The organism is Nocardiopsis oceani (assembly GCF_054777395.1).
This window is the reverse complement of the sequence record NZ_BAAHAR010000030.1, coordinates 55,748-107,287: the sequence shown is the minus strand read 5'-3', so window position 1 is coordinate 107,287 and position 51,540 is coordinate 55,748. Positions and strand designations below refer to the sequence as shown.

General features: G+C 69.5%; 46 protein-coding genes and 1 pseudogene. 18 read left to right on the top strand and 29 right to left on the bottom strand.

What is annotated here, in order from left to right; all coding sequences use genetic code 11:
* Positions 1-599 precede the first annotated feature (599 nt).
* Both ACYVDG_RS19205 and ACYVDG_RS19200 read left to right on the top strand, forming a co-directional pair.
* Positions 600-1,355: a siderophore-interacting protein gene (locus ACYVDG_RS19205; protein ID WP_460754677.1), complete on the top strand. Its 756-nt coding sequence runs from the start codon at positions 600-602 to the stop codon at positions 1,353-1,355.
* A 157-nt stretch (positions 1,356-1,512) separates the two neighbouring features.
* Positions 1,513-2,799, top strand: a complete 1,287-nt coding sequence (locus ACYVDG_RS19200) for an MFS transporter (RefSeq protein WP_460754671.1) — start codon at positions 1,513-1,515, stop codon at positions 2,797-2,799.
* Between the two features lie 62 nt (positions 2,800-2,861).
* On the opposite strand, the gene ACYVDG_RS19195 is transcribed toward ACYVDG_RS19200, so the two are convergent.
* The 5 genes from ACYVDG_RS19195 to ACYVDG_RS19175 all read right to left on the bottom strand — a co-directional run bounded on the left by ACYVDG_RS19195 (position 2,862) and on the right by ACYVDG_RS19175 (position 7,508).
* Positions 2,862-3,602 (bottom strand): anti-sigma factor, encoded by a 741-nt coding sequence (locus ACYVDG_RS19195; RefSeq protein WP_460754666.1) that lies wholly within the window; start codon positions 3,600-3,602, stop codon positions 2,862-2,864.
* The gene (locus ACYVDG_RS19190) at positions 3,599-4,189 is read right to left on the bottom strand and encodes a sigma-70 family RNA polymerase sigma factor (RefSeq protein ID WP_460754661.1); all 591 of its coding nucleotides are present in this window, start codon (positions 4,187-4,189) and stop codon (positions 3,599-3,601) included. The genes ACYVDG_RS19195 and ACYVDG_RS19190 overlap by 4 nt, the downstream gene beginning before the upstream one ends.
* 133 nt (positions 4,190-4,322) lie before the next feature.
* On the bottom strand, positions 4,323-5,009 hold the full coding sequence (locus tag ACYVDG_RS19185; RefSeq protein ID WP_460754658.1) for a fasciclin domain-containing protein: 687 nt from the start codon (positions 5,007-5,009) through the stop codon (positions 4,323-4,325).
* Between the two features lie 146 nt (positions 5,010-5,155).
* A complete protein-coding gene (locus ACYVDG_RS19180; protein WP_460754654.1) occupies positions 5,156-6,790 on the bottom strand; it encodes a molybdopterin-dependent oxidoreductase in 1,635 nt (544 codons plus the stop codon).
* A gap of 109 nt (positions 6,791-6,899) precedes the next feature.
* Positions 6,900-7,508 carry a fasciclin domain-containing protein gene (locus ACYVDG_RS19175; protein ID WP_460754650.1) on the bottom strand — a complete coding sequence of 203 codons (609 nt, stop codon included), beginning with the start codon at positions 7,506-7,508 and terminating at the stop codon, positions 6,900-6,902.
* Positions 7,509-7,766: 258 nt separating this feature from the next.
* On the opposite strand from ACYVDG_RS19175, the gene ACYVDG_RS19170 reads away from it, so the two are divergent.
* A complete protein-coding gene (locus ACYVDG_RS19170) occupies positions 7,767-9,359 on the top strand; it encodes an OmpA family protein (RefSeq protein ID WP_460754646.1) in 1,593 nt (530 codons plus the stop codon).
* Positions 9,360-9,507: 148 nt separating this feature from the next.
* On the opposite strand, the gene ACYVDG_RS19165 is transcribed toward ACYVDG_RS19170, so the two are convergent.
* Positions 9,508-10,200, bottom strand: coding sequence for a hypothetical protein (locus tag ACYVDG_RS19165; RefSeq protein ID WP_460754642.1), 693 nt, complete (start codon positions 10,198-10,200; stop codon positions 9,508-9,510).
* 355 nt (positions 10,201-10,555) lie between these two features.
* Between ACYVDG_RS19165 and ACYVDG_RS19160 the strand changes: the two genes are divergently transcribed.
* The 8 genes from ACYVDG_RS19160 to ACYVDG_RS19125 all read left to right on the top strand — a co-directional run bounded on the left by ACYVDG_RS19160 (position 10,556) and on the right by ACYVDG_RS19125 (position 17,169).
* Positions 10,556-11,545 (top strand): LysR family transcriptional regulator, encoded by a 990-nt coding sequence (locus ACYVDG_RS19160; RefSeq protein ID WP_460754639.1) that lies wholly within the window; start codon positions 10,556-10,558, stop codon positions 11,543-11,545.
* Between the two features lie 243 nt (positions 11,546-11,788).
* Complete coding sequence (locus ACYVDG_RS19155; RefSeq protein ID WP_460754636.1) at positions 11,789-12,922, top strand: ABC transporter substrate-binding protein; 1,134 nt, start codon at positions 11,789-11,791, stop codon at positions 12,920-12,922.
* Positions 12,919-13,767 carry an ABC transporter permease gene (locus ACYVDG_RS19150; RefSeq protein ID WP_460754632.1) on the top strand — a complete coding sequence of 283 codons (849 nt, stop codon included), beginning with the start codon at positions 12,919-12,921 and terminating at the stop codon, positions 13,765-13,767. The genes ACYVDG_RS19155 and ACYVDG_RS19150 overlap by 4 nt, the downstream gene beginning before the upstream one ends.
* Positions 13,767-14,630 (top strand): ABC transporter permease, encoded by an 864-nt coding sequence (locus ACYVDG_RS19145; RefSeq protein ID WP_460754629.1) that lies wholly within the window; start codon positions 13,767-13,769, stop codon positions 14,628-14,630. The genes ACYVDG_RS19150 and ACYVDG_RS19145 overlap by 1 nt, the downstream gene beginning before the upstream one ends.
* Positions 14,627-15,514, top strand: coding sequence for an ABC transporter ATP-binding protein (locus ACYVDG_RS19140; RefSeq protein WP_460754625.1), 888 nt, complete (start codon positions 14,627-14,629; stop codon positions 15,512-15,514). Before ACYVDG_RS19145 ends, ACYVDG_RS19140 begins: the two co-directional genes overlap by 4 nt.
* Positions 15,504-15,851: a hypothetical protein gene (locus ACYVDG_RS19135; RefSeq protein WP_460754619.1), complete on the top strand. Its 348-nt coding sequence runs from the start codon at positions 15,504-15,506 to the stop codon at positions 15,849-15,851. Before ACYVDG_RS19140 ends, ACYVDG_RS19135 begins: the two co-directional genes overlap by 11 nt.
* Positions 15,852-15,861: 10 nt before the next feature.
* A complete protein-coding gene (locus tag ACYVDG_RS19130; RefSeq protein ID WP_460754616.1) occupies positions 15,862-16,632 on the top strand; it encodes an SDR family NAD(P)-dependent oxidoreductase in 771 nt (256 codons plus the stop codon).
* Between the two features lie 36 nt (positions 16,633-16,668).
* On the top strand, positions 16,669-17,169 hold the full coding sequence (locus ACYVDG_RS19125; protein WP_460754611.1) for a 2,4'-dihydroxyacetophenone dioxygenase family protein: 501 nt from the start codon (positions 16,669-16,671) through the stop codon (positions 17,167-17,169).
* Between the two features lie 354 nt (positions 17,170-17,523).
* Here ACYVDG_RS19125 and lpdA read toward each other — a convergent pair whose 3' ends face one another.
* From lpdA to ACYVDG_RS19095, 6 genes are all read right to left on the bottom strand, one after another.
* Positions 17,524-18,930: a dihydrolipoyl dehydrogenase gene (gene lpdA, locus ACYVDG_RS19120; RefSeq protein WP_460754606.1), complete on the bottom strand. Its 1,407-nt coding sequence runs from the start codon at positions 18,928-18,930 to the stop codon at positions 17,524-17,526.
* Positions 18,931-19,061: 131 nt separating this feature from the next.
* Positions 19,062-20,033 carry a DedA family protein gene (locus ACYVDG_RS19115; protein ID WP_460754603.1) on the bottom strand — a complete coding sequence of 324 codons (972 nt, stop codon included), beginning with the start codon at positions 20,031-20,033 and terminating at the stop codon, positions 19,062-19,064.
* A 134-nt stretch (positions 20,034-20,167) separates the two neighbouring features.
* Positions 20,168-21,763: a hypothetical protein gene (locus tag ACYVDG_RS19110; RefSeq protein ID WP_460754600.1), complete on the bottom strand. Its 1,596-nt coding sequence runs from the start codon at positions 21,761-21,763 to the stop codon at positions 20,168-20,170.
* Between the two features lie 73 nt (positions 21,764-21,836).
* Positions 21,837-22,943, bottom strand: a complete 1,107-nt coding sequence (locus ACYVDG_RS19105) for a winged helix DNA-binding domain-containing protein (RefSeq protein WP_460754597.1) — start codon at positions 22,941-22,943, stop codon at positions 21,837-21,839.
* 206 nt (positions 22,944-23,149) lie between these two features.
* Positions 23,150-25,531, bottom strand: a complete 2,382-nt coding sequence (locus tag ACYVDG_RS19100; protein WP_460754594.1) for a trehalase-like domain-containing protein — start codon at positions 25,529-25,531, stop codon at positions 23,150-23,152.
* A 537-nt stretch (positions 25,532-26,068) separates the two neighbouring features.
* Positions 26,069-26,785: a class I SAM-dependent methyltransferase gene (locus ACYVDG_RS19095; protein WP_460754591.1), complete on the bottom strand. Its 717-nt coding sequence runs from the start codon at positions 26,783-26,785 to the stop codon at positions 26,069-26,071.
* Positions 26,786-26,941: 156 nt separating this feature from the next.
* Here ACYVDG_RS19095 and ACYVDG_RS19090 point away from each other — a divergent pair, with 156 nt between their 5' ends.
* The 3 genes from ACYVDG_RS19090 to hisG all read left to right on the top strand — a co-directional run bounded on the left by ACYVDG_RS19090 (position 26,942) and on the right by hisG (position 29,084).
* Entirely contained in the window at positions 26,942-27,772 is an 831-nt protein-coding gene (locus tag ACYVDG_RS19090; protein ID WP_460754587.1) for an SDR family NAD(P)-dependent oxidoreductase, read from the top strand.
* A 104-nt stretch (positions 27,773-27,876) separates the two neighbouring features.
* Entirely contained in the window at positions 27,877-28,140 is a 264-nt protein-coding gene (locus tag ACYVDG_RS19085) for a phosphoribosyl-ATP diphosphatase (protein ID WP_014913038.1), read from the top strand.
* 89 nt (positions 28,141-28,229) lie between these two features.
* Positions 28,230-29,084, top strand: coding sequence for an ATP phosphoribosyltransferase (hisG, locus tag ACYVDG_RS19080; protein ID WP_460754584.1), 855 nt, complete (start codon positions 28,230-28,232; stop codon positions 29,082-29,084).
* Between the two features lie 128 nt (positions 29,085-29,212).
* Here hisG and ACYVDG_RS19075 read toward each other — a convergent pair.
* Positions 29,213-30,714, bottom strand: a pseudogene (locus tag ACYVDG_RS19075) (cellulase family glycosylhydrolase).
* A 58-nt stretch (positions 30,715-30,772) separates the two neighbouring features.
* On the opposite strand from ACYVDG_RS19075, the gene ACYVDG_RS19070 reads away from it, so the two are divergent.
* Positions 30,773-31,342 carry a hypothetical protein gene (locus tag ACYVDG_RS19070; protein ID WP_460754581.1) on the top strand — a complete coding sequence of 190 codons (570 nt, stop codon included), beginning with the start codon at positions 30,773-30,775 and terminating at the stop codon, positions 31,340-31,342.
* A 53-nt stretch (positions 31,343-31,395) separates the two neighbouring features.
* Here the strand turns inward: ACYVDG_RS19070 and ACYVDG_RS19065 are convergent, their stop codons facing one another.
* Positions 31,396-31,812, bottom strand: a complete 417-nt coding sequence (locus ACYVDG_RS19065) for a DoxX family protein (RefSeq protein ID WP_460754578.1) — start codon at positions 31,810-31,812, stop codon at positions 31,396-31,398.
* Between the two features lie 129 nt (positions 31,813-31,941).
* Between ACYVDG_RS19065 and ACYVDG_RS19060 the strand changes: the two genes are divergently transcribed.
* On the top strand, positions 31,942-32,652 hold the full coding sequence (locus ACYVDG_RS19060) for a spermine/spermidine synthase domain-containing protein (protein ID WP_460754574.1): 711 nt from the start codon (positions 31,942-31,944) through the stop codon (positions 32,650-32,652).
* Between the two features lie 30 nt (positions 32,653-32,682).
* On the opposite strand, the gene ACYVDG_RS19055 is transcribed toward ACYVDG_RS19060, so the two are convergent.
* The 12 genes from ACYVDG_RS19055 to trxA all read right to left on the bottom strand — a co-directional run bounded on the left by ACYVDG_RS19055 (position 32,683) and on the right by trxA (position 47,392).
* On the bottom strand, positions 32,683-33,309 hold the full coding sequence (locus ACYVDG_RS19055; protein ID WP_460754571.1) for an HAD-IA family hydrolase: 627 nt from the start codon (positions 33,307-33,309) through the stop codon (positions 32,683-32,685).
* Positions 33,310-33,314: 5 nt separating this feature from the next.
* Entirely contained in the window at positions 33,315-33,533 is a 219-nt protein-coding gene (locus ACYVDG_RS19050; protein WP_460754568.1) for an EF-hand domain-containing protein, read from the bottom strand.
* 236 nt (positions 33,534-33,769) lie between these two features.
* Positions 33,770-34,675, bottom strand: coding sequence for a phosphate ABC transporter permease PstA (gene pstA / locus ACYVDG_RS19045; RefSeq protein WP_460754563.1), 906 nt, complete (start codon positions 34,673-34,675; stop codon positions 33,770-33,772).
* Complete coding sequence (pstC, locus tag ACYVDG_RS19040; RefSeq protein ID WP_460754560.1) at positions 34,672-35,676, bottom strand: phosphate ABC transporter permease subunit PstC; 1,005 nt, start codon at positions 35,674-35,676, stop codon at positions 34,672-34,674. Before pstC ends, pstA begins: the two co-directional genes overlap by 4 nt.
* Before the next feature lie 173 nt (positions 35,677-35,849).
* Positions 35,850-37,025 (bottom strand): phosphate ABC transporter substrate-binding protein PstS, encoded by a 1,176-nt coding sequence (gene pstS / locus ACYVDG_RS19035; RefSeq protein WP_460754557.1) that lies wholly within the window; start codon positions 37,023-37,025, stop codon positions 35,850-35,852.
* Positions 37,026-37,417: 392 nt separating this feature from the next.
* On the bottom strand, positions 37,418-38,221 hold the full coding sequence (locus ACYVDG_RS19030; RefSeq protein ID WP_460754554.1) for a response regulator transcription factor: 804 nt from the start codon (positions 38,219-38,221) through the stop codon (positions 37,418-37,420).
* 50 nt (positions 38,222-38,271) lie between these two features.
* Entirely contained in the window at positions 38,272-39,144 is an 873-nt protein-coding gene (gene pstB, locus ACYVDG_RS19025; RefSeq protein WP_460754551.1) for a phosphate ABC transporter ATP-binding protein PstB, read from the bottom strand.
* A 238-nt stretch (positions 39,145-39,382) separates the two neighbouring features.
* A complete protein-coding gene (locus ACYVDG_RS19020; RefSeq protein WP_460754548.1) occupies positions 39,383-40,696 on the bottom strand; it encodes a hypothetical protein in 1,314 nt (437 codons plus the stop codon).
* Positions 40,693-41,949, bottom strand: coding sequence for a hypothetical protein (locus ACYVDG_RS19015; protein ID WP_460754544.1), 1,257 nt, complete (start codon positions 41,947-41,949; stop codon positions 40,693-40,695). Before ACYVDG_RS19015 ends, ACYVDG_RS19020 begins: the two co-directional genes overlap by 4 nt.
* The gene (locus ACYVDG_RS19010) at positions 41,946-43,961 is read right to left on the bottom strand and encodes a hypothetical protein (protein WP_460754541.1); all 2,016 of its coding nucleotides are present in this window, start codon (positions 43,959-43,961) and stop codon (positions 41,946-41,948) included. Before ACYVDG_RS19010 ends, ACYVDG_RS19015 begins: the two co-directional genes overlap by 4 nt.
* 1,470 nt (positions 43,962-45,431) lie before the next feature.
* Positions 45,432-46,829: a hypothetical protein gene (locus ACYVDG_RS19005; protein WP_460754536.1), complete on the bottom strand. Its 1,398-nt coding sequence runs from the start codon at positions 46,827-46,829 to the stop codon at positions 45,432-45,434.
* 188 nt (positions 46,830-47,017) lie between these two features.
* Positions 47,018-47,392, bottom strand: coding sequence for a thioredoxin (gene trxA, locus ACYVDG_RS19000; RefSeq protein WP_460754533.1), 375 nt, complete (start codon positions 47,390-47,392; stop codon positions 47,018-47,020).
* 273 nt (positions 47,393-47,665) lie between these two features.
* Here trxA and ACYVDG_RS18995 point away from each other — a divergent pair, with 273 nt between their 5' ends.
* Both ACYVDG_RS18995 and ACYVDG_RS18990 read left to right on the top strand, forming a co-directional pair.
* A complete protein-coding gene (locus ACYVDG_RS18995; protein ID WP_460754530.1) occupies positions 47,666-48,013 on the top strand; it encodes a YidH family protein in 348 nt (115 codons plus the stop codon).
* 8 nt (positions 48,014-48,021) lie between these two features.
* On the top strand, positions 48,022-48,378 hold the full coding sequence (locus ACYVDG_RS18990; RefSeq protein WP_460754527.1) for a DUF202 domain-containing protein: 357 nt from the start codon (positions 48,022-48,024) through the stop codon (positions 48,376-48,378).
* 288 nt (positions 48,379-48,666) lie between these two features.
* Here the strand turns inward: ACYVDG_RS18990 and ACYVDG_RS18985 are convergent, their stop codons facing one another.
* From ACYVDG_RS18985 to ACYVDG_RS18975, 3 genes are all read right to left on the bottom strand, one after another.
* On the bottom strand, positions 48,667-49,650 hold the full coding sequence (locus ACYVDG_RS18985; RefSeq protein ID WP_460754524.1) for an NAD-dependent epimerase/dehydratase family protein: 984 nt from the start codon (positions 49,648-49,650) through the stop codon (positions 48,667-48,669).
* 98 nt (positions 49,651-49,748) lie between these two features.
* On the bottom strand, positions 49,749-50,462 hold the full coding sequence (locus ACYVDG_RS18980; protein ID WP_460754520.1) for a PIG-L deacetylase family protein: 714 nt from the start codon (positions 50,460-50,462) through the stop codon (positions 49,749-49,751).
* A gap of 123 nt (positions 50,463-50,585) precedes the next feature.
* Complete coding sequence (locus ACYVDG_RS18975) at positions 50,586-51,404, bottom strand: WbqC family protein (RefSeq protein WP_460754517.1); 819 nt, start codon at positions 51,402-51,404, stop codon at positions 50,586-50,588.
* Positions 51,405-51,540 lie beyond the last annotated feature (136 nt).

Genomic DNA, 51,540 nt, shown 5'->3' with positions numbered 1-51,540 from the left:
CGAAACCGGTTGATCCCCGATGATCTTGCCCCTGTCTCAACCCTCGGCCGTCGAGGGTGGAGCTGGGGGCAAGATCAACTTCGATGAGGGGGCCTGAGCCTGGCCGAAAGCCCGGTGGGACGCGCTTCGCCATGCGCCCGGCCTGCTCGGGTCCTTCGTCGCTGGCTGGTCACTGGATTGGGACGCGCTGGCCGATGAAGCCGGGCGGACGGGCAGGAATCCGGCCGGACACGGCCCGACCGGGCGAAGCCCGGCCCTTCGGGCCGGAGGCCCGGGGCCCGAAGGGCCCCTTGGGGCCCCGACCACACGTCCCCCGTTTCCTGACTGCCGCCGACCCGCCGTCGCAGCGAAGCGGGTCAAGGTGGAGCGCCCCTCGACGCGCGAAGCGCTCGATGGCGACGACCTTGAGGCGCGCAGCGGAGACGGCCACCATCGGGCGGCAGGAAACGGGGCAACCCGCACCCAACAACAAACCCCAGCCACCCTCAGCCCCCACCCACGCGGACTCCCCACCCACGCGGAAAGCGGCCCCCAAGGGCAGGGGCCACACCCTTTGTCACCAGGCACTAAGGCAACGGTGTTGCCCCCTCCACGGCATCATGCGCCCCGCCGAAACCCTGCGCACCTACACGGTCCGCGACCTGGAGCCGGATCGGGGCGAGTTCGAACTCTGGGTCCACCTCTTCGAGGGCGAGGGCATCGGCCTGCACTGGGCGCGTACTGTCGCGGTCGGCGACCAGGTGCGACTCTGGGGGCCGCAGGGTGAGCCGGGCCTGCGGCGTGAGGCGGCCTTCCACCTGTTCGTCGGCGAGGAGACCGGTGCCTGCGCCTTCCCTCCCCTGTTGGCTGCGCTCGGTCCGGACGCTCACACCATCGGGGTGCTGGAGAGCGACTCAGCGGGCGATGACGTACCGGTCTCCGGCTTGGACCGGGTGGTTCGGGTCCACCGCCACGGCGCGTCCGCGGCCGCGTCGCGGTTCCTGCCCGCGGCGGTGGCCGAACTGGATCTGCCCGAGGGGCCGGGCTTCGCCTACGTCGCTGGTGAGGCCCGGACCGGCCAGGCGGTCCGGGCCCATTTGGTGGGTGAGCGGGGATGGCCCAGGGACACGGTGCGCGTCAAGGCCTTCTGGGCGTCGGGGAAAGGGGTTTGCACCACTGACCTGCCGCCGAACCTCGGCCGAACCTGCTTCGGACCGTCTCGGATTCGCTACTGTTCGGACACCGTTCAGCTGTGCGGTGTGTGTCATGTGTTGCACGTGCATATGAGGCCGATAGTGGCCATTTCGTCGGATATGGGTCACATCAGCCATCAGAGGCTCGCCAATGTCCATAATCGGCGCATAATGGCGATATGAGCATCCCACCCCCAGGATCCCCTTTCGTGTTCCCTGCTCCCTTCAACTGACGCCCCGGACCGGATGAATTCCGCGACGCGGACGACAGGGATGACGCCCGGGACAGGTCTCGGATCACCCCGGACCCCACAGGGAATACGACGGGGGCTCGTACACCATGACCATGGAACGGCGGAAGCCGTACCTGCCTCCGCAGTCGGCGGGGGGCGAGGCGGCGGAACCCGGTCCGCTCATTCGCAACCAGGGATTCCAGGCCCTGTGGACCAGCCGTTTCTTCGCCGGACTCGGTAAGGAGAGCGGAGAGGTCGCCTATCCGCTCCTCATCCTGCTGTTGGTCGGCTCGGCGGCCCAGGCGGGTTTCGTCGGCGCCGCGCAGGTGGCCGCGGCCATGATCACGGCGGTCTTCGGGGGCTCCCTCGCGGACCGGGCCAACCGGCGTACCATCCTGCTCATCTGCGACTTCGGCCGCTTGATGCTGCTCGTCGCCTTCGCCGGAATCCTGTTCGGCGGGCACGCCACCGTCCCCATCGTGATCTTCGTGGCGGTGGCGTCGTCCGCGCTGATGGGTATCTCCAACCCGGTCGCCATGGCAGCGATCAAGCAGCTCGTGCCCTCCTCCCAAGTGGCCAGCGCCTCCGCTCAGAACCAGATCCGCTTCGCCACCACCACCGCGCTCGGTGCGCCCATCGCCGGTTCGCTGTTCGGCCTGGGCCGGGCCTTTCCCTTTCTTGCGGAGGCCGTCTTCTACCTGGTCTCCATGGCGCTGGTGCTGCGTATCCGCAGGCCGATGCAGGCTCCCCGCGGGTCTGAGCCGGAGGAGTGGAGCCTCCGCGGGACGGTGAGCGGGTTCGCACTCTTGGCCCGGCACCCGATCCTGCGGCCGATGATGCTGTGGATCGTGGGGTTCAACGTCGCCTTCACCCAGACCGGGGTGTTCCTGGCGCTCATCGCCACCGCGGACGACCGGGGGGCCTCCCATCTCGCGGCTGGAATGACCGTGTCCCTGGCGGGAGCCGGGAGCCTGGTGGGTGCCCTGGTGTCGGGCCCGGTCGTGCGCTGGGCACGGCCGTCCCTGATCTTCCTCGTCACGGCCTGGTCCGCGCCCGTGTGCGCGCTCGCGCTCCTTGTCGCCCCGGGGGTCCTGTCGCTCGGACTGATCATGGGATGCGTGTTCGCCGCTGTTCCGTGCGTCAACGCCGTGTTCTTCAGCTACGTCACCGCCTCAGTGCCCGACGGCTCCCAAGGGCGCGCACTGGGCGCGGTGACGTTCATGGCCCTGCTGTCCCAACCGGTCGGGATCCTCGGGGTGGGAATCGTCTTCGACCTCGCCGGATCAGATCTGGTTTTCCTGATGATGGCGGTGGTATCGGGGCTCGCGGCCCTGTGCACGCTCGGGTCCACCATGCGTGACCTGCCGAGACCGGAGGAGACCGCGGTGCCGTGAGCCGGACACGGCCGCGGCCCCCGCCGGGGGCGGGGGCCGCGGGAGGCGGGGTGGCCAGGGGGTTACCCGGCGACCTCCATCGCCATCACCGGGTCGGAGCTGGGCTGTTCCGACCCGCCCTCGGGTTCGACGGTCACCGCGACACCGTCGGTCTGCTCGTCCTCGGGGGTGGCGAGCATCGGCATCACGAAGCCGTCGTCCTCTACGGCGAGCACACCCGCGGAGTACACGGTGCCGTCGTCACGGGTGAGCCACAGCTGATAGTCCTCGTCCTGCAGATCGTCCAGGCCGTGTGCGCTGAACACCAGGTCGCCCAGGCTCTCCGAGTGCACGACCGTGACGCTCACGCCCTCCATCGGCTCGGCGCTGGTGGAGACGGCGTCCGGGTCCGCGAGCACCGCGGCGATCTGCTGTTCGTTCGAGCGGAGCTCGTCCACCTGGTTGCGCTGATCCAGGATCACCGCGCCGAGGGCGACGATCAAGGCCACGCAGGCGGCCAGGGCGAGCCCCAGAGTCCAGGGCCACCCGCGGCGGCGCGGTTCGGCCAGCCGCTCGAGCGGCGGGGCGAGCTGCCGGGTGCGCGAGACCTCCTCCAGTACCTTGGCACGCAGCTCCGCGGGCGGTGTCTGGGCGGCCGCCGAGGCCAACAGGGCCGAGGTCTCGGTGAAACCCCGCACCTCCTGGACACAGGAGTCGCAGTCCGCCAAGTGGTCCTCGAAACGGACACTCTCGCTCGGGGTGAGGGCGTTCAGTACGTAGGCGCCCGTCAGTGAATGCGGGTCCTGACTCAGCGACTTTCTCACCACTCCACCCCCAAACAGTCCCTAAGTCTGATAAGTCCGTCACGCATGCGCGTCTTGATAGTGCCCAAGGGGGTCGACAGTAGCTTGGCCACTTCCCGGTAGGAGTATCCGCCGTAGAAGGCCAGGCGTACCGACTGTCCCTGGGTTTCGGTCAGTGTGTCCAGACATCGGCGCACGCGCTCGCGTTCGAGCCGGTTGGTGGCCTCTTCGGCCACCTCGTCGTAGGGCCGCTTGGTGTCCGCCGCAGCGGCTCTGGCCTCGCGGTCCGTACTGGCCTGTTCCGATCGGACCCGGTCTACCGCCTTGCGGTGGGCCAGGGTCATCACCCAGGCCTGCGGGCTGCCTCTGCGCGCGTCGTAGCGGCAGGCGCTGCGCCAGACCTCGACGAGGACTTCCTGAGCGACCTCCTCCGACTGGGCGGGGTCGCGCAGGATCCGGCGGACCAGCCCGTAGACCGATGGGCTGATCAGGTCGAAGACCTTGCCGAAGGCGTGCTCGTCGCCCCGGGCCACGCGGCGCAGCAGTTCCTCCAGGCCCGGTGGCCCCGCATGGACCGCTCCCTGCGGCTGCGCTGCTGCCCTGTCCATCTGCATCCTTCTCGTCGTCGGGGATGAGGACCGTGAGTCGGAAACTGTGGTCGGTGATTCCACCCTGGGACCCGGGCGGCCCGGCGTCAACGCGCGGACCGCCCGGGGAACCTTGGGTCAGGACACCCTGTCATTAGGCGGGCATCAGGACCGTGTCGATGATGTAGACCGTGGCGTTGGCGGTCTGGACGTTGCCGCAGACGACCTCGGCGTCCTCGTCGACGGTGAACTCCTCACCGGCGCCCTCAGTGGTGACCTCGTCACCCTGGAGCGAGGTGAACGTGCCGTCCTCGAGGTCGGCCGGGGTGTGCTCGCCCTCGACGACGTGGTAGGTCAGCACCTCGGTGAGCTCGTCCTGGTCCTCGAGCAGGGCATTCAGGTCCTCCTCGGGGATCTCGTCGAACGCGTCGTTGGTGGGCGCGAAGACGGTGATGTCCTCGGCCGAGTTGAGCGTGTCGACCAGGTCGGCCTCTTCCACCGCGGTGACCAGGGTCGAGAGCAGCGGGTTGTTGGAAGCTGCGGTGGCGACCGGGTCCTCGGCCATGCCCTCGAAGCTGCCGTCGCCGTCCTCGGGCACCTCGGCACAGCCGGGGCCGAAGTTCTCGCCGGCCTCCTCCATGCCGTTCTCGTCCATGCCCTCGTCCATGTCCTCGCCGTTGGCGTCCTCTTCCTGCTCGGTGTCGCCCATCTCGGGCGAGTCGTCGGCGCCGTTTCCGTTGCCGTCCATGTCACCACAGGCCGTGAGACCGAAGGCGAGCGCGGCGGCCGCGGCGGTGGCGGCGAGTGTGTTCTTGCGGATCATGGCGTTCTTGCGCTTCATCGTTCTCTCCTGGTTGGTGCTCTTACTCGGTTAAATGTGCGTTCTGTTATGTGTCATGTGCGGTCTGTTATGTGGCCTGTGTGCTCTATGTGGCCTGTGGGGTTAATGGGGCTTTTGAGGTTTGTGCGGTCTGGCTCGGGTGGGGCTCAGGTAGCTGTGAAACGGATGCGGTGCCAGCCGGTGGCTCCGTCGGGGATCGGATCCACCCGCTCCGAAGGCTGGGTGAAACCCGTGGAGTCGGTCGCTCGGACTTCGACGGAGTGGTTTCCCGGCTCGACGGTGGCCTCGGTGACCCACTGGACCCAGGTGTCGATACCGGGCACGGCGGCGAGCTCGGCCTCCCACCAGTCGCCGTCGTCCACTCTGACCTCGACGGCGTCGATACCGCGGTGCTGCGCCCACGCTATTCCGGCGAGTACGACCTCCCCGGATTCGACGCGCCCAAGAGGGGCGGGCACATCAACGCGGGACATGGTCTTGACCGGAGCCCGCACGCCCCAGTCGCGCTGGGCCCAGTAGGCCTGTTCGTCGGCGAAGCGGGTGAGCTTGATGTCGGTGACCCACTTGGTGGCGCTGACGAACCCGTACAGGCCCGGCACCACCATCCGCGCGGGGTAGCCGTTGACGTGGGGCAGGGGTTCCCCTCCCATGCCGACGGCGAGCAGCGAGTCGCGGCCGTCCATGACCGCCTCGGTGGGTGTTCCGCAGGTCCAGCCGTCGTCGGAGGTGCTGAGGATCTGGTCGGCGTCGGCCTGGACCCCGGCCTCGCGCAGCAGGTCGGCGAGGGGGAAGCCGAGCCAGCGGGTGTTGCTGATCAGGTCGCCGCCGATCTCGTTGGACACGCACACCAGGGTGATGTCCGCTTCGACCAGATCACGGGACAGCAGCTCATCCATGTCGATCTCGAAGGGGCGGTCCACCAGGCCGTGCACCCGGAGGGTCCACTGGGTGGAGTCCAGTCGGGGAATGGTCAGAGCGGTGTCGATGCGGTAGAAGTCCGCGTTGGGGGTGCTGAAGGGCTCCATGCCGGGTACACCGAGATCGGCCCCGGACGGCAGGGGTGGCAGCGGCTCGGCCGGTGCGGGCAGGGCCAGTTCGGCCCGGGAACCCGCGCCGCCCATGAGCGACGGCAGCCAGCGTCCGAGGGCACCGGCGGATCCGGTCGCGGCCACGACCCCGGCGGCGGTGAGCACGAAGCCGCGCCGGCCGGGTCCTCGGTCCGGTCCCGGAGCGGGAACGGCCGAGGTCTCCTCGTCCGCGACCGCCGGTGCCTCCGGCTCCCCTTTCCTTCCCCCCGGTTCAAGGGCGCGGAGCGCGCTTCTCCGCAGGAGGGCGAGGGCCACTGCGCCCGCCGCCGCACTGACGACCACGGCCGCAGCCGCCGCTAGGTCGTCGGTGCGGCGGAGGGCCACGGCGGCGAGCCCCACCGCCGCGAACAGCAGCAGTCCCGCGTATCCGACGAGGGGGCGGCGCAGCGCCACGACACCCAGCACCGCCCCCGCCAGGACGAGGACGACCAAGACCCCGGTGATCAGCACGGCCTTGTCGGCCGTCCCGAAGAGTTCGATCGCCCACTCCATGAGGGACGGGGGACTGCTGTCGACGAGCGCGTCGCCGACGGTGACCACCGGAGAGGTCGCGCGGAAGAGCCCGGAGGCGAGTTCGCCGAATCCGAGCGCCGCCCCGACGACGAGCAGGCCAGTACCCACCCCGACGGCTGCCCGTCGCCTGTCGCGTGGCGGGTTCTTCTCCCCGCGTGTCTCGGTAGTCACGTAAGGCATTCGCGGCTGGCGGTCGGCCGGATTGGTGGATGGGGAACTTTTCTCGAGTTTTCTGTTCCCGCGGGCCCGGATCAGGGACCCGGGGCTCACACGCGGCTACCGGCGGGGCTTACGAGGGGATGACGAGCATGCTCACCGCGTGCACGGTGGCGTTGGCGGTCTGGATGTTCGCGCAGACCACGGGTGCGTAGTCGTTGACGGTGTACTCGCCTCCGGACTCGGACACGCGCACCTGGCCGCCGTTGAGGGCGTCGAACATGCCGTCGTCCAACTCCCCCGGCTCGGCCTCCCCGGCAACCACGTGGTTGTTGAGGACGTACGCCAGTGCGTCCGGGTCCTCCAGGAGGTCCTCGACCTCCTCGTCCGGATACATGTCGAAGGCGTCGTCTGTGGGCGCGAACACGGTGATGCCCTCGGAGGTGTCCATGTCCTCGCTCAGACCCGCCTGATCCAGCGCGTCGGCGAGGTTTCCCAGGACCGGGTTTTCGTCGATGGCGCTGGCGAACGGCTGGTCAGCCATTTCCTCGATGCTGCCCGGGCCTTCCCGCGGAAAATCGGAGCAGCCGGGACCGAAGGGCTCGGCCGCGCTCCCGTTCCCCCCGGCCGAACCCTCCTTTCCGCTTTCCTGGAGTGCCTCGTCGTCCGTATCCCCTTGGCCACAGGCGCTCAGTCCGAGCGCGAGTGCGGCCGCGGTGGCCGCGAGGGTTCTCTTCCGCATGCGTCGCTCCTCCATGCGATTGCCGTCCGTTACCGGAACACGACGTTACGCGCCAGTAGCCTGTGGCGGGTCGTTCGACCCACTCCACACGCGTCGCTCCACACGCGGATGTGAGGGCATAGCGAAGAATCCCCCAGAGGGGTCACCCCTGGCCAAGGCGGTTGACAGCGCTCCTATCGGGACGCCGTGGTCGGTTCGACCCTGTGAGTGCAGGAAGATATTGCCCGTACGTCTCCTCAACGATCGGAGTTCCCCCACATGGCGCGGAAGACGCCCCTCACCGTGGTCGCGCTCATGGTCTCGGGCAGCCTCCTGCTCAGCGGCTGTACCCCGGTGTCCGACTGGTGGTCCGAGACCTTCGGCGACGCGTCGGGTCCGCCGGAGGTCAGGGAGGAGTTCCCCTACGTCCGTGAGGGGCGCATCTTCCAGGACACCGGTCAGGACACCGAGATGCGCTTCGCCATCACCGGCCTCGAACGCACCGACGATTACACCGTCATGCACTACGAGGTCACCTACCTGGACGACTTCGACGGTCCCAACCGGAACCTGAGCATGGCCCACACGCTGGTCGACCCCCTCACCGGCCGCGTGTACCGGCAGTTCCTCGACGACGAAGGGCTCAAGTACGGATCCGAGAGCCCGAACGAGGACGGCCTCTACCCCGTGCACGACGGGGTCACCAACGAGTACACCCGCTACTTCCCGAGGCTTCCGGACGATGTCGAGCAGGTGACCTTCGTCGGCAGCGGCCTGGGTGCCATGACCGGCATCACGATCCAGGACGTGGAGGAGGAGCGCGAGGACCCGGAGAACCCCATCGGGCCGGACCACCTCAGCCTCGACAACCCGCCCGACGGCGGCGAGAGCCTCGACTTCGCCAACCGCCGCCCCGACGAGGACGCGCTGGCCGACGAGGGCTGGGTGCAGAGCTTCGTCGACTCCGAGGTCGCCTCCACCACGCGTGACGGTGACCGCGAGATCATCTCGCTGCACTCGGACGTGATGTTCGAGTTCGACCGCTCGGATCTGACCGACGATGCCGCTGACGTGGTGCGGCGCGCAGCCACCACCCTTGCCGAGAACGTCGATCCCGACGATCCCACCATCACCGTCATCGGCCACACCGACGGCGTCGGTGACGACGCCTATAACGACAATCTGTCCGTCGAGCGGGCGGAGAGCGTGCGCGACCTCCTCGCGGAGGAGCTCGGCACGGACTACAACCTCGAGGTCGAGGGCCGCGGCAAGCGTGAGCCCATCGCCCGAGAGGGCGGCTCCGACGACGAGGAGGCCCGCGCGCGCAACCGCCGGGTCGAGTTCTCCTACGTCTTCGACCCCACCGTCGAGGCCACCGAGGACGAGGACTACGACGACGACGGTCTGGGCGTCGCGCAGCGCAACGCCACCTGGCCCGCGCCCTACAGCGACGACCCGGGTTCCGTGGTCGCGGAGGGCGAGGAGGACGGGATCCTCCTGGAGATCCACCCGCTCCGCCGCGACGGCGCCTACGTCATCGGCACCGTGGCGATGACCAACACCACCGACGAGCCACTAGCCCCGGAGCTGGGCGGTACCGAGTCGGTGGCGGGCGGCCCCGAGCAGTTCAACAAGGGCACGCTCGGCGGGTTCCAGCTCTTCGAGCCGGACGGCGGCCTCGTGCGCTACGTGGCGCAGATGGACTTCGGTGAGGGCCGTTACAGCAGCTTCGCTGAGGAGGTGCACATGATCCAGCCCGGCAACACCCACGAGCTGGTCGCGGTCTTCCCCGCGCCCCCGGTGGACGTCGAGGAGCTGACCCTGCGCGCCGGACCGTTCGGCGAGTTCGAGGAGATCCCGGTCGAGTACTAGGCGGGGCGCTTGGAGGAACTCGGGAGGGGCCGCTGGCGGAAAGCCGGCGGCCCCTCAGCCGTGTTCCGAGGAGTGGAACCGGGGAACAGGGCCTCGGACGAGGCCTGCCCGAAGTGCGGGGAACACGGGGTGCCCGCCGTCAGGACGGTTAGCCCCGGATCTGTTCGGCGGCCTGTAGGACGACGCGCTCGAGCTCGTCGCGCTCGACGTCGTCGTAGTAGGCGATGGCGGTGACGTGGAAGTCGCCGGGCAGTTCCAAGTACAGGTGTCGGCTGGCCCCGTCCACGGTGCCGACGTATTCCAAGTCGCCGCCGAGGTCGTCGGCGTCCTCCGTGTGGTAAGTGTCCACGTCCACGTCGACGTCCACCTCCCAGTTCATCTCCGCCTCGGCGCCCGGCACCTGGACGACGTCCGGGTTGGCGCTGGGGTCGGTTCCCGACGTGAACACGAGGGTGAAGGAGGGGGTGCCCGGCTCGGCGCTCCCGTCGCTGAACGTGCAGGAGACCTGCTCGGCACCGTCGATCCCGTCGATGGCGCCGCTGTCCTCGGTGAGGACCGTGCCCGGGGCGAGGTCTCCGGCGATCTCCGCGGCGTTCGCGCTCTCGCAGGACTCGGGAAGACCGTAGGCCGAGGGGTCCTCCTCATCCTCCTGGGCCTCTGCGTCCTCGGGGCTCGGGCTGGCGCTCTCGCCTTCGGCGGGGGAGTCCGCTCCGTCCGATGACAGGCTCAGGTCCAGGTCGAGGTCGACCGCGTCGCAGCCGACGAGGACGACACCACCGATGACGACTGCGGCGGCGGCCGTGCCCAGGCACGACAAGGGTTTGGACGGGATCAGGCGCATGGGTGGCTTTCGGTTCGGGGTGCGCCGGGCTGTAGGAGGGGGCTCCGGCAGGGGACACAGGGAAACCTAGCAAGTCCGGTGCCCCTTGGGTGCCCGGCGCAGGTTCTGGGGGCGGTCAGGGGCGGAGCGGACGACCGCGGCGCCGTGCCAGGGGCGGCGAGGGGTGGCCTCCGGAATCTCAAAATAAGATTTCCCAATAGTCCGAAACGAGGGAAAGGGGCAGGTGGTGGAGTTCACCTGTCTTTTGTCTTGCTGAATTTACTTTTCCCCCCTGTATCTTGAATCACTCCGGTCTCCCAGTCCTCCACCACCATCCCGCAACCCGCCCCCCCATCGCACGACGGAGCGTGATCGCATGCTCGACACGGATATCCGCCTGGAGTGGTTCGTTTCCTTTCTTGCCGTGGTCGACAGCGGCAGTTTCGTGGCCGCGGCGGAGGCCACACGCCGGTCACAGCCCCGGGTCAGCCAGCACGTCGCGGCGCTCGAGCGGGAGATCGGCCAGCCCCTGTTCGACCGCAGGAAGCGCCCGGTACGGCTCACCGAAGCTGGCGGCGCGCTGGCCGTGCAGGCCCGCAACGTTCTCCGGGCACTGGAGGTCGCGGAGTCCGCGATGGCACCCTGGCGCGGCGGCACCCGCGGCATCGTCTCCCTCGGCGCCTACCCCAGCGCTGGTGCCGCCTTCGTGCCCGACCTCCTCCAGAGCCTGGCCGCCAGCGACCCGGACATCAAGGTGGTGCTTTCGGAGCACGCCACGCTGGAGCTGGACGACGCCCTCGTGGGCGGCGAGGTCGACCTGTACCTGCGGCCCATGGCGCCCAAGCCCGTGTCCGCGTCCGTGACCAGCCGCCCCCTGTGGACGGAACCGCTCGTCGTGGTGCACGCCGAGGACCACCCCCTGGCGGACGTACCGGAACCAGTCCCCCTCGCGGCCGTCGCCGCCTACCCGATCGTGTCCATAGGCCGCCTCGACGCTCCCAGCAACGCCGAGTTCGAGTCATGGCACGTCTTCCAGGAACACGACCTGGCGATCGAACTCGTGCAGGCGACCAACCAGCCCCAGACCCTCGTGTCCCTCGTGTCCCGGGGCATCGGAGTGGGCGTCACCAACTGGCTGGCCGCCTGGACCGCCGATACCTCGGGTGTTCGCGTGCGGCATCTGCGGGGGTCACCGGAGCGCCGCGTCGCCGTGTGCTGGGACTCCACACGGACGCTCACACCGGCCGCCAGACGCGTGCTCCAGGTCGTCTCCGAGGCCGCGACACCGTTCGGGACCGTGCCCGTCGCTTCGCGGATCGCAGCGCGGCGGAGCGTTCCGGCACAGCGCGTCCAACGGGGCGGCTGAGTATTCGTTCCGCGAATACCGGTATAACCGAATGGTTCTTCACGCCTGATCCCGGCACCGGTAGCGTCGTGCCCGAAAAGCGCGAATGGTCGGGTCCAGTTCCATCTGGGCCCGTTCGCGTCGCCACACCCCACCCCCCACATACGGCGGTCGCCGACGGGTGCTCCGGTGCGTTCCCACCTCACGGACGGGGAACGTGTGCGCCCGCATGGGGGCGCACACCCGCCCACTGGAAGAACGCTCATGCACCGATTCCCCTTCACTCCCCTCGCCGCTGCCTGTTCCATAGTCCTTCTGGCCTCAGCCTGCAGCGGGGGCGCGACCGTGGACGACGACGTGGAGGGTGCGGACTCCGCCGCGAGCGGCTCCCTCAACGCTGGCTACGTTGACGGCATCGACCAGCTCGGCCTGCCCCTGGCCACCGAACTCGGCCACTTCGAGGACAACGGTCTGGACGTGACCGTGGCCGACCCCTTCCCCACCGGCGTGGACGCCATCAACGCCATGGAGGCGGGTGAGGTCGACATCATCCAGGTCGGGGTACCCGCCATGCCCGCGGTGAGCGAAGGCGTCGACCTCGTCATGGTCGGCAACTACTCGGGGTCGGCCACGGAGCGCAGCGTCGACGACACCATGTCGATCGTGGCCACCGAAGGCTCCGACATCGATCCCGAGGACCTCTCCACCCTCGAAGGCGCCTCCATCGCCACCAGCTTCGGAACCATCAACCACCTGTACCTGCTCGGCCTGCTCCAGGACATGCGCATCGACGTCGACGACGTGGACCTGGTCAACACGCCGCCGCCGGACATGCCCGTCGCCCTGGAGACCGGGGGAGCGGACGCCGCGGTGAGCTGGGACCCCTGGCCGATCACCGTGCTGGACCAGGTCGACGACACCTACGAGGTGGTGCGGGGCGGCGGCTACATCCCCTACATCGGCTACGTCGTCACCACCCCCGAGTACCTGGAGGAGAACGAGGACCTGGTCGAGGCCTTCCTGGCCTCCCGCGCGACCACGGACCGCTGGATCCGAGACAACCCCGACGACGCCTCCGAGGCCGCGGTCCGCTGGATCACCGGTACCGAGCTCGAGATCGCCGAAGAGGCCATGCAGTACAACATCGAGCAGCTCGACCCCCGGTTCTCGGCCTGCAACTACCTGGCGCTGGACACCGTCGCCCTTCTCCTGGAGGAAGAGGACGAGATCGAGTACGACACCGACCTCAACGACCTCTTCCACCCGGGGCCGATCCTCTCCGTCGAGGAGAACCACCCCGAGCTGTTCGACGACCTCGCCGAAGTACCCGACCCCGCGCTGATCGAAGACGACTACACCTTCGTCCGCGAGGTCGCCCAGGAGGCGTGCGCCGTATGACGCACGGCCCAGCGCGCGGTCTCGGACGCGCCGCGCGATCCGGTGCGGCCGCCCCACGCCGCGGCCGCACCGGAGACCGGGTCGGACGGTTCCTCTGGTTCGTGCTCCCACTGGTCGCCCTGGTGGGAGTGTGGGCCGCCGCGGTGTCCGTGACGGGCGTCCCCCAACGGGTCTTCCCCCAGGTCAACGATGTGGGTGCGGCCCTGTGGAGCATGGCTGTCTCGGGTGAACTGGCCCGCCACGTCGGCGCCAGCCTCTACCGGGTCCTCGTCGGCTCCGTCGTCGCGATCGCCACCGCCCTTCCGTTCGGGATCGCGCTCGGCGCCAGCCGGGCCCTGTCGGCCTTCTTCTCCCCGCTGCTGCGGTTCTCGGTGGCCCTGGCCGGGATCGCCTGGATCCCCATCGCCACCCTGTGGTTCGGCTACGGCGACGGCGCCGTCATCTTCATCGTGTGGAACGCGATGTTCTTCGCCCTGGCGTACAACACGATGCTGGGCGTGCGCCGCATCCCAGTAGCGCTCCTGCGGTCGGCCCGGTCCCTCGGAGCCGGACCGTGGCGGATGTTCTGGGAGGTGCTGCTGCCCGGCGCCATGCCCAGTGTGATCACGGGCCTGCGCATCGGGCTGGGTTACGGATGGCGGGGCCTGGTGGCCGCCGAGATCATCGCTGCCAGCGCGGGGCTGGGATACGCCCTGTTCCTGGCCCAGACCACCTTCTCCACCGACGTCATCATCGCTTCGATGGTGCTGATCGGAATCCTGTGGCTGCTGACCGACCGCCTCCTGCTCGCCCCGCTGGAACGCCGCACGGTCGAACGGTGGGGCATGACGAGGGGTGATCGCTGATGTCGGCCGTCACGACGCGCACCGACCCCTCCGCGCGGCCGACGCGGCGGCGCGCACCGCTGGCCCGCCGGGTCTGGTCCCGGCTCACCCGCAGCTCCGCATTCCGCACCCTCGGACCGTTCGTGCCGGTCCTGCTCCTGTGGTGGGGCCTGGCCGAGAGCGGGCTGTTCCCGCCGGCGTTCTTCGTGGGGCCCGACCGGGTGGTGGTCGAGTTCATCGACCTCATCCGCAAGGGCGTCCTGCCCGGGTACCTGGGGGACTCCATGGAGCGGCTGGCCTACGGGGTGGGTTTCGGCCTGCTCATCGGCCTGCCCATGGGGTTCCTCACCGCCATGTTCTGGCGGCTGCGCAGAGCGGTCTGGCCGATCCTGCTGTTCTTCCAAGCGATCGCGGACATCGCCTGGCTGCCGATCGTCATCGTGTGGTTCGGGTTCAGCCTGACCGCCGTCACGTTCGTCATCGTCTACACGATCGTGTTCCCCCTCATGCTCAGCGTGGTGGCCGGGGTCGAACAGGTGCCCAAGGAGCTGATCCGGGCCGCGCGCAGCCTCGGCGCGGGACGCGTCCGGGTGTTCTTCGAGGTGATCGTGCCGGGGGCGCTGCCGTCCGTCGCCACGGGTGTGCGGACCGGGCTCGGTTACGGCTGGCGTGCGTTGGTGGCCGCCGAGATCATCGTCGGCACCAGCGGTATCGGTTTCATGATGTTCGACGCCCGCAGGGCAGGCGACGTCAGCCAGGTCTTCCTCGGCATGGTCGTGCTCGGGATTCTCTGGTACATGCTCGACGCGCTGGTCTTGGCGCCGTTCGAGAGGGCCACCGTGGAGCGGTGGGGGATGGTACGCAACATGGAGGGCGACGGATGACCGCACTGGTGATCGAGAACCTGGAGAAGGTCTACACGGACGCCTACAGCGGTGACGAGGTCGTCGCGATCGGCGACGTGTCCTTCACGGTGGAGCAGGGCGAGTTCGTGTCCGTCCTCGGCCCGAGCGGCTGCGGCAAGACCACGGTGCTCAACACCGTGGCAGGTTTCGTGCGGCCCACGTCGGGCTCGGTCGCGGTGGACGGCAGGGACGTCAGCGCCCCCGGACCCGACCGGGGGGTGGTGTTCCAGAGCCACGCCCTGTTCCCGTGGAAGACCGTGCTCGGCAACGTCGCCTTCGGCCTGCGGATGAAGGGCGTGCGGCGGCGTGAACGTGAGGAGCGCGGCCGCGAGTACCTGGACCTGGTGGGCCTGGCCGGGTTCGAGAACCGTTACCCGCACGAGCTCTCCGGTGGCATGCAGCAGCGGCTCGGGGTCGCCCGGGTCCTGGCAAACGAACCCGCGGTGATGCTCATGGACGAACCCTTCGCGAGCATCGACGCGCAAACGAGGCGCAGGCTCCAAGAGGACCTCACCCGCATCTTCGAGGAACGGCGGCCGACCGTGTTCTTCGTGACCCACGACATCGACGAAGCGGTCTTCCTCTCCGACCGGGTCGTCGTGCTTTCCCAGCGGCCCAGTGCCGTCCAGGAGATCGTCACCGTCGACCTGCCCCGTCCGCGCTCCTGGCGTGCGGCGGTGGACCAACCGGGCTTCCGGGAGGCGGTCGCCCACCTGAACGGCCTCCTGGACGTGGACGGCTTGGAGGGTGACTTGGGGGATGACGTGCCGGTCGGCGGCGAGCGGGGCGCCGCGGACGGCGAACGGGGCTTCGCCGGCGAGCGGGGTTCCGGCAACGAACAGGGCGCCGCCGATGTCCGTTAGAGCGCTCGGGGGCAGGGCGGCGAGGAGTGCCACACTGCGGCGGATCGTGGTCGTGGTGCTGCTCGTCCTGCTCTACCAGGGCTGGCTGACCTTCCAGGCGACCGGCAAGGCCGAGCCCGGTCTCGGGGACGAACCCGACGAGCGCGGCCGGTTCGACGTGGACGTGGTCCTCGGCTTCGAACCAGAGCGCTACCACTTCCTCAAACTCCAGGACCACGGACGGGTCTCCGGGACCGACGGTACGACCGTGCACCTGCGCGGAGTCTCGCCCGCCGGGGTCGACGCGCTCGCCCGCGAGTACTGGATCGACACCCTCGCCGTCCCCGACCCCGACTGAGGATGGGCCCATGGACCAAGTACGGAACCCCGGCCCCGCGGCCGACGACGCCGACCGGGCGCGGGGAGCGGCCGCGACCGCGCGGTCGGCGGTCGTGGTGCTCGGCGGTACCAGCGGCATCGGCGCCGCGGTGGCCGCGCGGTTCGCCCGGCGCGGGGACCGTGTCGCCGTCGCTGGGCTGCGGGCCGAACAGGCCCCTGAGGAGGTCCGAGGGGACGCGGAGGTCACCGAGCTCGACGTGACCGGCGAGGGCGAGCTGGAGGACTACCTCGCCGGGTTCCCTGAGATCACCGCCCTGGTCAACACGGCCGGGATCATCCGGCGCCGCGACGAGTTCGACCCCGCGGTGTTCGCGCGCGTCGTGGAGGTCAACCTGACCTCGGCCATGCGCGCCTGCGTGGCCGCGCGGCCAGCCCTCGCCGCGGTGGGGGGATCGATCGTCAACATCGCCTCGATGCTGAGCTACGTCGGCGGCCCCCTGGTTCCCGGCTACAGCTCGAGCAAGGGCGGAATCACCCAGCTCACCAAATCGCTCGCGGTCGCCTGGGCGTCCGAGGGCATCCGCGTCAACGCCGTCGCCCCCGGCTGGATCCGCACCGACCTGACCTCGGGTATCCGCGAGGACGACACCGCGGAGGCCCGCATCCTCGAGCGCACCCCGATGGGCCGGTGGGGAGACCCCAGCGAAATCGCCGGCGCGGTCGAGTTCCTGTGCGGCCCGGACGCGGGGTTCGTCACCGGGGCCGTGCTTCCCGTGGACGGCGGGTACCTCGCTGCCTGACCAGGCCACGCAACCGATCCCCTACAGGAGGAATCAGTGTCCCCGAGCAAAGCCCCACTCATCCAGCCGTCCGCGGACCTGCCCGACGAGATCGCGATCCCTGCCGTTCCCGAGGACCCGCGAATGTGGGTGCCCCAGGCACCGGACGTGTGGTTCCGCCCGCTGATGCTCAACACCGTCACCGGCCAGTGGTGCAACCTGCTCAAGGTCACGGCCTCCGGCGTCGTTTCCCGGCACCGCCATCCGGGGGCCGTGTTCGGGTACGTGATCGAGGGCAAGTGGTACTACCACGAGCACGACTGGGTCGCCGAGGCCGGGCACTTCGTGTACGAGCCGCCCGGTGAGATCCACACCCTCGCCGTCCCGGAGGACTGCGACCACATGGTCACGTTCTTCAACATCACCGGCGCGATGGTCTACGTCGACGGCGACGGGGCGGCCACCGGCTACGAGGACGTCTTCACCAAGATCGAGATGGCCCGTGCCCACTACGACAGCGTGGGCCTTCCCGGGGTCCTCGAACCGCTCATCCGCTGAGTCCGGCCGGTGCCGGGCAGAGGTGGGGGGACCGGAGCGCGTCCGGTCCCCCCACGAAGCGTTCAGGGGCGGCGCCGAACCGGCCCGGACGCGCTAGGGCATGTTCGGCGGGCACTTGCCCTGCTGCGCGCCGCCCCAGCGGCACTGTCACTGCGCATCTCTCAGTCGACAGCCAAACCCGGGCGGGCCCCGCTGTGCGATGCTGCCGAGCTTGCGAGGCAGCGCACAGTAGGGGAACTCCTTCTTCGGCCTTGTGCCAGCACCGCCCACCCGTCGCCCGCCACCACCCTCAACGGACGCCTACGGCGCAGTGCCCCACACCGCTCGCGACGGGCAGCATCCACCTAACACGCCCTAGTAGTTGATCATGTGCCCGGCCAGGCCGTGGACGGCCTCCTTGACCGACTCGCTGAGGGTCGGGTGGGCGTGGATGTTGCGCGCCACCTCGTGCACCGTAAGGTCCCACTGCTGGGCGAGCGTCAGCTCCGGCAGCAGCTCGGTGACGTCCGGGCCGACCATGTGGGCGCCCAGGAACTCGCCGTACTTGCCGTCCGAGATGAGCTTGACGAAGCCGCGGGTGTCACCCAGGCCGTGCGCCTTGCCGTTGGCCATGAAGGGGAACTTGGCGACCTGGACGTCGAAGCCCGCTTCCTTGGCCTCCTTCTCGCTGTAGCCGAAGCTGGCGATCTGCGGCTGGCAGTAGGTGGCCCGCGGGATGAACCGGTAGTCGATCTCCTGCGTCTCGGCGTCGGCGATGGTCTCCGCCGCGACGATCCCCATGGCCTCGGCCGTGTGGGCCAGCATGAGCTTGGCGGTGACGTCACCGATCGCGTAGATGTGCGGGACGTTGGTGCGTCCCCGGGAGTCGATGTCGATGGCGCCCCGGTCGGTGAGCACCACCCCGGTCTTCTCCAGGCCGTAGCCCTCGACGTTGGGCGAGAAGCCGATCGCCTGGAGGAGCTTGTCCGCCTCGAGGGTCTGCTGCTTGCCGTCGGCGCCGGTGACCGTCACCTTGACGCCCCCGCCGGTGTCCTCGACCTTCTCCACCTTGGTGGAGGTCATGATCTTCACGCCGAGCTTCTTGAAGGCCCGGGCGATCTCCTTGGAGACCTCCTCGTCCTCCAGCGGTACCACGCGGTCGAGGAACTCCACGATGGTCACGTCGACCCCGTAGTTGCTCATCACGTAGGCGAATTCGACGCCGATGGCCCCGGCGCCAGCGATGACGATGCTCTCGGGGAGCTTCTCGGTGAGGATCTGTTCCTCGTAGGTCACGACCCGCTCGGACAGGGAGGTGCCCGGGACCAGCTTCGTGGAGGAGCCGGCGGCGATCACCGCGTTGTCGAAGGTGACGGTGCTGGTCGACCCGTCCTCGGCCTTCACCTCGACGGTGTGGTCGTCGATGAAGGTGCCGCGCCCGTTGAGCTCGGTGATCTTGTTCTTCTTCATGAGGAAGTGGACGCCCTTGACCCGGCCGTCCGCGACCTCCCGGCTGCGGCTGAACGCCTTGCCGTAGTCGAACTCCACCGTCCCGTTGACCTTGATGCCGAACTGTTCGGCCTCGTTCTGGAACAGGTGGGCGAGCTCGGCGTTGCGCAACAGGGCCTTGGAAGGGATGCAGCCCACGTTGAGGCAGACCCCGCCCCAGTACTTCTCCTCGACGACGGCCACGTTGAGGCCGAGCTGGGACGCGCGGATCGCCGCGACGTAACCGCCCGGCCCGGCGCCGAGGACGACCAGATCGAAGTGTTGCTGGCCCATGACGGGATCTCCTTGAGTGAGTTTGTGACGCACCCAGTGCAGCCGGCTTGCCCGGGGTGTCGGATTGCCGATCGCCAGCCTAGTCGCGGACCCCGCCCCCGTGTGTGACCGTGTGCGGTCGCGGATCTACTTTACGGAGTCCTTGGAGGTCGGGCCGCCGTCGGAGGGGTGAGGAACGTCCTCGGAAGTCGCCCCGGAGGCGGCTTCGGCGGGGGCCTCGGCGGGGCCTCGGCGTCAGCCTCGAGAACGGTCCCGGCTTCGATGCGCTCGGTCTCGGCGTCGTAGGCCTCGGCCACCTCGCGGAGGGCCTCCGCCTTGCGCGCCTTCTGGTCCCGGACCTGGCCGAGGACCGGGTACATCGCCATGCCGAAGATGAGCGCGAGCGTGATCCACAGGGCGTACTGGTCGATGAGCAGGACCACGTCCACACCCGCCTGGCCCGACGCGTAACCGATGGCCGCGACAAGGGAGGTGATCATGAGGGCGCCGATCGCGTCCAGCAGCATGAAGGTGCTCAGGCGCATCCTGTTCACACCGGCGATGATGTGGGGGATCCCGCCCGGAACACCCGGGAAGTAGCTGAGGGGGATGATCAGCCGCATGACCCAGGGGTTCATCGTCTGCAACCGGTTGGCGAAGCGCTGGCCGCGCTCGCTCGGGATGAGGAAGGCGACGATGCCGTGCCCCCAGCGGCGGCCCACCCACCAGAAGAGCCAGTCGATCTTGATCTTGCCGACCACGCCCGCGACGACCACCAGCCACAGGGGGGCCTCCCCGATGCTGGCGAAGGCCGCGCCGGCGCCGACGGCGGCGTGGCTGCCGGTGACGAAGGCCAGGCCGATCGGGTGGTCCGCGATGAAGAGCGGCCGCAGCGGCAGGGTCAGGAGGAAGAACGCGGGGATCACGACGGCGAGCGTGAGCAGGATCTTGTCCTGGCGCTCGAACCTGCCCTTCCACGGAGCCTTGGCCTTCATCTCGGCCTTGGCGCGCTTGGACTCCTCGAGGTCCCACTCCTTGCCGGCCGCCTTGAGGGCCGCTTCACGGGTGGGCCGGGCACTCTGTTCGCCGTCGCGGGACCGGGGGCTCTTCGTGTTCGTCGTCATGTCCCCAGAATCCCGTGAGAGCGCCCCTGCCGGACAGTCGTAGGAGTCACCGCCTCCTTATGAGGGGTGCTGTGGGCGGGTGATGACAAGTGTCATGTCGGGGCCCGGCCGCCGCGCGACCGGTGCCTGGGTGCTCAGCGTCCGGGTGGGCCCATGGGCCACTTCCAGTGCGGGGCCCAAGTGCTGCTGTCCGACACCCCCGGCGGGAGGGGCGGCAGCAGCCGAGCGCCCGGAGGACGCGTGTCGTCGGGGCTCTCCGGGCCCTGCTCGGGCTCGGGGGCACCGAACGGTTCGAAACCCGGGGACGGATCGGGTCCCCGGAACGGTTCGGGCTCCGGGGACGCCTCCGCTTCCTCGAGCGAGCGGGGTTCCCGCCACTCGGGTTCACCCGGCCCCGGGCCGGTGGCCCACGGTGCGGGGACCGGGAACTCGTCGGGTTCGTCGAGGGGATCGTCCGGGAAGCCCGTGGGGTTCGAAACCGCTTCAGGGCTGGCCGTGAGGTTCTCCAGGGCCGCCCCTGCCCCGGGTTCCGGGGCGTCCAAGTGCGGGTCGAGGGCGCCGAAGGACGCCGACATCGGTCCGGAGTCCACCTCGGCGAAGTGCGCCGCCACACCGAAGTGCCGAGGCGGGCGGCGGTGCGTGCCGGTGTCGTCGTGCTCGATCGAGGGGGCCTGCGGGTGCCGGACCGCGCCGGCCGGGTGCATGCGGGCCCACCAGGTGGCGGCCTCGTCCGGGTGCAGCTCCGCCAGGACGGTGAGTGTGCCCGGGATGCGCGGGTGCCGTCGGCCGGCCCGCCAGGAGTGCATCAGCGACTGCGGCTCCAGGACCAGGACCCGCTCGCCGTCCACCAAGGGGATGTCGCGGGGGCAGGCCTCGTTGCCGACCCACGTCCCGTCGCCGCCGACCAGGTCCCACTCACCGCGCACGACGTCGGCCAGCGGGTCCACCTGGGCGTCCAGGGACGCCGCGACCCACCGCGGGTCCGGCCTGGTACCGGGCAGCCGCTGGCCCTCCTTGCCGATCAGCGCGTCGGCGATCAGGGTGTGCAGCTGGAAGTTGTCGCTCACACCGTCGAAGCGCACGCGGAAACCCCGCCACGAGGCGCGGTCCAGGACGAGGGCCCGGCTCACCTCGGCCATCCGCAGCAGTTCGGCGACCTCGCCGAACTCGGTCAGGCGTGTGGAGAGCGCGTGCACGATCTGACCCAGGCTGTCCAGCGCGCTGGGGTCCGAACGCACCGCAGAGCGCACTGCGGAGTCGCTCAGCATGGCCTTGGCGGCCAGGCCGTAGCGCAGGGAGGTCCACCAGCCGATGGTGGCCAGCGGCGCGTTGTCGCCCAAGACCTCCTCGACCCGCTTCTCCTCGACCTCGCCGACGTCGTTCGGCGGGGGGAGGGTGCCGCCGCCGGTCTTCTCCCAGGCGTGCATGAAGGCCGCGGCCGCCTGGCCGTAACTGCCCAGCTGCCGCAACACCTCCAAACCCACCTGACCGGCCGGCGCTCCGGACTCGACCAGGGCACCGGCCAGGACCGAGAGGTCCGCCGCGATCCCCGCGTAGGGTTCGCAGTCGATCAGGACCGGGGTGAGAGCTTCCATCGCGATGGCGAGCTCCTCCTGGGGTACCTGGGAGGAGAGCCGGAACACGTCGTGCACGGCTTCGGAGAAACCGGATGCCTGGCTGGCGGCGGTGTCGAGCACACGTTGGAACGCGGCGCGGAACTCTTCAGTCACCAGAGAATCCTGTCATACCCGCACGGACTGTCGGTGAACCGGATGCATGTGCACACAACGGGTGACCGAATGCTCAGTGCTGGTCGGTGATCCGGACCTCCCCGCCTTCGTGGCCCGGGTCGAGGAAGGCGAGCAGGCGGTGCCCCTCAGCAGTGATCTCCTCGGTATCCGCATCGGTCAACCGGGTGAAGGGGACGACCTCCAAGGAGGCGGTTCGGCGGCTCCGGTCCACCCGCCACGCGGCGCTCACCTCACCGTCGAGCAGCACGGTCGCGGGCGGCATCCCGTTACGCGCCGAGATGCGGCGCAGGTTCTCGGTGGAGATGACCCGGCTCCGGTCCGCGTGGCCGCGCAACAGGTTGTCGAAGTCGTAGAGGAAACGGACCGGGGCCGGGGTGTCGGGGTCGGGCCGCGGAGCCTCAGGGAGATCGAACAGCTCGGCCCCGTTCTCTCCCCGGAAGGCCGTCAACCGGTCGCGCATGTTCTCGACGACCTCCTTCAGCCGGGTGAGCCCGGACCAGGCCTGTACGTCGCGCACGCTGGCCGGGCCGAAGGCCGCGAGGTAGCGCTGCACCAGGGACTCGCGCCGGGCCCCGCCGTCCATGGTCCTCCCGGTCCAGGTGTCGGCTGGAGCCAGGGCGGGCGGCCCGGAGGCGCCCCAGACACCGCGGGGCGGGACTTGGACCACCGGCAGCAGGCAGCGGACCACGTAGGCCAGGTGGTTTCCGGGCACCCCCGGCCACCGTTCGCCGAGCCGCTCGCCCAACTCCTTGGGGGTGAGCGGACGCTCCTCCAGGAGCTCCCGGCCCAGCGCGACGACGGCCGCGCGGTCCACGTCCGCCGTGGCCCTGCCGTGGACGCTGTGCGCCAGGTCCCGCTCCATGACCTTCTGGGTGACCGGTCGCAACCACCGTGCGTCATCGGGGGTGACCAGGTGCAGGGTCGATCTCATCAGCGACATCCGGACCAGGGATCCGTCGGTGAGCAGCCGCCCGATCCCGTCCGGGTCCGGGTTCTCCAGGCGGTTCTGGAAGCCGACGTACCAGGTGTGCGCGGTCTGCGCCTGCAGCCCGGCGAGGCGGGTGACCAGGTCCGTGGCCGAGAGGTCCACCCGGCGCAGCAGGAGCTGGCGCTCCAGTGTGGCGCGGTTGAGGGCACGGCGGCCGAGGGCGGTGGACATCGCGGTTCCTCCCCGATTCCGAAACGTGCCGGAACCCTATAAGCCGGGGATGACACATCGTCTGGGGCCGCCACGTCAGGTGCCCTGAGGAGTGGCGTTGCGCACATGTCCGCTCGGCCCGGGAAGCGCGCTGGGGCGCCCCTTTCGGAGCGCCCCAGCGTGTTGAGTGGGTGGTTGGGAAACGGTGACCGTGGCCGGCCCCGGGTTCAGAACCGGTCGAGGAGCTGGGCGCAGCGGATCAGGCCCAGATGCGAGTAGGCCTGCGGGTGGTTGCCCAACGCCCGCTCGGTGACCGGGTCGAACTCCTCGGGGATCAACCCCGTCGGCCCCGCACACCCCACCAAGTGCTTGAACAGCTCCTCGGCCTCGGCGCGGCGCCCGGTCAACAGGTACGCCTCGATCAGCCACGTGGTGCACAGGTGGAAACCGCCCTCACCACCGGGCAACCCGTCGTCGCGGTGGTAGCGGTACACCGTCGGCCCGCTGCGCAGCTCGGCCTCCACCGCCGTCACCGTCGCCTGGAAGCGCTCGTCGGAGGGGTCGATCAACCCGGACAGGCCGATGTGCAGCGACGCCGCGTCCAGATCGGTGCCGTCGTAGGCGGTGGTGTAGGCCTGCGCCTCGTCGTTCCAGCCCTTGTCCAGCACCTCCTGGGCGATCTGCGCGCGCAGGTCCGCCCAGGACGGGTCCACGGTGCGCCCGTACCGGTCGGCCAGGGTGATCGCGCGGTCCAGCGTCACCCAGCACATGACCTTGGAGTAGACGCGCTGGCGGGGCTCGTCGCGCTCCTCCCAGATGCCGTGGTCGGGCTCGTGCCAGCGGCGGGCCACCGCCTCAGCCATGGAACGCACCAGGTCCCAGTCGCGGTCGGCGAGTTCGCCGCGCACACCGCTGAGCTGGGCGATGAGTTCGACGACGGGGCCGAACACGTCCATCTGCACCTGGTGGTCGGCCAGGTTGCCGATCCGCACCGGGCGCGAGCCCGCGTAGCCCGACAGCGACTCGATGACCTCTTCGGGCCCCAGGTCGGTGCCGCGCAGGCTGTAGAGCGGGCGCAACAGCTCAGGGCCGGGCAGCGAGGCCACCACGCGGTGCACCCAGTCCAGGAAGGCCTCAGCCTCGGTGGTCGACCCCAGCGAGACCAAGGCCTGGACGGTCAGGGCGCCGTCGCGCAGCCAGCAGTACCGGTAGTCCCAGTTGCGGACACCGCCGATCTCCTCGGGCAGGGACGTGGTCGCCGCCGCCATCACACCCCCGGTGGGCGTGCACAGACCCCGCAGGGTCAGCGCCGAACGCGCCGCCAACGCGTTCTCGGTGTGCGGGAGCTCCAGGGTGTCCAGCCAGGACGACCACTGCCGACCGGTCAGTTCCTGGCGCCCGGCCTCGGTGTGTTCCTCGGGAGCCAGGGAATCGGTGCCGCAGCGCAGTTCCAGCACGACGGGGCGCTCGGAGCGGGGATGCACGGTGGCGCGGGCGACGTCGTCGGTGCCGTCGTGGTCCACGTGCCATTCCACACCCGGGGAGCGCAGCACCATGGGGAAGCCGGCGCCCTGGATGCGCAGGCCTTCGGGTTCGACGGTGATGCGGATGGGCGCGCGGCCGAAGTCCGGGCGCGGCGCGAACTCGACGTTGGCGGGGGTGACACCGCCGAGCACCCGTACCAGGTCGGTGCGGCCGGGTGCGGTGCCGTGTGCGAGGTAGTCGGTGACTTCCAGTCGCGACCACCGGGTGCGCACGGTCATGGTGCCGGGCAGGTAGCGCTGGCCGAGGGGCAGGCCGCCATGGGCAGGGGTGATCGCGTACACGCCCGCCTGGCGTCCGCCGAGCACTTCCGCGAACAGGGCGTTGGAGTCCGGCTCGGGGTGGCAGAACCAGGACAGGCGGGCGTCCGGACCCAGCAGCGCCACGGAGGCCTGGTTGGACAGCATGGACATGCGCTCGATGGGCGTGGGGCGCTCGCCGAACACCCAGGAGCGGCGTTCGGTCGCGAGCATGGCCAGCAGGGTGGCGGCGGTGGGGGTGTCCGGGACGCGGTGGGCTGCGACCGTGGGCTCCTCACCGACCCGGACGCCCGCGTCGGCCCCGGTGTTCAGGTTCATGAACACCGGCTCCTCGCCGTCGCCGCCGCCGATGTAGAGGATCGCGGTGGCATCGATCTGCTCGCGCAGCAGTTCCAGGGCGGCGGCCTTGTCCGCGGGCGGGGCGTCGGGGCCGGTGCCGGGGTGGCGGGGGTCGATGGTGAGGTCGGTGTCGAACTCGGTGCCGTAGGCGCCCACGAGGCGGACCTCGGCGGGCAGCCGGGAGAGGGCGGCGAGGTCGCGCAGGGGGCGGGCGGAGATGACCGCGCACACGGTTCCGGGCAGGTCCGCGAGATCGCGCAGCGCGCGGACCGCTTCGGGGAGGGGGCCCTTGTGGTCGGAGTCGACCGGGGCGAGTGCACCGTCGTAGTCACAGGCCACGAGTAGGCGCGAGGTGCGCGCGAGGGCGGAGACGCGTTGCCGGACGTCGAGAGGCATGGCCTCTAGAGTCGTGTCGGCTGGCCACTGCGGCACTGCCGGAGCCGCCTCGACCACCTGGGTGAGCGTCACGTTGCCTCCTCCACCGGTCCGTTGGTCGACCTGGGAAAATAGGTGAGATGTAGGACTCCGCGCGCATGTGTCTGGTTCACACGGGGTTGGTGTGACGAACGTAGACGCAGGGGTGGTGGCGCGGGATGAGCATCGGGGGACTTTGAACAGACCTAAGGAACATTTAGCGTTCACACGGACAGAACTGGTCATGCCAGCCGTTCTGGAAAAGGTCAGGTCCCCCAGAAGTCAACGCGAGACTACCCGCGCCCCCGCCGTGCGTGCGACACGTGCATTAAGTGAGGCACGTCACGAATAGGACACTTTGTCGTGAGGGCGGAGGAGTCGCCGCTCCTGTTGCGTGACCAGGCCGTCGGTGTGGCGGAGGTCGCGGCCCGGTCTGCGCGGGTGGTCCTCCTGCGCGTGCGTCCGCACCCGAACCCGCACGTACGAAACCCCGCCCCTGGCTGCGGAGGAGTTGTCCACAGCCTGTGGGCGGGGCGTTCGATCGGGCGGCACCGGGAACTGAGTGGTCCGGCGCCGGTCAGATGGTGCCGGTCAGGTGCTGGACGACTCCCATTCGGGCTTGCGCAGGTGGTGCACCCACGCGGGCGGGACGTTGGCGAACACCTTCTCCGAACCGATGCCGTAGCGCTCCAACCAGTCCTGCACCACCCAGCTGGTCCGGGCCTGGCGCAGGTAGTCCTCGCGCTTGGCGATCACGGCCTTGACCTCCTTGGTGTACAGGTACCCGTAGAAGGACAGGGTTCCGCCGGGGCGCAGGACCTTGAAGTAGTACTCGAAGATCCCCTCAACCTGCTCAGGGGTGAAGTTGGCGAACGGCAGACCCGACACGATCACGTCGTAGGTCTGGTCCGTGCCCATCTCGTCCACAAGGCAGGCGTGCACGTTGGCCGCGTCGGCGATCGGCGTCATCACCGGGTCGGTTTCCAGCAGGTGTTCGACGTAGGACGCGAACTCCGGGTTGGATTCGACGAAGTCGACGGTGTCACCCGGGCGCATCGCCGCGGCGATCCCGCGGCTGATGGCGCCGGTCCCGGCCCCGGCCTCCAGAATGCGCAGGGGCTCGTCGGGTTCGGTTCGGAAACGGATGTGGTCGGCCATGGCGTGCGCCAGGGCGCTGCTGCTGGGCACGATGGAACCCGTGGCATGGAAGGTTCGCAGCGCTTGGCTGAAGAAGAGTCTGGTGTCACGCAGACGCTCATCCAGCCTGAGGGCGGAAAAGGGTCCGGCAGGGCTCTGAGTCTCGGACATGGTTGAACGCTAACGCCTCTGTGCTGCTAGGGGGAGACCGTGGCGGCCTTTGTCTGGGAAACGCCGCGTGGCTATCACCACCGCGCGGAAGGGAACCGGCACCGAACGGGGCGTCAGGTATCGGGTGGCCAATGACACAGGCTCTACGCTGTGGGGATGAGCGAAGCGGCCAAGTCCCCCGGTCCCCCCTCCCACCCCAGGACCGCACTGGTTACCGGAGCCTCGAGCGGTATCGGTGAGGAGTACGCCCGCAGGCTCGGCCAGCGCGGCTACGCCTTGGTCGTGGTCGCCCGCAGGGGCGAGCTCCTCGAAGGGTTGGCGGCGGACGTACGAGAGCGCTGCGGAACGGACGTGGAGGTCCTCTCCGCCGATCTGGGCACCCCCAAGGGTGTGGCCACCGTCGCCGACCGCCTCTCCGTGGACGGCGCCGGGGACCTCGCCCCGATCGACCTCCTGGTCAACAACGCCGGCCGCGGTGACGGCGGCGCGTTCGCTGACCAGGATCCCGACGAGATCGACGCCATGCTGGACCTCAACGTCCGCGCGGTCCTCCAGCTGACCCGCGCGGTCCTGCCGGTCCAGCTCGCCCGTCGCGCCGCCGGTTCGGACCACAAGCTGGGCGTGGTGAACGTGTCGTCGATGGCGGGCGAGATCCCCGCCAATCCGGGCGGCTCCGTCTACGGCGCGGGCAAAAAGTTCGTCACGCTGTGGAGCGAGAGCGTGGCCGCTGAGGTGCGCAGGCAGGACGTGCACGTCACAGCGGTCCTGCCCGGCTTCGTGCGTACCGACATGACCCGGGGTGTTCAGGAGCAGGGCATGCCCGAGTTCGCCTTCGTCCCCAAGGAGCACATCGTCCGCGATTCCCTGCGCGCCTGGTCGGCGGGGCGCCCGGTGGTCATCCCCGGGGGCCAGTACAAGGCCGCCGACGGTGTCCTGCGGATCCTGCCCAGGGCCCTGGTCCGGGCCGTCGCCCGCCGTATGGCGTGACTCGGGGCACCGGCGGCTCTTCCTGAGGCTCCCCGTCCCCGGTTGGTCACGGGTAGTTGGAAGCACCTAGTCTGGTAGCGCACTGTCGGTCGAGGAAAGACACCATGAAGACCTTCGAAGAGCTGTTCGCCGAGCTGTCCGAGAAGGCGCGCTCCCGCCCCGAGGGGTCCGGGACCGTCGCCCAACTCGACGCTGGCGTCCATGCCATCGGCAAGAAGGTCGTCGAGGAGGCCGCCGAGGTCTGGATGGCCGCCGAGTACGAGTCGGATGAGCAGGCCGCCGAAGAGATCTCGCAGCTCCTCTACCACCTCCAGGTTCTGATGCTGGCCCGCGGCCTGCGCCTCGAGGACGTCTACAAGCATCTTTAGGCCGGTGTCCCGCGGTCACGCGGAAGCGTTGTAGCGCACCGGCCCATCAGACGTCCCCGAACACGCCAGAGCGACAAAGGAACCCAGACATGCCCGACATGCTCAGGATCGCCGTGCCCAACAAGGGCCAGCTGTCCGATCCCGCCGTCCAGATGCTGCGCGAGGCCGGGTACCGGCAGCGCAAGAGCAGCCGCGACCTCGTCCTGGTCGACCCGGACAACAGCACCGAGTTCTTCTTCCTCCGCCCGAAGGACATCGCCGTCTACGTCGGCGAGGGCATCCTCCAAGCCGGGATCACCGGCCGCGACATGCTGCTGGACTCCGGTGCCCCGGTGGACGAGGTCCTCCCGCTGGGCTTCGGCGGGTCCACCTTCCGCTTCGCCGCCCCCGGCGGCGACCAGATGAAGCTCGCCGACCTCAACGGCAAGCGCATCGCCACGTCCTTCGACGGGCTCCTCCGCTCCTACCTCGACGAGCAGGGCGTGGACGCGCGGGTCATCCACCTGGACGGTGCCGTGGAGAGTTCGGTACAGCTCGGCGTGGCCGACGCGGTGGCCGACGTCGTCTCCACCGGGACCACCCTGCGCAACGCGGGAATGGAGACCTTCGGCGACCCGATCCTGGTCTCGGAGGCCGTGGTCATCCGGCCGACGGGCGCCTCGGAGGACCAGCAGATCGACCTCCTGCTCCGCCGCCTGCGCGGCGTCCTGGTGGCGCGCGACTACGTGATGATGGATTACGACGTGCACGCCGAGAAGCTCGACGGGGCGGCCGCTCTCACGCCGGGCATGGAGGGGCCGACGGTCTCCCCGCTGCACCGCGAGGGCTGGGTCGCGGTCCGCTCGATGGTGCCCCGCAAGGAGGCCCAGCGGATCATGGACGACCTGTGGGAGCTCGGCGCCCGCGCCATCCTGGTCACCGACATCTACGCCTGCCGCCTGTAGCGGCCACCAGCTTGTAGGGATCACCCGCCTGTAGGGGCCACGGGGACGGTCGGCCGGCCCCGTGGCTCCGGCCCTATGTGACGCGGCCCGCCCCGTTCCGGAGCCGTATGAGGGCGCGGCCGTCGGCGTCAGCCGGGCGTGACGGTCAGTGTGGTCTCGTCGCCGTCGGCGGCCCCCGCCACGGTGACATGGAGGACCCGCAGCTCGCCGTCCCAGTCCGCCGTCCAGCCCTCGTCACCGGACGGAGTGTCCACGGCGAGCTCGAACCCGGTTCCGGACCCTTCCCCGGGCCCGTCTCCGAAGGTGTCCTCGGGCAGGTACAGCTCGGTGGCCCCGGACACCTCAGTGCGCTCGGTGTAGCGCACCCGGAGTGCGGCCTCCCCGGTGTCGTAACCCAGATCCGCCGGCTCCCCGGCGATCGCGCGGGGATAGGCCCGGTTCATCACGTCCGCCAGCGGACCGGGGGTGAGCTCCTGGTCGTTCCCCTCCCGCTCCTCCCAAGGCCCCCAGCCGTCGTGGTCGTTGGACCAGTACGCCCGACCCGTGGACATCGCCTCGGTCTCCTCCAGCATCCGCTCGACGAACTCCGGCGCGCCCGCTCCGGACATGTCCAGGCCGAACTCGCCCAGCACGATCGGCGCCTCCAGCCGTTCCCCCACCACCTGGACGCTGCGCGACCACGCGTCGACGCTCGTGTCGACCTGTCCCCTGGCGTCGCCCTCGTAGGGCTGACCCAGGTCCATGGGCAACGCGTACATGTGCGGGGCGTAGACGATCCGGGGCCGGCCCTCGCGGGGGTCGTCGAGGTGCGGCAGGGCCGACGGCAGTCCCCAGTTCACGCCGACGGCCTGCCCCTCCACGAAGATCCACGTGTCCTGGTCGGACTCGCGGATCCGCGCCATGGAGAGGCGGTAGAGCTCGGCGAGGGGGCCGGCCTCGAAGTCGGTGCCTTGGAGGCTGCCGCCGAAGGGCTCGTTCATGAGGTCGTAGCCGATGACCGCGGGGTCGCCCCGGAGAAGCGTTCGGCGACGTGGCCCCAGGCGTCAGCGTAGGCGTCCATCAGATCGGGGTGCTCGCCGGTGGTTCCCCAGAAGTGGTCGAAGGCCCGCATCACCCCGGGTTCCAGGTACACGAGCTCCCACATCTCGTTGCTCTCCACGCGCAGCCCGTCGTTGTGGGTGGCCCACTCGGGTGCGCCGTTGCCGGAGTGCTCCTCGGGGCTGGTGTAACGGCCGTAGAGGTCCTGGTGCATGTCCAGGAGCACGTGGTAGCCGAGGTCCGCGTACCAGCCGACGCGCTCGGCGACCGCGTCCAGGTACTCCTCGTCGTAGACGCCCTCTTCGGGCTCCAGGGCCTGCCACTGGATGAGGAGGCGAACAAAGTTGGTGCCCATGGTGTCGTACTCGGTCTGGACGTCCTCTTCGGTGATCCAGGGCAGCCGGTCCGGGTCGCTCTTGGCGGAGCCGGAGGTGTTGAAGCCGTGCAGGAAGAGCGCCCGCCCCTGGTCGTCGGTGATGTACCTGGTGGGGCCGGGGTCGTTCCGGGTGATGCTGGCGGCGAGGCCGCCGAGCACCAGAACGAGGACGGACAGGAGGGCCGTGACGAGTCTGCGCTTGCCGGTGCGCCGCATCTCGCTCCTGGGGATGGGGGAAGACGTGGGCTGTGCCGATGAGAGCTAGGTCACTATGATGCAAAACGTGAATGTTATTCGCAATAACCGTCCCCCCGTTGCCGCCACGGCCACCGCTGTTTCCGCCCTCCTCCCCTGCCTGCTCTTCGGTAGCGCGGCCTTCGTCACCTGGCTCGGCTCCCGCGCCGCATGGCTGATGCTGCCCACTTCCCTGGGCGTGCCCTTCGCCTTTCCCCGGCTGCGCCTGGTCTCCTTCGTGGGCCAGCCCGGCTGGAACCTGGTGGTCGAACTCGTCGCCGTCGTGCTCCTGGCGGCCGTCGCCGCATGGTGGGTGCACCGGGCCGTACGGCGCCGTCCCGAGGCCAACGCCTGGCGGGTTCTGCTGTCCGCCTGGGCCGGGATCCTGCTGGGGCTCGTGCTCGCCAACGCGCTGCGCGCCGCCGCTGCTGCGGCGGCTATCGGTGTGGGGCCGCTGGTCCTCTTCGGCTTCGCCTTCGCGGGCGTGCTCAGCGGCCTGCTCTGGGCGGCCTGTGCGGGGTGGGTGTGCGCGCTGCCCGTGGCGCTCGTCCACCGGTTCACCGCCCCCGACCAGCAGCCGGAACCGGCGGAGACCACCGGTGGGGCCTGAGTAGCGGGGCCTCTCGGGGCCGGTCCGGGTGCTCTTCCGGGCCGGCCTCCGGATCACTGCGGTGGATTCTCGCTTCCGCGCGGGCGCGACTGGAGCGCGGCCCAGATCAGGGGGATTTGCAGGGGAACCCGCCCCCAGGCCAGCACCTTGTCGTCGGCCACCGACGGCAGCCGTCCCGAGCCGGAGTCGAGAGCCATCTGGATGTTGGCGGGCCACACCGCCAGGAGCAGCGCGGCACTGGCCGGTCCCGCCCACTTCCGGCGGGTGAGCAGTCCCACGCCGCAGGCGAGTTCGGCGGCACCGCTGCCGTAGACCCACGCGCGGGGTTCGGGCAGCTGCCGGGGCATGATCGCTTCGAACGGCTTCGGTTTGAGGAAGTGCAGCACTCCGGCGCCCACGAAGACGCCGCCGAGCGCGAGCGGTGCCGCCTTGCGGACTCTGTCCAGGGTCGTGCTCTTCAGGGGGTTCATCCGGTCTCCTTTCGCGGTGCTCCCCAAACCTACTCGTCAGTAAGGAAGTGTCCTCGCACCGGCCCGCCTGAATGCGCGCGGGACCGAAATCCCCACGGGCGGGGCCGGTTCGAAGGCACAATTGGGGACATGAACCAGCGAACGCGGGAACTCGCCCCCGAAGGTGAGTCGGTCACCCTGGCCCGGGTGACCGGGGAGACCGGCGGCGACTTGGTGTTGCGCCGTGAGGGCGCGCACTACGAGATCTACTCCAACGGCCTCTTCCTCATGGATACCCGGGACGGGACCTCGGAGCGGGAGATGGTGCGCGCGAGCCTGGCCGGGCTCCCCTCGGGCCGCTCGCACGCCCGCGTGCTGATCGGCGGTCTCGGCGTGGGCTTCTCCGCCCGCGAGGCTCTCGACCACCCCCAGGTGTCCCGCGTGGACGTCGTGGAGCTCGAACCCCACGTGATCGCCTGGCACGACGGCGAACTGGGCGAGGCCGCCGACTACGTCCACCACGACCCCCGCTGCCTCGTCCACAACGCCGACATCGTCGCGTGGCTGGAGGACGCGTCCGGGGCCGTGAAACCGAGCCGCTACGACGTCATCTGCCTGGACACCGACAACGGCCCCGACTGGACCGTGGTGGAGAACAACAACCGGCTGTACGAGGCAGCGGGCCTGGAACAGCTCATCCGCCTGCTGAAGCCCGGCGGGGTGCTCTCGTTCTGGAGCGCCAACGCCGTCGACAGCTTCGAGGACCTGCTCAGGTCCCGCTTCGCGTCGGTGGAGGTCGTGGAGGTGCTGGTCGCCCGGGGCGTCCCGGACACCGTCTACCTCGCTTCAAACCCCCTCTAGAGGCCAACGGGAGGTTGTCCGGGGCGTTGCTCAGGCCAGCCCCCACCGCTCCATGGCCGCCCGCAGGTCGGCGGGGCCGCGGTGGTGCACCCCCGTCATGCCCAGTTCACGGGCGGCCGCCACGTTGGTGGCACTGTCGTCCACGAACGCGCACTCCTCCGGGGCGGCACCCGCGCGTTCGGCCGCGATCCGGTAGACCCGGGGGTCCGGTTTGGCCACGCCCACCCGGGACGTGTTGACCGCGTCCGCGGCCAGGTCGGCCAGGCCCAGGGCAGCCAGGTCCGACTCCAGCCGGGTGGTGGCATTGGACACCAGGACTACGGGCACGTGGTCTCGGGCGGCGGTCAGCAGCTCCGCGACCTCGTGGTCCACCGTTCCCGGCACTTTCGTCCACGCCGCGACCAGGGATCGGCCCCGGTCGGGGCCTCCGCAGCGGTCGGCCAGTGCGGCCGCGATGCCCTCGCGCCACTCCTCGTCGGTGACCTGGCCGGTGATCGCGGGCAGCAGGCGGTCGGGGTGGAAGGCCGTGCCAGCCAGGGTGCCCTCGGGCAGGCCGTGGGCGAGGTCGGCGCCGGTCATCGCTTCGGGCGGCCACAGCCGCAGGACCCCGTCCACGTCGCAGAGGAGGGCACGCGGTGCGCCGTTCTGAGCGCCCAAGGGGGTCAGCCCTGGTTCTGGGACATGTAGCGGGCGAACTCGTCCAGCGAGATCCGGTGGTCGCCGTCGCTGTCCATCGCCCGCACCACGTCGGCGGCCTGTTCGTCGGTGGTCTGGTCACCCAGGTTGCGCATCAGCGACGCCAGCTCCTGCGCGGAGATGAGACCGTCGCCGTCGGTGTCGACGAGGGCGAAGGTGGCGGCGTAGTCGGCGGTCTCGGCCATCGGGGGTCACACTCCGGGTCTGCTGGGGAGGGGGATCGGGCTCGCGCCAGGCTACCGGTGGCCGCGCGTACGGGCCAGTGGTGTACGGGAGCCGGGCCCGGCGAGGTGACCCGGGCAGGCCCGGCCGTGTTGAGGAGCGCCACCTGGCCGATGCGCCTGGCCAGCGGTGACAACGGCCGAGGGGCCGCACGCCCCGCGTGCGGCCCCTCGGTGGCGACAGTTGGTCCTTTGGCCGGTCAGTGGGTGCTGGTGGCCGCCTTCGACCCGATCCAGCGGGCCACCACGGTGAACGCCAGCACCAGCACGAAGAGGCAGAGTGCGGCGCCCCAGGCACGGTCGATACCGGCCTCGAAGGGCTGGGCGGCGCCCCGGTACAGCTGCATCGGGACCGCGCCCTGCGGGTCGCCCTGAAGGGAGGTGACAACCAGGCCGGACCCGAAGGCGGTCAGCAGCAGCGGAGCGGTCTCACCGATGCCTCGGGCCACAGCCAGCATCGAGCCGGTGGTCAGGCCCGGAGCGGCCGCGGGCAGGACCGTGTGCACGATCGTCTGCCACTTGCGGGCGCCCAAACCGTAGCTGGCGTTGCGCATCTCGTTGGGGACGAGCCGGAGCATCTCCTCCGCGGACCGGGTGACGATCGGCAGCATCATCACGGCGATCGCCACCGCGCCGGCGAAGGTACCGAAGCCCATACCGCCCCAGCCGATCACCAGCAGCCCGTACACGAACAGGCCCACGAAGATCGACGGGATACCGGTCATCACGTCGGTGAAGAACCGGATCGCCGAGGTCATCCGGTTCGGGCCGTACTCGACGATGTAGACGGCCGTAGCGATGCCGAACGGGATGGACATCAAGACGGCCAGCGCCATGATGTACAGCGTTCCGAAGAACCCGGCCGCGTAGCCGCCGCCGTCGCGCCGGGGCGGCGGCTCGGTCTGGGTGATGAAGTCCAGGTTGACCACGCCGATGCCCCGACGGGTCACCTCGAAGATGATCAGGACCAGCGGGATCATGGCGATGACCATGGCCGCGGTCAGGGCCACGGTCGCCGACCGGTCCTTGAAGCGCCGGTACGCGGACCCCGGAGGGCGCTCGCTCAACGGGGCGGGGCGGCGTGGTGGGGCGGTTGTGGTGCTCATACGGCGGCGTCTCCCGTCATGCGCCCCAGGCGCCAGACGATGATACGGGCGAGGATGTTGACGATCATCGTGACCAGGAAGAGGGCGACACCGATCGCCATCAGCCCGGTCCTGGCCTCCGGCGTTGCCTCACCGAAGGTCGCGGCGATGTGCGAGGCCATGCTGCTGCCGGTCCCGAACAGGCTCGCCCCCCAGGACTGGGAGCCGCCGATCAGCATCAGGACCGCGATGGTCTCTCCCAGCGCGCGGCCCAGGCCCAGCATGGCCGCGGCGACGATCCCGGAGAAGCTGGCGGGGAGGACCACCTTGCGCATGACCTCCCAGCGGGTGGACCCGAGCGCGTAGGCGGCCATGCGCTGGTCGATCGGGTGGACCGAGATGACCTCGCGGATGATGGCGGTCATGATCGGCAGGATCATGATGGCCAGCACGATCCCGGCGGCCAGGTAGCCGACGCCCCGGATCGGTCCCTCGAAGAGGAAGACCCAGCCGAGGAGGCTCTCGAGGACCTCGAAGAAGGGGCGCAGGACGTTCGGTAGGAACCAGTGCAGGCCCCAGAGGCCGAAGATGACGCTCGGCACCGCCGCGAGCAGCTCCACCGTGTAGGCGAGCGGCTTGGCCAGGCGGCGCGGGGCCAGGTGCGTGATGTAGAAGGCGACCATGATCGCCAGCGGCAGCGCGATGACGATGGCGATGGCCGAGGTGACCAGGGTGCCGTAGATGAACGGCCAGGCTCCGTAGGTGCCGGTGATCTCGGTCCGGGAGTTCCCGGTCTGCCACTCTTCGCCGAACAGGAAGCCGAAGAAGCCCTCCTTGGCGAAGACGGGCCAGGCCTCGGAGGTGGTCCGGATGACCATCAGCGCCAGGATGACCAGCACGATCGTTCCGCAGGCCGCGACGGCCCACTTGAAGATCGGGTCGGCGAAGCGCCCCTTGCTGGAACTCAGCGTGCCCCGCCGGGGTTCCTCCGGGGCCGGGGCCTCGGGGGCCTCAGTGGACATGGTGCGTCTCCTCTTGATGGCTTTCGTGGGAGTCGGAGAGCGGTGCGCCGGGCGACGCGTGGCGGCTCGCTGTTCCGCCGGGCACGCCCGGACCCGGGGACGGGCCCGGACCCGGGGACGGGCCCGGGGCGGGAGGGAACGGGGTCGGGGCGAGCCCCGACCCCGGTGGGGTGTTACTCGTCGGTGTCGTTCTCTACGTCCCCGTCGGCGTCGTCGCCGTCCGCGTCGCCTTCGTCGGCTTCGCCGTCGTCAGCGCCGTCACCGGCGCCGTTCTCGGAGTTGGTGCGCTCGATCTCGGTCAGCACGCGCTCCTTGAGCTCGTCGCTCAGCGGGGCGTAGCCGAGCTCCGCGACGACCTCGTTGGCTTCCTCGTCCTCCAGCGCCCAGGTCCAGAAGTCGATGAGCGCGTCCGCGGTCTCGTCGTCGTAGCCGCAGGTGTAGGTGAAGATCCAGTTGGTGCCGGCGATCGGGTAGCCCTCACCGCCGATGTCGTCGATGCTGAAGCGGAAGTCCTCGGGGATGTCCGCCTCCTCGGAGGCGGCGGTGGTGGACTCCAGGGTCGGCTCGATCGGTTCGCCGTCGGCGTTGACGATGGTGGCCGCGGCCAGGCCGGCCTCGTCCACGTAGGCCTGGTTCACGTAGCCCACGCCGCCCGGGTTCTGGCTGATGCCCTGGGCGACACCGTCGTTCTGCTGACCGCCGACCAGGCCGTCGGCCCAGTCGATCTCGCTGCCGCTGCCGTACTCGTCGGCCCACCAGTCGACCTCGTGGCTGAGGTAGTGGGTGAACACCTCGGTGGTGCCGGAGCTGTCGGAGCGGTGCACCGGGACGATCCCGTCGTCGGGCAGGTCCATGTCCGGGTTGAGTTCCTCGATCGCCGGGTCCGTGTAGGTGTCGATCTCACCGGCGAAGATGCCCGCGACCGCCTCGGCGTCCAGGACCAGGCCCTCCAGGTCCGGGTTGTCGAAGGCGATGACGACCGAACCGAACACGACGGGGAACTGGATGGCTTCGCAGCCGCGGGCCTCCGAGGCGGTCTCCAGGTCCTCGTCGGTGAGGTAGCGCTCGGACGAACCGAAGTCGACCGTCTGCTCGAGGAACTGCTCGATGCCGGCTCCGGAGCCGACACTCTGGTAGTTGATGCTGATGCCCGGCTGGACATCGTTGGAGTAGGTGTGCATCCAGTCCTGGAACAGAGGGTCCGGGAAGCTGGCGCCGGCGCCGGTCAGGGAGCCGCTGAGATCGGCGCCGCCGTTCGCTTCATCGGTCTCCCCGCCACCGTTGCTGCACGCGGCCGCGAGCAGGGGGATGGCCGCCAGAACGGCGAGCTTGGAACGCCCGTTGCGCATGTCGTAGTTCTCCTCGTTGAATCACCGCTGTCGGGGCTGACGTAAAACGACACTAGGTGCGTAGAAAGTCGCTGCGTCATCGAAATAGCGGCCGTTGGGTAGAAGACGGATGAATGGCGGGTGAATGAATATCACTATTCAATAACGGGCGAGGTGCATGATGGTGTCCGTGGTATCGAGCGCGCGGAATCAATCTGCACTGAACTGCGGTTATGAGGGGACTCTCGGCCGAGTCGCGGATGTTCGGGCGTCGGGAAGATGACGCATTCGAGCTCTCGTCGGTTCATTCGTTCATGCGCCTTGGGGAAAGGTGACGGAAACATGAACGGTGGGCCTCTCCGGATTTTTCGGAGGGCCCTCCTGGTGGTTCCTGTTTCTTCCCTGGGTGCCGCCTATCCGCCGTTCGCGGTGTCCAGCCGGTAACCGATACCGCGGACCGTGTGGATGAATCGGGGGTTGGCCTCGGAATCACCGAGTTTGTGCCGGAGGCGGCGGATGTGCACGGCGATCGTGTTGTTCACCGGGGGGAGGGGCTTGCGCCAGACCTCGGTCCACAGCTCCTCGCGGCTGACCACTCTGCCGCTGTGTCTGAGCAGGAAGTCCATGATCCCGAACTCCCGCAGTGCCAGGTCGACCGGCTGTCCGTCCACGAACAGCCGGTGGCCGAGCGCGTCCAGTTCCAGGTCGCCCGAACGCAGCGCCGACGGCGCACCGGGAACGACGGCCGGAGTTCCGTCCGGGCCCGGCAGCGAGCCCCGCAGCAGCGCCGCCAGTTCGGGGATCCGGTAGGGGCGGTTCACGCACGCGGTCGCCCCCGCGGAGAGAGCGCGCATCGCCCGCTGGGAGTCGCCCGGGCCGACCCCGATGAGGATGGGGATATCCGTCGCCCGCCGGGTCACCCGCACCAGCGTCTCGAGGTCCACCTCAGGCGGCGCCGCGCTGGTCAACAGGGTGTCCGGGCGCATCAACCCCACGCGGAGCAGCGCTTCGGCGCCGTCCACGCAGACCGTGATGTCCACGTCGTGGCCGCTCAGCGAGAGCACGAGCTGATGCGACTGCTCGGACTCCGGTTCCACCAGCAGAACCCGAAGCGGACCTTCCGGCTGGTCCACCCGGTCCACCCGCTCCACCCGCACCTCGTCGTCCGGCGCGCCCGAAGGCGGGGGAACGGTTGAGGAAGGGGTGGGCGCGGGCATGGGCGGGTCCACTTCGTCGAGGGGATGGCCGGGTGGAACGCGGGGCGTTGTTACCCGAAGCGTCCGGAAATGTAGTCCTCGGTGCGCTGGTCGGAGGGCTTGCTGAAGATCGTCGCCGTCTCGTCGTACTCGACGAGGCTGCCGTAGCGGTCCCCGGCGTCGTCCACGGCGGCGGTGAAGAAGGCGGTGCGGTCCGAGACGCGCGCCGCCTGCTGCATGTTGTGGGTGACGATGACGATCGTGAACTCGGCCGCCAGCTCGTACATCAGGTCTTCGATCTTGAGCGTGGCGATCGGGTCGAGCGCCGAACAGGGCTCGTCCATGAGGATGACCTCGGGGTTCACCGCGATGGTGCGCGCGATGCACAGGCGCTGCTGCTGGCCGCCGGAGAGGGCGAAGGCGCTCTCCTTCAGCTTGTCTTTGACCTCGTCCCACAGGGCGGCCTTGGTCAGGGTCTCCTCGACCAGGTCGTCCATGTTGGCGCGCGAACCGTTGATCCGGGGGCCGTAGGCGACGTTGTCGTAGATGGACTTGGGGAAGGGGTTGGGCTTCTGGAAGACCATGCCGATCCGGCGGCGGACCTCGATCGGATCCACCTCGGGGGCGTACAGGTCCTCGCCGTGGTAGGTCACCTTCCCCTCGACCCGCGCACCCGGGATGAGGTCGTTCATCCGGTTGAGCGTGCGCAGGACCGTGCTCTTTCCGCAGCCGGACGGGCCGATCATCGCGGTGATCTGCTGCGGGCCCACCTTCAGGCCGACGTCGCGCACGGCTCGGTTGGTCCCGTAGATGACCGACAGGTCGGAGATGTCGAAGACGGGGTTGCCGAGGTCGGGGATCTCGCGGTTGTACCGGACGGTGTCGGGGGCGATCCCGCGGCCGGACTCGGTGCCGCGCGGGGTAGCGGTGTTGCTGACAGACATGGGGCCACTTCCGGGTCGGACGGAGTTCGGTGGTCCCGCGGGGCGAACCCGCGGAGCGCGGTCGGTACCCATGCAAATATGTCCGTGTGAAGCGGGGGTGAACGAACCCCGTGGCCGAGGTGAACGTGGGCGGTGGAGTGGGAAGCCCCCGGTGACGTTCCGGTGTCGCCCGGTCCGGGACAGGTCACTCCGTCGGTGCGTGCGCGGCGGTGGACCCGGCGGGTACGCCCGAGAACGGTCAGTCCTCCAGCGGGCGCGGGGGCTTGCCCCGCCTCAGGTGTTCGGTCATCAGGTCGGGGCGGATCCGGCGGACCAGTGCAAGGAGCCGGTCAGTACCCAAACGGCCGGGAGGCATGACCAACAGGACCGGGTGCCGGTCCGCGCTGAACATCCACTTCTTCCCGCCGGTCGGTACCAGTTGGGCCCAAGGAGGCAGCCGGAGGTCGGATCGGCCGCCGTAGAGGTGGACCTCGACCCGGGTGGTGGTGCTCCGGCGGCCCATGACATGTGCTTCGACCAGGTGCACGTCCTCCCAGGGCACGTGCGCGCTCTGCCCGTGGAACCACCACTTGGGGGAGCGGAAGAGGGTGATCCCGTGCCGGTCCACCCGGATTCCGTGAACGGTGAGGGTACGGGGCGCCAGCACGGTGAGGGTGATGAGTGCGCCCAAGAGGAGGAGCGCGAACACGGCGGAGAAGGCAAGTCCGGCCACCGATCCCGGTACGGGCTCCGCCGCCACTTCCAGCGCGAAGATGCCGGTCAGCAACGTCACCATGACGAAGAAGGCAGCCACGCACGTCAGCACCAGCCAGGTGCACACCTGGGGGCCGCCGCAGTCCACGGTGCCGTGGTCCGGCTCGTCGGAGGGCCGCGCAACCTGGTTCACGGCCTCGGAGGCATGGGCCGTGGCCTCGGGGAGCCGGTCGGTGGTCTCGGGGATCTGGCCAGTGGGATCGAGGGCTGTGGGCTGGTGGACAGGGGACGTGGGTTCGACCAGATCGGGCCGCCACACACCGACCGCGTCGATGATCCGCACGGTCTGGTCGGCACGGAAGACCACCGCCACACGGGGAAACGCTTCGAGGGTCGGCTCGTCGAGGTGGTCCCCGTCTTCCATGACGAACCTGACCCAGGTCGGTGAGCGCTTTCCGAGCGGAAGGTCGTACAGGTAGAAGGAGAGCTCGCGATCGTCGGCGCCGCGGTCCGACGTCTTGCGCATCCCTTCGGCCGCGTCGACGTTCACCACGGCCACGATCTCGTCCCAGGGCACGTGCAGGAGCCGGCCGCGCGACCACCACTTCGGCCGCTGTTCGAAGGACACGCCAGCGGCGTCGACACGGATGCCGTGTTCGGTGACCGCCCACGGGAGAACCAGCAGCAGAAAAGCCACGAAGCCCGCCGCTACCGCAGCCAGCACGGTGGAAACCGTGGTACCGGCGTCGGGGACCAGGGCGGCCCCCGCGAGTACAAGGGCGACGAGCAGACCGCTGCCCCAGAGGAGGAAGGTGTTGCCGAACGGCGCCCACACCGCTTGCTTCGGTCCGGTACTCATAGTGCGACCGTCAGGTCCGGGCGCATCGCGCGCACCGCGGCGGCCAGGGCCGCGTCGCCGCCTCCGACCGAGATGCTGATCCGGGTGAGCGGGTGATCCGGGGAAGCCGGTGACAGTGCTTCCTCGCGGAGGTTCACGGTGCACCATGTGGGTGCTTCGCTGACCGCGTCGGGTCCCTGGAGGAGGAGGGTGACCGTGCCGCCGGTCCCCTGGCCGCCCAGGGCGGCCCCGCGGACCAGGCGGATCCCGTCCCATGGAAGGGCAACCGTACGGCCGCCGAACCAGAGCAGCGGCTCTTGGATGAGGGTGAGACCAGAACGGTCGACCCGAACCCCCTGGCGGGTCATGCAGCGGGGAGCGCCCCAGACCACCCACCACCACAAGAGGGACAGGGTGACGGCCATGAGCACCGTGGCAGGGGCGTTGTCGAGGGTCAGCCCTCGGGAGGAGCCGACCTCTTCTATGAGCATCACTATTCCCATCGCGGAGTAGTACAGCACGACCAGCGCGCCCACCGTCCACCACCGAGCTCTGCGGCGCCGTGTGTCCACCACGACGGGGTCCGGTCCGGGATCCGCCGCGGTGGGCGCCCGGTGTTCCGCGGTGTTGGCGCGGCGCAGGGCATCGGTCTGTTCGACCACGGCCTCCCCGAAGAGGTCCGGTGCGGCCTCCCGCACCACCGCCACCAGCCGGTCCGCATGGGCGGACGGGGGGACGGCGAGGATCAGCTGCGGCCAGGGGTCGGGCCGCTTCCGGTCCCGGTCGGCCGGTGCCCGCGTGGCCCATTGCGGCAACGGTTGCTTCGGGAAAGGCGGCCGGTGCAGGTGCAGGCGGACGAGGGTGCGGCCCCGCCCCGACCTGCTGTGCCCCAGCGTGATGTGGTGGATGTCGGTCCAGGGGACGGCGGACCGGCGCCCGCTGGACCACCACAGGGCATCACGCAGGAGTGTGATTCCGGTGTGGTCCACCCGTACGCCCTGCCGCGACCAGGAACGCGGCAGGGCGGCGGTCAGTACGACCAGCCAGACAAGCGCGCCCGCACCGAGCGCCAGCATCGGGAATACCGCCGTTTCCTGTTCCCCGAGGGTCTGCCCCTCTCGCAGGTGGCCGAACAGGACGTACAGCGGGAGGGCCCCCATCCCCAGGAGAATGAAGACGGCGAAGAAGACACGCATGCTCCACGAGAGGGCTTGGTCGCGCCGCAGGCTCACAAACCCCTCGGGGGCGGTGCCTCCGCCGCGGCCCGTGCTCACATCGGCACCAGGTCGGGACGCATCCCGCGGAGCGCCGTGGCCAGTTCCCCGGTGTTCCAGCCGATCGAGACGGTGATCCGGGTGAGCGGGCGCTCGACGGAGGCGGGTGGCTCGGTGTCCTCGTAGGACGAGAAGGTGCACCAGGTCGGCGTGTGCGTGACCATGTCCGGTTCGTGGAGGAAGATCAGGACCACCTTCTTCTCCGAGTTCGCCTTGGCCCCGCGGACACTGGCGGTCCGGGCCATACGCACGTCGTCCCAGGACAGGAAGAGCGTGCGGCCCTCGAACCACAGCAGGGGTTCCTGGACCAGGGTGATCCCCGCGTTGTCGACCGAGGCCCCTTGGACCGTGAAGAAGCGCGGCGCGCTCCAGCACACCCCCGCCCAGAGCAGCAGGAGCAAGGCCGTGCTGAGGAGGTAGAACGGGATCGGCGCTCCGGGGCCCGTGCCCGCCAGGTCCGCCGCCGCCATCCGGGCGCACTGCCAGGTGCCGGATCCGGCGATGAACAGCGCGAACGCCCACCCCAGGGCACGGCGCGGGCGAACGTCCACCCATGCGGGGTCCGGCGCGAACCGGTCCGGCGTCTGTACGGGCTGCCGGGACTCCGGGCCGGACCAGCGCTGTGTGTCGGCGCGTTCGGCCACGGCGGCGTCGAGCAGGTCGGGGCGTGCCCGGCGCAGCAGTTCGAACAGCTCTCTGGCACGTGAGGGGGTGAGCATGTCGATGAGTAGCAGGGGCCGGGGCGCGGAGCGTCCCCACCTGTTCCGGCCGGCCATGACCAGCGGTGCCCACCGCGGCAGCCGCATCTCGTGGTCGGCCCGGTGCAGGTGCACCTCCGTGATGCTGCGGTGGCGCTCCCCGTCACTGCGGCTGCTGGAGGCGATGTGGTGGATGTCGTGCCAGGCGACGAACGCTTGGTGGCCTCGGAACCACCACCGGCGCTCCTTGACCACGGAGATCCCGTTGGGGCCCACCTGGACCCCTTGGACGGTCGAGAACTGGGGTAGGTAGGCGACCAGCACGCACATGACCACCAGTGCGGCGGCACCGATCCCCAGCAGCGGCAGGACGAGCTCCGCGGCCAGGATCCGGTCCCGGCCCGCGGCGACGTCCTCGAGAACCCTGCGGAGCGGCATCAGTCCCGTGAGCACGAAAACGCCGGTGGCCGCCAGGAAACCGAAGCGCCAGGTCCGGATGCGGCGTTCGCGGGCGCTCACGAATCCGGTGACGGCGGGGTGCCGAGGTGCGGTACCGGGATCCGGGCGGGTGGGCGGAGGGGGAACGGGCGCGGGGGGAGGCGTATCCGTGGGCGGGGCGGGGTGTCCGGCGTTCCCGGACGGGGTGTGTCCGGTGGGGGCAGGGGGACCGGGCTGGGCGTGCGTGTCCGGGGGTACCGAGTGAGCCTGCCGGGGTTGTGGACGGACGGCGGATCCGCCTTCGAACAGCCCGTCCGGGCAGTGGGTGCTGAGTGCCTCGACCAGTGGTCGGCGCTGTTCCGGTGCCAGGGGGATGCGCACGTGGGGGAAGTCGGCGCCGCCGACCCCTTCGGGGGCGAGCTTCAGCCACGAGGGCAGGATGTGCGCCGGCGGGGTGCGGAACAAGTACGCCGTGAAGTGCTGGATGCTGCCCTCACCGACCACGGTCCCGCGGGTGTTGGGGGGCGGCTCGAACCGGAAGCCCCGGGACTTGCGCCAGGGCACCGAGAGCTTGCGGCCGCGGAACCACCACAGCGGTCGCTGTACGAAGTCGACACCCTCCGGGCCCACGGCGATGCCCTGCGCGGTGAGCGACCGCGGCAGAGTCCAGAGCAGTGCCAGGGTCGCTACCAGCGCGGCCGCACAGACCACAGCGTTGCGGAGGAGGTCCTCGAACTCGGCTCCGGCGGAGCTCAGGAGGGTGAGGAGCGAGACGGCGAACATGAGGAGGGCGGCGACCATGCCGGTGACCCACAGTCCGCGGCGCATGCCGCGCAGGTCGAGCCAGGTCTGATGTTCACTGGTGGGGGAATACACGCAGCACAGTGAAGCAGAGTCGGCGGGTCCGTTGGCCACCGAGACCGCATCCGGCCACGTCCGCCCCGCACCCCCACTGACCGCGCCGACCGGCGCCGACGGGTATCGATACGGTTGCCACCTACACCCTGACCACCAAGTCGGGGCGGGCAGCCCGGGCGGCTTGGATGAGGGCGGTCCGCTGCGTCCACCCGGACGCCCTGCTTCGCCCAGTACTGGGGCATGGTGACGACCATGAACCAGGTGTAGACGAGCGATGCCAGAAGGATGATCCCGGGCACTGACAGGGGGACGAGGTCGACGGGTGAGGTGGCCGACTGGAGCAGGATCACGATCGGCGCGCCCATGAAGAGGCCCATGAAGAGGGCGGGGATCAGCCCCACGAACCATTCGAGCCGTCTCTTCGTGCGGACCTCGAACGGTGCCTGCGGTTGACCCGCTGAGGGGTGACCGGATCGGGGGTGGCCCGTCGCCTGCTGGTACCCGGCCTGGGGGTGGCCGTGGTGTCCGGGTACCGGGGTGTGGAACGTGGGCCGGGGCGCGGCGGTGATGTCGGGGCGCCAGGCGCGGACCGCCTCGACCAAACGGTTCTGCTGCTCGCCCGCGGAGGGGAAGGTCAGCCGGGCCAGCGGGCTGTAGTCCTCGCTCTCGGGGTTGTCGGCCCCCTCGGCCACGTGGTTGATCCAGGTGGGGGTGAGCTCCGTGGGCGGGGTGCGCCGGAGGTAGTAGGAGATCGAGCCGGCTCTGTTCTTGACCGCGACGATCTCGTGCCAGGGCACGGTCAGGGTGCGGCCCTTGAACCACCACTTGGCCTTCTGCTCGAAGGTGATCCCGCTGGCGTCCACACCGATCCCCTGTGCCGTGGTGACCCGGGGGACGGCACGGAACAGGAAGAAGGCACAGAGCAGGGCGAACACCAGGAGGAGGATCGTGGTCCCGAGCGCGCTTTCATCCTGGCCGACAAGGGCGGCGGTGAACAGCGCCAAGCCGAGCACCAGGACGATCGCGACGGCGCCGCACCCCCACAGGCCGCGCCGTTCCCGGCCGAGGTCCTCCCAGAACGGGGACGGCGGCGCCGACTGGGACGCAGGGGTCCCGTACCGCTGCTGCTGTGGGTACTGCTGCTGCGGGTACTGGGGTGGCGGGGCGCCGTACGGTGCCCCGTGCCGGGGGCCGGTGCCGTACTGCTGCGGCGTCGGCGGAGGGCCGTACAGGCCGGGCGCGTGTCCGGGGGGACCCATGGGCGGTGTGGGGTTCGGGCGACCGGGCTGGCCCCCGTGACCCTGGGGAGGGGGAAGCATGGCGCCAATTCTGGCATCGCTTCCTTCACACTGAGCGTGTACGGCCACACCCGGCCACCTGCGTCAACACAGGGAATGCCACCGGTCACCGGGGGTGGTGCCGGTGGGGTGGCGGTCTGGCACGCAGCTGCCCCGCTCCTGCCCCGGGAACCCCACCTCGGGGGCGGCGTCAGGCCCTGACCACCAGGTCCGGCCGAGCCGCGTGTGCCGCCTTGGAGAACTGGATGAGCGCCCGGTCCGGTGCCCTGACGACGATCAGCGTGAGTGGGTCGTCGGTGTTCGCCGGAGCCTTGTGATCCGCCCGGTTGTTGAGGACACACCAGGTCGGGGCCGTGGAGAGCGCGTCCGGGTGGTGCATGAACACGTAGACGAGCCGGCTGTTCTCGCCCAGCTTCTCCCCCTGGACCACGCGGACCTCGGTCCAGGGCAGGTGCGCGGTGCGCCTCGCGCACCACAGGAAGGGCTCCTGGACGAGGGTGATGCCCGATCCGTCCACCTTGATCCCCTGGCGGACCAGGCAGCGGGGCAGGGACCGCAGGGACCAGAAGCTCAGCGGCACGGTGACCAGGGCCAGGAAGAAAACGGCGACAGCGAAGGGGACATGGCCCGTGAGGGCCACGCGGACGCCGAGCACGATGAGGACCCAGGAACCCAGCAGCATCGCCGCGCCGATCGCCCACGCGCCGATCCGGTTCAGGCGCAGACTGATCCATTCGGTGGTGGTGCGCGCGGGGTGCGCGGCCCGCGGGGGCCGACCGGTCCCGTGGCCCCGACCGTGGTCCCGCGGGTGTGCCGACTGCGGACGGGCTCCCTGCCCCCGGCTGTCCTCCTGCCGTTGCCGGACCCCCGGCGCCTGAAGGGCCTCCTGTGCCCGGACGGCCCGCTCGACCCCCCGACCGCGGCTGAGGTCCGGAACGGTTCGGCGCAGGTGCTCCAACAGGGAGTACCGGTGGCCGATACCGTTCATGTTGAGTACCAGCGCCGACCGGTACGCGGCGGTGACGCCCCATCCCCGTTCGCCCTCCGCCAGCAGCCGGCTCCAGGCGGGCAGGCGCAGGTCCTGGTCCGTCCGGTGCAGATGGATCTCGACCACGGAGACACGGTTCTTCCTGGTCAAGTCGAAGCTCGACTTGGTGCTGCTCGAGTCGATGTGGTGGATATCGTCCCAGCTGACGCGTGCGCTGGTGCCGTCCAACCACCACTTCCGCTCCCGGAACAGCTGGATGCCGTCGCCGTCCACCCGCACCCCCTGCTTCGCCCAGTGCCGCGGCACGGTGGCGATCATGAGCCCGAGCTGGAAGAACACCGCGCAGGCGGCGCCCGCGGCGAGGCCCGCAGGGACGAGCACATCCGGCGGCAGGGCCGCTTCCAGCACGAGTATCGCCAGTATCGCCGCGGCGATACCGAGGATGAGGCTGACCGGGAAGGCCGTGAGGGCCGCAGTGAACCATTCGAACCGTCTTGTGGTCCGGATCTCGAACGTTGCCTGAGGCGCGCGGTTGGAAGGGGCCGTGTGATGGTCCGGGCGACCGGGGTGGCGTCCGTTGCTCCGGGGCGGGAGAGACATGCCACCGATTCTGGCACCGCGTGTCCAGCGGCACGGGCGTGCGGCCGCACTCGACCGAGCGCGGCACTGCCGTGCGCGCCGTCGTTCACCAGGGGTGGTGCGGATGGTTCCGGGTTCCGGAACGCGAACGCCCCGACGGCGCCCCCTGCCGGAGCGTCCGCCGGGGCGGTCGAAGTCTGGGTACCGCTCTACTGCTGGGCGTCGTCGCCCTGCTCGGCGATCTTGTTCTTGACTTCCTCCATGTCCAGCTCCCGCGCCTGGGTGATCAGGCTTTCCAGGGCCTCGGCGGGGAGCGCACCCGGCTCGTTGTAGATGACCGTCTGATCCCGCACGATCATCAGGGTCGGGATGGACTGGATCTTGAACTCGAACGCGAGTTCACGCTGCGCCTCGGTGTCGACCTTGGCATGCACGATGTCGGTGTGCTTGTCCGAGGAAGTCTCGAATACCGGGGCGAACTGACGGCAGGGTCCGCACCAGTCCGCCCAGAAATCGATGAGGACGAATTCGTTGTCCTTCAGCGTCTCGGCGAAGTTGTCTTTGGTGAGTTCGACGGTGGACACGTGGTCTCCTGCCTCTTCGTTCGTCTTGTTGGTGTCGACCGGTGGCCAACTGCCATCCTCCTGGGGGCTACAGCGGTCGTGCCCACTCGTTTGTTCCACATGCCTCAGGGGTGCTTCGGGCCCCCGCCGAAGCGGAGGTTTCCGACACAACACGTGTTGAATACCTGTTTGGGAGGAAAATCCGAACGCGGCTAGTGTCAGCCTGAGGGGCACGGGTTCACTGTCGTGACCAGTGCTCCCTCTGTGAGCTGAACGCCGAAACCGGGGGTGCCGATGAGCGCTGAGGCGCACGAGGGAGAACAGGTCGTCGACTACCGCTTCACCCTGGCCAACGAACGTACCTTCCTTGCGTGGATCCGTACCGCACTGGCTCTCCTCGCGGGAGCGGTCGCCGTACTGCACCTGCTTCCGCTCGGTTGGGACGAGGCGCCGCGCACGGTCGTCGGTCTGCTCCTGGCCGTCCTCGCCGGTGTGGTGACCGTGTACGCGCCGATGCGCTGGTACCGCGTACAGCGCGCCATGAGACGGGGGGAAAGCCTGCCGATGAGCGCGCTTCCGCTCGTGACCACGTTCGCGATCGGGCTGGTGTGCGCCCTGGTCCTCCTCGGCAACCTGCTGTGAACCGGCGGGTGGAACGGGACCCCGGGCTCCAACCCGAACGCACGCTGCTGTCCTGGCAGCGCATGCTCATCCTGCTCGTGGTGGTGGCGCTGCTGTACCTGCGCGGCCCGCTGGTGCCGGGATCCACCGTGGTGCCCGAGGTCGACCCCCTGCTCCGAGTGGGTGTCATGGCCTTCACCCTGCTGCTGGGCGCGGGCCTCGGGCTGCACCTGTGGCTGAGGTGGCGCCGTACCGCGTGCGGGCTGCGGGAACGGGACACGGGTGAGCCCCCGCTGAACGTGGCCCGACCGTGGGCGATGGTCGCGCTGAGCTCGGGTGTCCTCGCCTTGACGGTGACCGTGGTGCTGACGGTCATCGTGTCGTGAGCCGGCGACACGCACTGTGTACGGGCGGGGCCATGCACGGGCCCGGTCATGCCCTGTGTACGGGCGGGGTAGTGGCTTGGTAGGGCAGGGTGTCCGGCTTGTTCCCTGGTACGGGCGTGCCCTGTGACGGGCGGTGGTCGGGTCGCCGAGGCGGGGGCCGGGCCTCGTCACACCCTCCGTGGCTGTTCGGCGGTCAGTGGCCGACGGGGCCGTCCTGGGGAGGGGGGTTCGGGTGGCGGGGCACCCGACGGGACGTCCTCCCGGCCGACACCTACCGCTTCAGCGCAGTTAAGCCGGTGTCGGCACCGACGCGTTCGAACGGCGCTGCTCGACGATCGATCCGATGATGTCGTTCAGGTTCCTGGTCGGCTCGTAGCCGATCAGCCGAGCGGCCAGGGACGTGTCCGGGAACCGGCGCTGCATGTCCTCGTAGCCCTCCCCGTACGCCTCCTCGTAGTCGATGTAGGTGATCGCGCTGCGGGACCCGGTCAGTTCCACGACCCGGTCCGCCAGCCCCTTGATCGAGACCTCCTCGCGTCCGCCTAGGTTGACCGCCTGGTTGTAGGCTTCGGGGGTCTCCATCAACCGGGTCAGGGTGGGCACCACGTCGTACACCGAGCCGAAGCAGCGGCGCTGGGTGCCCGTGCCGTACACGGTGATGGGCTCGTTCGACAGTGCCTGGTCGACGAAGCGCGGAACGACCATGCCGTACCGGCCCGTCTGGCGCGGTCCCACCACGTTGAAGAAGCGCGTGATGACGCACGGCACTCCGGCCTCCACGCCGTGGACGTAGGCGACCAGCTCGTCGAGGCCCTTGGCCGCCGCGTAGGACCAGCGGCTCTTGATGGGCGAACCGTAGATCCGGTCGTCGTTCTCCTTCAGGCCGTTGGCGTCGTTCTTGCCGTAGACCTCACTGGTCGAGGCCACCATGTACGGAACGCGGTGCTTGACCGCGGACTCCACGATGTTCTCCGTTCCGTGCAGGTTGATGCGGAGCGAGCGCAGCGGGTTGTCGACGATGTTGTAGACACCCACTGCTGCGGCGAGGTGGAACACGGTGTCAGCTTCCGCGACGAGCTCGTCGACGAGCTTGCGATCCAGGATGTCTCCCTGGACGAAACGGAATCCGGGTGTGTTCTCCACCTGTGACAGGTTCGACCGCGACCCGGTCGAGAGGTCGTCGAGGACGACGACCTCGTGTCCCTGGGCGACTAGGTGATCGCACAGGTGGGAGCCGATGAACCCGGCTCCGCCAGTGATGACAGCCTTCATGGTTTCCCCTCCACTACGGGCGATGTGCTTGTTCTGTTCTTCAGGGGGATAGGTCTTCGCGTGTGTGGCAGGCGGGGGCTCGTGCAAGGCCCTGCCCGTCAGGCCAAATGGCGCAGGACGTGGTAGCCCTCGCCGAGGGCGACCCCGGCCTGCATCCCACGGAGGACGGCGAGGCTGCGCAGGGTGAGTTCGGAACGGGTGTGCGGGTGCTCGTGGCTCTGCGAGCCGTAAAGCTCCATTCCCTGGAGCTTGGCCAACAGGTCCTCCTCCTCGAGTTCGACGATGAAGTTGGGGGACTCCACTGGCTCGATCCGCCACTGGTCGGCGGCCTCCTCGAACGCCAGCACCAGCCGGGGATGGTGGCGCAGGCGGGTGTTCGAGGGGCGCAGCGCCGTGTGCACGGCCTCTGCTGCGGCTTTGTGGTCTTGGTTGTAGCTGGTGCGGTGCGGTACGAGCACCACAGTCGGCTTGATACGCGCGATCGAGAGCGGGCTCTCCCGCTCGATCAGCTGCGTCAGGTCCACCCGGGGGACGGCGTCCAGCCTCAGGTGGTGCGTGTCGCCTGGCAGGGCCATGTGCCAGTCGTCCCAGCGGAAGTGCTCCGCGGTCTTCTTGACTTCGGTGTAGCGCTCCTCCGCGGTGGAGTAGCCCTTCGGGGACTGGTCAGCGGTGTCACCGACCGTCAGGAACTGCACGAAGACCTCTGCGCCCGCGCGCTTGGCCTTGTGCATCAGGCCGCCGCAGCCGAGGGTCTCGTCATCGGGATGGGGGGAGTAGACCAGGATGCGTTCCTGTGACCAGTCCGTCGTCATGCCAGTTTCCCGTCCTTTGCCGAATTGGGTGGCGATCGGTGATAACCCGTGTCGTCGGGACCTTGCTGCACCCGGTGCACGGGCGGGCGGTGATCCGCCTGCTGATCCTTTCTGGGTGCCGAATCAGCTTCGGGATCTTGCCTGTCGGAGCACGTGCAGCGAGTCTGGTCCGGCGTTGAGTAGGAGATCGATCGCCGACAGGCGAGGCACGAATTCGTCGGCGGGTCCGCGTGTGTGCTGTGGGTACACCGGGTGCCGGAAGTCCTGCCACTCGATGTCCAACCCGTGGCGGTGCATGATGTCCGGGTCCAGGTAGTCCCTCGCACCGTCTCCCGAGAGCATGGTGTCCGCTCCGGCCTTGGCGCAGATCTGGGCGAGCAGCTCGCTCTTCTGCCCGGGGAACTCCCCGAGCTCGCTGGCGCGCAGGATCGGAGTGTCGATTCCGAATCCGCGCATCAGCATGCGCGTGGTCGCTATGGCCAGGTCTGCTAGGTTTTCCCACTCGGTCTCGTACAGTTGGGTGATTTCGTCACGGTAATCGGCCCAGTAGGGGGCCTTGCGGTAAACGTGTTCAGCAAGTGCCCTGTAGTGCTTGATTCTCCATTTCTGTGTGTTGTCTATCTTCTTGTCCTGGATGCGCTCGCCGCGGCTCGCTTGTGCGACTGGCACGGTAAGCAGCACGGGCTTGCCCTGCCCCGCCACGTAGTTCCGGTTCTGCCAACCACGGCGTTCGAACTGGACCGTGTCCAGCATGACGAACCGGTCGGAGCGGTCAATCTTGTCGATCAGCCCCAGCCAGGGCCAGTAGTGCGGCTGGTGGACCGCCGCGCGAATACGATCGGTGTCGTCCCTGGTGACGGCGGGTTCGCCGTTGCTGTGCTCCGGATAGTCGTGGGCAGGATCTGGCGAGGGGGATCGAGAGCCGCCGATCACGCCGGGCATTCTCCTTGTCTCATTGGGTCACTTTCGGCGAGGGTTTCCCGAGTCGCCTACTAAGCAGTATCGGATTGGCCCGGGGGCATGGCGCGCCTCCGGATGCCTCGCCTGAAATATCTTCTTATGGGTACCACCTCACGCA

Coding starts and splice junctions, on each gene's coding strand:
- ACYVDG_RS19205 (WP_460754677.1), top strand. CDS start 600: ATGCGCCCCGCCGAAACCCTGCGCACCTACACGGTCCGCGACCTGGAG.
- ACYVDG_RS19200 (WP_460754671.1), top strand. CDS start 1,513: ATGACCATGGAACGGCGGAAGCCGTACCTGCCTCCGCAGTCGGCGGGG.
- ACYVDG_RS19190 (WP_460754661.1), bottom strand. CDS start 4,189: ATGGACAGGGCAGCAGCGCAGCCGCAGGGAGCGGTCCATGCGGGGCCA.
- ACYVDG_RS19185 (WP_460754658.1), bottom strand. CDS start 5,009: ATGAAGCGCAAGAACGCCATGATCCGCAAGAACACACTCGCCGCCACC.
- ACYVDG_RS19180 (WP_460754654.1), bottom strand. CDS start 6,790: ATGCCTTACGTGACTACCGAGACACGCGGGGAGAAGAACCCGCCACGC.
- ACYVDG_RS19175 (WP_460754650.1), bottom strand. CDS start 7,508: ATGCGGAAGAGAACCCTCGCGGCCACCGCGGCCGCACTCGCGCTCGGA.
- ACYVDG_RS19170 (WP_460754646.1), top strand. CDS start 7,767: ATGGCGCGGAAGACGCCCCTCACCGTGGTCGCGCTCATGGTCTCGGGC.
- ACYVDG_RS19165 (WP_460754642.1), bottom strand. CDS start 10,200: ATGCGCCTGATCCCGTCCAAACCCTTGTCGTGCCTGGGCACGGCCGCC.
- ACYVDG_RS19160 (WP_460754639.1), top strand. CDS start 10,556: ATGCTCGACACGGATATCCGCCTGGAGTGGTTCGTTTCCTTTCTTGCC.
- ACYVDG_RS19155 (WP_460754636.1), top strand. CDS start 11,789: ATGCACCGATTCCCCTTCACTCCCCTCGCCGCTGCCTGTTCCATAGTC.
- ACYVDG_RS19150 (WP_460754632.1), top strand. CDS start 12,919: ATGACGCACGGCCCAGCGCGCGGTCTCGGACGCGCCGCGCGATCCGGT.
- ACYVDG_RS19145 (WP_460754629.1), top strand. CDS start 13,767: ATGTCGGCCGTCACGACGCGCACCGACCCCTCCGCGCGGCCGACGCGG.
- ACYVDG_RS19140 (WP_460754625.1), top strand. CDS start 14,627: ATGACCGCACTGGTGATCGAGAACCTGGAGAAGGTCTACACGGACGCC.
- ACYVDG_RS19135 (WP_460754619.1), top strand. CDS start 15,504: ATGTCCGTTAGAGCGCTCGGGGGCAGGGCGGCGAGGAGTGCCACACTG.
- ACYVDG_RS19130 (WP_460754616.1), top strand. CDS start 15,862: ATGGACCAAGTACGGAACCCCGGCCCCGCGGCCGACGACGCCGACCGG.
- lpdA (WP_460754606.1), bottom strand. CDS start 18,930: ATGGGCCAGCAACACTTCGATCTGGTCGTCCTCGGCGCCGGGCCGGGC.
- ACYVDG_RS19115 (WP_460754603.1), bottom strand. CDS start 20,033: ATGACGACGAACACGAAGAGCCCCCGGTCCCGCGACGGCGAACAGAGT.
- ACYVDG_RS19105 (WP_460754597.1), bottom strand. CDS start 22,943: ATGTCCACCGCCCTCGGCCGCCGTGCCCTCAACCGCGCCACACTGGAG.
- ACYVDG_RS19095 (WP_460754591.1), bottom strand. CDS start 26,785: ATGTCCGAGACTCAGAGCCCTGCCGGACCCTTTTCCGCCCTCAGGCTG.
- ACYVDG_RS19090 (WP_460754587.1), top strand. CDS start 26,942: ATGAGCGAAGCGGCCAAGTCCCCCGGTCCCCCCTCCCACCCCAGGACC.
- ACYVDG_RS19085 (WP_014913038.1), top strand. CDS start 27,877: ATGAAGACCTTCGAAGAGCTGTTCGCCGAGCTGTCCGAGAAGGCGCGC.
- hisG (WP_460754584.1), top strand. CDS start 28,230: ATGCCCGACATGCTCAGGATCGCCGTGCCCAACAAGGGCCAGCTGTCC.
- ACYVDG_RS19070 (WP_460754581.1), top strand. CDS start 30,773: ATGCAAAACGTGAATGTTATTCGCAATAACCGTCCCCCCGTTGCCGCC.
- ACYVDG_RS19065 (WP_460754578.1), bottom strand. CDS start 31,812: ATGAACCCCCTGAAGAGCACGACCCTGGACAGAGTCCGCAAGGCGGCA.
- ACYVDG_RS19060 (WP_460754574.1), top strand. CDS start 31,942: ATGAACCAGCGAACGCGGGAACTCGCCCCCGAAGGTGAGTCGGTCACC.
- ACYVDG_RS19050 (WP_460754568.1), bottom strand. CDS start 33,533: ATGGCCGAGACCGCCGACTACGCCGCCACCTTCGCCCTCGTCGACACC.
- pstA (WP_460754563.1), bottom strand. CDS start 34,675: ATGAGCACCACAACCGCCCCACCACGCCGCCCCGCCCCGTTGAGCGAG.
- pstC (WP_460754560.1), bottom strand. CDS start 35,676: ATGTCCACTGAGGCCCCCGAGGCCCCGGCCCCGGAGGAACCCCGGCGG.
- pstS (WP_460754557.1), bottom strand. CDS start 37,025: ATGCGCAACGGGCGTTCCAAGCTCGCCGTTCTGGCGGCCATCCCCCTG.
- ACYVDG_RS19030 (WP_460754554.1), bottom strand. CDS start 38,221: ATGCCCGCGCCCACCCCTTCCTCAACCGTTCCCCCGCCTTCGGGCGCG.
- pstB (WP_460754551.1), bottom strand. CDS start 39,144: ATGTCTGTCAGCAACACCGCTACCCCGCGCGGCACCGAGTCCGGCCGC.
- ACYVDG_RS19020 (WP_460754548.1), bottom strand. CDS start 40,696: ATGAGTACCGGACCGAAGCAAGCGGTGTGGGCGCCGTTCGGCAACACC.
- ACYVDG_RS19005 (WP_460754536.1), bottom strand. CDS start 46,829: ATGTCTCTCCCGCCCCGGAGCAACGGACGCCACCCCGGTCGCCCGGAC.
- ACYVDG_RS18995 (WP_460754530.1), top strand. CDS start 47,666: ATGAGCGCTGAGGCGCACGAGGGAGAACAGGTCGTCGACTACCGCTTC.
- ACYVDG_RS18985 (WP_460754524.1), bottom strand. CDS start 49,650: ATGAAGGCTGTCATCACTGGCGGAGCCGGGTTCATCGGCTCCCACCTG.
- ACYVDG_RS18980 (WP_460754520.1), bottom strand. CDS start 50,462: ATGACGACGGACTGGTCACAGGAACGCATCCTGGTCTACTCCCCCCAT.
- ACYVDG_RS18975 (WP_460754517.1), bottom strand. CDS start 51,404: ATGCCCGGCGTGATCGGCGGCTCTCGATCCCCCTCGCCAGATCCTGCC.